Annotated in this window: 55 protein-coding genes (1 of these 55 running past the window's edge); 36 read left to right on the top strand and 19 right to left on the bottom strand. The window is 64.0% G+C overall.

Annotated features, from left to right (window positions below):
- Positions 1–159 precede the first annotated feature (159 nt).
- Complete coding sequence (locus L0U81_RS08310; RefSeq protein WP_233804266.1) at positions 160–558, top strand: VOC family protein; 399 nt, start codon at positions 160–162, stop codon at positions 556–558.
- Positions 559–603: 45 nt separating this feature from the next.
- Here the strand turns inward: L0U81_RS08310 and L0U81_RS08305 are convergent, their stop codons facing one another.
- From L0U81_RS08305 to L0U81_RS08290, 4 genes are all read right to left on the bottom strand, one after another.
- Positions 604–3,480 carry an Hsp70 family protein gene (locus L0U81_RS08305; RefSeq protein WP_233801622.1) on the bottom strand — a complete coding sequence of 959 codons (2,877 nt, stop codon included), beginning with the start codon at positions 3,478–3,480 and terminating at the stop codon, positions 604–606.
- Complete coding sequence (locus L0U81_RS08300) at positions 3,477–5,324, bottom strand: Hsp70 family protein (protein ID WP_233801620.1); 1,848 nt, start codon at positions 5,322–5,324, stop codon at positions 3,477–3,479. The genes L0U81_RS08305 and L0U81_RS08300 overlap by 4 nt, the downstream gene beginning before the upstream one ends.
- Positions 5,321–5,917 (bottom strand): DUF2760 domain-containing protein, encoded by a 597-nt coding sequence (locus L0U81_RS08295; RefSeq protein ID WP_233801618.1) that lies wholly within the window; start codon positions 5,915–5,917, stop codon positions 5,321–5,323. Before L0U81_RS08295 ends, L0U81_RS08300 begins: the two co-directional genes overlap by 4 nt.
- A 240-nt stretch (positions 5,918–6,157) precedes the next feature.
- Positions 6,158–7,402: a tyrosine-type recombinase/integrase gene (locus L0U81_RS08290; protein WP_233801616.1), complete on the bottom strand. Its 1,245-nt coding sequence runs from the start codon at positions 7,400–7,402 to the stop codon at positions 6,158–6,160.
- Positions 7,403–7,896: 494 nt separating this feature from the next.
- Between L0U81_RS08290 and katG (L0U81_RS08285) the strand changes: the two genes are divergently transcribed.
- A complete protein-coding gene (katG, locus tag L0U81_RS08285; protein ID WP_233801614.1) occupies positions 7,897–10,095 on the top strand; it encodes a catalase/peroxidase HPI in 2,199 nt (732 codons plus the stop codon).
- A 98-nt stretch (positions 10,096–10,193) separates the two neighbouring features.
- On the opposite strand, the gene L0U81_RS08280 is transcribed toward katG (L0U81_RS08285), so the two are convergent.
- From L0U81_RS08280 to L0U81_RS08270, 3 genes are all read right to left on the bottom strand, one after another.
- A complete protein-coding gene (locus tag L0U81_RS08280; RefSeq protein ID WP_233801612.1) occupies positions 10,194–11,210 on the bottom strand; it encodes an alcohol dehydrogenase in 1,017 nt (338 codons plus the stop codon).
- 203 nt (positions 11,211–11,413) lie between these two features.
- Positions 11,414–11,836, bottom strand: a complete 423-nt coding sequence (locus L0U81_RS08275) for a hypothetical protein (RefSeq protein WP_233801610.1) — start codon at positions 11,834–11,836, stop codon at positions 11,414–11,416.
- Positions 11,837–11,866: 30 nt separating this feature from the next.
- Positions 11,867–12,280 (bottom strand): hypothetical protein, encoded by a 414-nt coding sequence (locus tag L0U81_RS08270; RefSeq protein ID WP_233801608.1) that lies wholly within the window; start codon positions 12,278–12,280, stop codon positions 11,867–11,869.
- A gap of 907 nt (positions 12,281–13,187) precedes the next feature.
- Here L0U81_RS08270 and L0U81_RS08265 point away from each other — a divergent pair.
- The 16 genes from L0U81_RS08265 to styD all read left to right on the top strand — a co-directional run bounded on the left by L0U81_RS08265 (position 13,188) and on the right by styD (position 29,010).
- Entirely contained in the window at positions 13,188–14,024 is an 837-nt protein-coding gene (locus L0U81_RS08265; protein WP_233801606.1) for an RNase A-like domain-containing protein, read from the top strand.
- A 7-nt stretch (positions 14,025–14,031) separates the two neighbouring features.
- Complete coding sequence (locus L0U81_RS08260; RefSeq protein WP_233801604.1) at positions 14,032–14,322, top strand: contact-dependent growth inhibition system immunity protein; 291 nt, start codon at positions 14,032–14,034, stop codon at positions 14,320–14,322.
- A 310-nt stretch (positions 14,323–14,632) separates the two neighbouring features.
- Positions 14,633–15,190 carry a carboxymuconolactone decarboxylase family protein gene (locus L0U81_RS08255; RefSeq protein WP_233801602.1) on the top strand — a complete coding sequence of 186 codons (558 nt, stop codon included), beginning with the start codon at positions 14,633–14,635 and terminating at the stop codon, positions 15,188–15,190.
- Between the two features lie 37 nt (positions 15,191–15,227).
- Positions 15,228–16,103, top strand: coding sequence for a helix-turn-helix transcriptional regulator (locus L0U81_RS08250; RefSeq protein ID WP_233801600.1), 876 nt, complete (start codon positions 15,228–15,230; stop codon positions 16,101–16,103).
- A 74-nt stretch (positions 16,104–16,177) separates the two neighbouring features.
- A complete protein-coding gene (locus tag L0U81_RS08245; protein WP_233801598.1) occupies positions 16,178–16,600 on the top strand; it encodes a hypothetical protein in 423 nt (140 codons plus the stop codon).
- A gap of 214 nt (positions 16,601–16,814) precedes the next feature.
- On the top strand, positions 16,815–17,963 hold the full coding sequence (locus L0U81_RS08240; RefSeq protein WP_233801596.1) for an amine dehydrogenase large subunit: 1,149 nt from the start codon (positions 16,815–16,817) through the stop codon (positions 17,961–17,963).
- Positions 17,964–17,976: 13 nt separating this feature from the next.
- Positions 17,977–18,543 carry a MauE/DoxX family redox-associated membrane protein gene (locus L0U81_RS08235; protein ID WP_233801594.1) on the top strand — a complete coding sequence of 189 codons (567 nt, stop codon included), beginning with the start codon at positions 17,977–17,979 and terminating at the stop codon, positions 18,541–18,543.
- Complete coding sequence (gene mauD / locus L0U81_RS08230; RefSeq protein ID WP_233801592.1) at positions 18,543–19,166, top strand: methylamine dehydrogenase accessory protein MauD; 624 nt, start codon at positions 18,543–18,545, stop codon at positions 19,164–19,166. The genes L0U81_RS08235 and mauD overlap by 1 nt, the downstream gene beginning before the upstream one ends.
- A gap of 37 nt (positions 19,167–19,203) precedes the next feature.
- The gene (locus tag L0U81_RS08225; protein WP_233801590.1) at positions 19,204–19,743 is read left to right on the top strand and encodes a methylamine dehydrogenase light chain; all 540 of its coding nucleotides are present in this window, start codon (positions 19,204–19,206) and stop codon (positions 19,741–19,743) included.
- Entirely contained in the window at positions 19,740–20,246 is a 507-nt protein-coding gene (locus L0U81_RS08220) for a c-type cytochrome (RefSeq protein ID WP_233801588.1), read from the top strand. Before L0U81_RS08225 ends, L0U81_RS08220 begins: the two co-directional genes overlap by 4 nt.
- Positions 20,243–20,719 carry a c-type cytochrome gene (locus L0U81_RS08215; protein WP_233801586.1) on the top strand — a complete coding sequence of 159 codons (477 nt, stop codon included), beginning with the start codon at positions 20,243–20,245 and terminating at the stop codon, positions 20,717–20,719. Before L0U81_RS08220 ends, L0U81_RS08215 begins: the two co-directional genes overlap by 4 nt.
- A gap of 52 nt (positions 20,720–20,771) precedes the next feature.
- Positions 20,772–22,133 carry a DUF1329 domain-containing protein gene (locus L0U81_RS08210; protein WP_233801584.1) on the top strand — a complete coding sequence of 454 codons (1,362 nt, stop codon included), beginning with the start codon at positions 20,772–20,774 and terminating at the stop codon, positions 22,131–22,133.
- Between the two features lie 84 nt (positions 22,134–22,217).
- Complete coding sequence (locus L0U81_RS08205) at positions 22,218–24,041, top strand: DUF1302 domain-containing protein (protein ID WP_442793394.1); 1,824 nt, start codon at positions 22,218–22,220, stop codon at positions 24,039–24,041.
- Between the two features lie 80 nt (positions 24,042–24,121).
- Positions 24,122–26,485, top strand: a complete 2,364-nt coding sequence (locus L0U81_RS08200) for an efflux RND transporter permease subunit (protein WP_233801580.1) — start codon at positions 24,122–24,124, stop codon at positions 26,483–26,485.
- A 22-nt stretch (positions 26,486–26,507) separates the two neighbouring features.
- On the top strand, positions 26,508–27,509 hold the full coding sequence (locus tag L0U81_RS08195) for a WD40/YVTN/BNR-like repeat-containing protein (RefSeq protein WP_233801578.1): 1,002 nt from the start codon (positions 26,508–26,510) through the stop codon (positions 27,507–27,509).
- Positions 27,510–27,531: 22 nt separating this feature from the next.
- Positions 27,532–29,010 (top strand): phenylacetaldehyde dehydrogenase StyD, encoded by a 1,479-nt coding sequence (styD, locus tag L0U81_RS08190; protein WP_233801576.1) that lies wholly within the window; start codon positions 27,532–27,534, stop codon positions 29,008–29,010.
- Between the two features lie 183 nt (positions 29,011–29,193).
- Here styD and L0U81_RS08185 read toward each other — a convergent pair whose 3' ends face one another.
- The gene (locus L0U81_RS08185) at positions 29,194–30,132 is read right to left on the bottom strand and encodes a helix-turn-helix domain-containing protein (RefSeq protein ID WP_233801574.1); all 939 of its coding nucleotides are present in this window, start codon (positions 30,130–30,132) and stop codon (positions 29,194–29,196) included.
- Positions 30,133–30,464: 332 nt separating this feature from the next.
- Between L0U81_RS08185 and L0U81_RS08180 the strand changes: the two genes are divergently transcribed.
- From L0U81_RS08180 to katG (L0U81_RS08165), 4 genes are all read left to right on the top strand, one after another.
- The gene (locus L0U81_RS08180; RefSeq protein WP_233801572.1) at positions 30,465–31,670 is read left to right on the top strand and encodes a succinylglutamate desuccinylase/aspartoacylase family protein; all 1,206 of its coding nucleotides are present in this window, start codon (positions 30,465–30,467) and stop codon (positions 31,668–31,670) included.
- 95 nt (positions 31,671–31,765) lie between these two features.
- A complete protein-coding gene (parS, locus tag L0U81_RS08175) occupies positions 31,766–32,254 on the top strand; it encodes a type II RES/Xre toxin-antitoxin system antitoxin (protein WP_233801570.1) in 489 nt (162 codons plus the stop codon).
- Entirely contained in the window at positions 32,251–32,742 is a 492-nt protein-coding gene (locus L0U81_RS08170; protein WP_233801568.1) for an RES family NAD+ phosphorylase, read from the top strand. Before parS ends, L0U81_RS08170 begins: the two co-directional genes overlap by 4 nt.
- A 199-nt stretch (positions 32,743–32,941) precedes the next feature.
- A complete protein-coding gene (gene katG, locus L0U81_RS08165; RefSeq protein ID WP_233801566.1) occupies positions 32,942–35,122 on the top strand; it encodes a catalase/peroxidase HPI in 2,181 nt (726 codons plus the stop codon).
- A 114-nt stretch (positions 35,123–35,236) separates the two neighbouring features.
- Here katG (L0U81_RS08165) and L0U81_RS08160 read toward each other — a convergent pair whose 3' ends face one another.
- Positions 35,237–35,758, bottom strand: a complete 522-nt coding sequence (locus L0U81_RS08160; protein ID WP_233801564.1) for a hypothetical protein — start codon at positions 35,756–35,758, stop codon at positions 35,237–35,239.
- A 146-nt stretch (positions 35,759–35,904) separates the two neighbouring features.
- Here L0U81_RS08160 and L0U81_RS08155 point away from each other — a divergent pair, with 146 nt between their 5' ends.
- Together L0U81_RS08155 and L0U81_RS08150 are read left to right on the top strand one after the other, a co-directional pair.
- Positions 35,905–36,048 (top strand): hypothetical protein, encoded by a 144-nt coding sequence (locus L0U81_RS08155; RefSeq protein WP_233801562.1) that lies wholly within the window; start codon positions 35,905–35,907, stop codon positions 36,046–36,048.
- Between the two features lie 94 nt (positions 36,049–36,142).
- Positions 36,143–36,700 carry a hypothetical protein gene (locus L0U81_RS08150; protein ID WP_233801560.1) on the top strand — a complete coding sequence of 186 codons (558 nt, stop codon included), beginning with the start codon at positions 36,143–36,145 and terminating at the stop codon, positions 36,698–36,700.
- A 116-nt stretch (positions 36,701–36,816) separates the two neighbouring features.
- Here the strand turns inward: L0U81_RS08150 and L0U81_RS08145 are convergent, their stop codons facing one another.
- The 5 genes from L0U81_RS08145 to L0U81_RS08125 are packed head-to-tail and all read right to left on the bottom strand — an operon-like array spanning position 36,817 to position 41,398.
- Positions 36,817–37,158: a cytochrome C oxidase subunit IV family protein gene (locus L0U81_RS08145; protein WP_233801558.1), complete on the bottom strand. Its 342-nt coding sequence runs from the start codon at positions 37,156–37,158 to the stop codon at positions 36,817–36,819.
- A gap of 8 nt (positions 37,159–37,166) precedes the next feature.
- Positions 37,167–37,874 (bottom strand): heme-copper oxidase subunit III family protein, encoded by a 708-nt coding sequence (locus tag L0U81_RS08140; RefSeq protein ID WP_233801556.1) that lies wholly within the window; start codon positions 37,872–37,874, stop codon positions 37,167–37,169.
- Positions 37,871–38,482, bottom strand: coding sequence for a cytochrome c oxidase subunit 3 (locus L0U81_RS08135; RefSeq protein WP_233801554.1), 612 nt, complete (start codon positions 38,480–38,482; stop codon positions 37,871–37,873). Before L0U81_RS08135 ends, L0U81_RS08140 begins: the two co-directional genes overlap by 4 nt.
- A complete protein-coding gene (gene ctaD / locus L0U81_RS08130) occupies positions 38,479–40,236 on the bottom strand; it encodes a cytochrome c oxidase subunit I (protein WP_233801552.1) in 1,758 nt (585 codons plus the stop codon). Before ctaD ends, L0U81_RS08135 begins: the two co-directional genes overlap by 4 nt.
- Positions 40,237–40,249: 13 nt before the next feature.
- Complete coding sequence (locus L0U81_RS08125) at positions 40,250–41,398, bottom strand: c-type cytochrome (protein WP_233801550.1); 1,149 nt, start codon at positions 41,396–41,398, stop codon at positions 40,250–40,252.
- 355 nt (positions 41,399–41,753) lie between these two features.
- Between L0U81_RS08125 and L0U81_RS08120 the strand changes: the two genes are divergently transcribed.
- Positions 41,754–42,263, top strand: a complete 510-nt coding sequence (locus L0U81_RS08120) for a DUF1269 domain-containing protein (protein ID WP_233801548.1) — start codon at positions 41,754–41,756, stop codon at positions 42,261–42,263.
- Positions 42,264–42,393: 130 nt separating this feature from the next.
- Here L0U81_RS08120 and L0U81_RS08115 read toward each other — a convergent pair whose 3' ends face one another.
- A complete protein-coding gene (locus L0U81_RS08115; protein WP_233801546.1) occupies positions 42,394–43,008 on the bottom strand; it encodes a LemA family protein in 615 nt (204 codons plus the stop codon).
- 206 nt (positions 43,009–43,214) lie between these two features.
- On the opposite strand from L0U81_RS08115, the gene L0U81_RS08110 reads away from it, so the two are divergent.
- The 4 genes from L0U81_RS08110 (at position 43,215) to L0U81_RS08095 (ending at position 46,507) form a co-directional block, all read left to right on the top strand.
- Positions 43,215–43,469, top strand: coding sequence for a hypothetical protein (locus L0U81_RS08110; RefSeq protein WP_233801544.1), 255 nt, complete (start codon positions 43,215–43,217; stop codon positions 43,467–43,469).
- A 150-nt stretch (positions 43,470–43,619) separates the two neighbouring features.
- Positions 43,620–44,855, top strand: a complete 1,236-nt coding sequence (gene chrA / locus L0U81_RS08105; protein ID WP_233801542.1) for a chromate efflux transporter — start codon at positions 43,620–43,622, stop codon at positions 44,853–44,855.
- Between the two features lie 149 nt (positions 44,856–45,004).
- On the top strand, positions 45,005–45,835 hold the full coding sequence (locus L0U81_RS08100; RefSeq protein WP_233804264.1) for a potassium channel family protein: 831 nt from the start codon (positions 45,005–45,007) through the stop codon (positions 45,833–45,835).
- Between the two features lie 21 nt (positions 45,836–45,856).
- A complete protein-coding gene (locus L0U81_RS08095; protein ID WP_233801540.1) occupies positions 45,857–46,507 on the top strand; it encodes a BON domain-containing protein in 651 nt (216 codons plus the stop codon).
- Positions 46,508–46,512: 5 nt separating this feature from the next.
- Here the strand turns inward: L0U81_RS08095 and L0U81_RS08090 are convergent, their stop codons facing one another.
- A complete protein-coding gene (locus L0U81_RS08090) occupies positions 46,513–47,877 on the bottom strand; it encodes an MBL fold metallo-hydrolase RNA specificity domain-containing protein (protein ID WP_233801538.1) in 1,365 nt (454 codons plus the stop codon).
- Between the two features lie 107 nt (positions 47,878–47,984).
- The gene (locus tag L0U81_RS08085; protein WP_233801535.1) at positions 47,985–48,578 is read right to left on the bottom strand and encodes a cytochrome b; all 594 of its coding nucleotides are present in this window, start codon (positions 48,576–48,578) and stop codon (positions 47,985–47,987) included.
- 175 nt (positions 48,579–48,753) lie between these two features.
- Between L0U81_RS08085 and L0U81_RS08080 the strand changes: the two genes are divergently transcribed.
- Both L0U81_RS08080 and L0U81_RS08075 read left to right on the top strand, forming a co-directional pair.
- A complete protein-coding gene (locus L0U81_RS08080; RefSeq protein ID WP_233801533.1) occupies positions 48,754–48,918 on the top strand; it encodes a hypothetical protein in 165 nt (54 codons plus the stop codon).
- A 75-nt stretch (positions 48,919–48,993) separates the two neighbouring features.
- Complete coding sequence (locus L0U81_RS08075) at positions 48,994–49,959, top strand: LysR family transcriptional regulator (protein ID WP_233801531.1); 966 nt, start codon at positions 48,994–48,996, stop codon at positions 49,957–49,959.
- A gap of 5 nt (positions 49,960–49,964) precedes the next feature.
- Here the strand turns inward: L0U81_RS08075 and L0U81_RS08070 are convergent, their stop codons facing one another.
- Positions 49,965–50,675, bottom strand: a complete 711-nt coding sequence (locus tag L0U81_RS08070; RefSeq protein ID WP_233801529.1) for an SDR family NAD(P)-dependent oxidoreductase — start codon at positions 50,673–50,675, stop codon at positions 49,965–49,967.
- 270 nt (positions 50,676–50,945) lie between these two features.
- Between L0U81_RS08070 and L0U81_RS08065 the strand changes: the two genes are divergently transcribed.
- The 5 genes from L0U81_RS08065 (at position 50,946) to L0U81_RS08045 (ending at position 56,510) form a co-directional block, all read left to right on the top strand.
- Complete coding sequence (locus L0U81_RS08065) at positions 50,946–51,383, top strand: MarR family winged helix-turn-helix transcriptional regulator (RefSeq protein ID WP_233801527.1); 438 nt, start codon at positions 50,946–50,948, stop codon at positions 51,381–51,383.
- Positions 51,384–51,468: 85 nt separating this feature from the next.
- On the top strand, positions 51,469–53,031 hold the full coding sequence (locus tag L0U81_RS08060) for a DHA2 family efflux MFS transporter permease subunit (protein WP_233801525.1): 1,563 nt from the start codon (positions 51,469–51,471) through the stop codon (positions 53,029–53,031).
- A gap of 106 nt (positions 53,032–53,137) precedes the next feature.
- On the top strand, positions 53,138–53,575 hold the full coding sequence (locus L0U81_RS08055; RefSeq protein ID WP_233804262.1) for a MarR family winged helix-turn-helix transcriptional regulator: 438 nt from the start codon (positions 53,138–53,140) through the stop codon (positions 53,573–53,575).
- A 54-nt stretch (positions 53,576–53,629) separates the two neighbouring features.
- Positions 53,630–55,141 carry an efflux transporter outer membrane subunit gene (locus L0U81_RS08050; RefSeq protein ID WP_233801523.1) on the top strand — a complete coding sequence of 504 codons (1,512 nt, stop codon included), beginning with the start codon at positions 53,630–53,632 and terminating at the stop codon, positions 55,139–55,141.
- Between the two features lie 34 nt (positions 55,142–55,175).
- Complete coding sequence (locus L0U81_RS08045; protein WP_233801520.1) at positions 55,176–56,510, top strand: HlyD family secretion protein; 1,335 nt, start codon at positions 55,176–55,178, stop codon at positions 56,508–56,510.
- Here L0U81_RS08045 and L0U81_RS08040 read toward each other — a convergent pair.
- On the bottom strand, positions 56,485–56,691 hold the final stretch of the coding sequence (locus tag L0U81_RS08040) for a RidA family protein (protein WP_233801518.1). 258 nt of this gene lie beyond the right edge of the window; only the last 207 of its 465 coding nucleotides appear in the window; its start codon lies off the right edge, out of view; it ends in the stop codon at positions 56,485–56,487. The two genes, L0U81_RS08045 and L0U81_RS08040, sit on opposite strands and share 26 nt — an antisense overlap.

Raw genomic sequence — 56,691 nt, 5'->3', positions numbered from 1 at the left:
AACGAGGTGTTGATTCATCTTATACGCAGGGCCTTTTTCGCCGCATGCGACGAATGTTCGCGATAGCACCCGTTGATCCTCGATGTGATAGCCGATCCCGAACGTCACTCTGCCGTGCTAACGTGCAAAGACATCGCGGCTGAACAGGAACAGTTCAAGATGATTTCGCACGTATTCGTGGGGGTGAATGACTTTGACCGTGCCTTCAAATTCTATTCGGTCGTCATGGGCGAGCTGGGACACAAACTGAAGTTTTGTGAGCCCGATCAAGCGTGGGCGGGTTGGATGGCTGAGCGTATGCCGCGTCCGCTCTTCCTGATCGGCAGGCCCTATGATGGCAACCCGGCAGAACACGGAAACGGTCAAATGGTGGCGTTGCTCGCGCCTGATCGTCGTTCAGTCGATAACGCCTACGCTAGCGCGCTGGCAAACTCCGGCTCTTGCGAAGGCCCTCCCGGCTTGCGGCCACACTATCACCCGAACTATTACGGGGCGTATTTCCGGGATCCGGAGGGAAACAAGATTTGCGTTTGTTGCCACGGTCCCGTGACGCCGTAGTTTTTTTCATTTTCACCTTCACAGCGACGTCATTCGCAAAACGCCTTAACCGCCGATCAGCTTCAGCCCTACCGGCAGCGATTCACCGAACACGCGGCCTTCGTCGGCGTTATCGAGCGCGACGACTTCGCTGACCATCGTGATCCACGCGCGCGGCGCGCTTGCCGCTTCGAGGCGTCGCACGACGCTCGCGCGCAGCGCCTCGGGCAGATCGCGTGAGCGGTCGCCGGTCATGCGGGCGATCTGCACGGCCGCGAACGCGGCGGGGTCGACCTTCTTCCAGTCGAGCGCGAGGATCGCGTCGAGCCATTGCGCGGCGCGCTCGGGTGGCACGACGCTATGCGCGCTGCCATAGAAAGGCTGTCGCGCACCGATACGGCCGACCGCCCACCAGCTCTGATGGTTTTCAGCGGGCTTTTTCAGGCGCGCAAGCACTGCCTCGCCGAGTTCGATCTTGCGCTCGGCCGGAATCCGTTCGAGCGATGCGGACAGACGAACCATATCGGCGAAGCCGGTCTTCGCGACATCGAACGGCAGCTTGTGACGCGATTGCGCGGCCTTCTGCAAATAGTCCATCGCGTCGAGCACGCGCAACTGCGCGTCTTCGTTAAGACCGCCGGCCGCGCGACGCCACAGCGTCCACCATTCGGACCATACCTGGCTGTCGGTCACGTACTGGATGCCGTCGTCGAACAGCGTCCACAGTTGCTCGACGCGCCATTCGTCGAGTGGATAGCCGAAGCCGGGCCGCACGCAATAGCCGGCCAGATTCAGCCACAGCCTCTCGTGATCCGCCGAGCGGCGCCGGCGGCGCGCGCGTTCCCACAGCGCGCCGAACAGTTCGCGCAGCAACGCGCTGCCCCAGCTATCGCGCGGGCCGAGCAGATGTTCGAGCTGCACACGCAGCCGTTTGATTTCCTTCGGGTCGACCTTTTGCGCGCGTGAGCCGTAGCAGCGGTCGATCAGTTCGAGCGCGCGGTCGAGCGCGGGGTGGCGTTGCTGCGCGCCATCGGCGGGCAGGTTCACTTGCGCATCGTCGCGGCGCAACTGGAATTCGAGCAGCCAGCGTTGCGACGGCTCGTCGAGTTCGATGCAATGCACGTCGAGCGTGCCGACCTCGGTCAGCGACGTCGCGATGCGCACCGCGGTTTCGCGTGCGCTATGGCCCTCGCGCGGTTGCACGATCGTCGCGATCGGTGGCAGGCGCACGAAGTCGCCGCCCGTGAGATCGACCAGCTCGCCGGGCTGGTAGGCGGTATCCGCGCTCGACGACACCAGATGAAACCGCACCGGAGCCCCAAGTCGCAGCGCGAACGTGCGATCGGCGATCAGGATCTCGTGACCTTCCTCGGTGCCGCGTGGCAGCAGGCAGATGCCGCGTTGCACCGGCGCCGCTTCCGGCTCGGTGTCGTCTTTGTCAGCCGGCGTTTCGTCGAGCACCAGAAAATAGCTGCGCGGCGAACCGCCGCCGATTTTCGGCGCGAAGCCCGCGCGCGCGAGCGTATAGGCGACCGCGCCACGCGCGACCGCGACGTCGGGGTTGTCGTTGTGCAGCACGTTGAGCGGCGCGCCGCGCCAGCCACCGAGCGTGTCGGCGAGACGCCGCGACAGCGCGTCGGCGCGGAATACGCCGCCGTTGAGCAGCAGCGTATCGGGAACGGGCAGGGCGGCCGCGTCGGCTGAGCCGCAATCCGCGCCCAGGGCCTTGCGCGATTGCGCGGCGAAGCGTTCGAGAAACGCTGCGATATGCCGCGTGACCGCCGCATCGGTCGCGTACGGCAGGCCGAATTCGACGATCGCGCCGCGCGGCCGTCCGGGTCGCTCATCGGCGGCCACCCGCGGAAAGAAACCATCGACGATGATCTTCTCGACCTCGTCGCGCGTGACCTGCGCGGAGCGCGCGCCACCGATCAGCTTCGAGCCCGCGCCGAGCAGCGTGACCGACGCCGACTCCGGTGCCTGTGCACCGAGCAGTTGCTCCTTCGCGACGCGGCACCGTTCGACCAGTTGCGACAGGCTCGCCGCCGACAGCCGCTGCGGTGTCTGCCCACCGGCCGCGGCACCTTCAGCGCCACCCGGCAGCCGCACCTCGAGCAGATGCGCGAGCGCGAGGTCCATGTTGTCGCCGCCGAGCATCAGGTGATTGCCGACGCCGATGCGAGTCAGGCGCGGCTCGCCGTCGCCGGTGAGGCTGACTTCGATCAGCGTCAGATCGGTCGTGCCGCCGCCGACGTCGCAGATCAGCACGAGCCGGGTCGCCGCGAGCGCGTCGGCAAGTTTCTCGCGATGCTGGAACAGCCAGTCGTAGAACGCGGCCTGCGGCTCCTCGAGCAGCCGCAGCGACGGCAGGCCCGCGAGCCGCGCCGCTTCGACGGTCAACGCGCGGGCGCCTTCGTCGAACGAAGCGGGCACCGTCAGCACCACGTCCTGCTGTTCGAGCGGGGCTTTCGGGAAGTGCTGGTTCCACGCGGCGCGTACGTGCGCGAGGTAGCTCGCGCTCGCGTCGAGCGGCGAAATCTTGCGGACCTCGTCGGGCGCGCCCCACGGCAGGATCGGCGCGACGCGATCGACCGACGCATGCGACAGCCAGCTTTTCGCGCTCGCGACGAGCCGCCCCGGCACCTGCGCGCCGAGCAGCCGCGCGAGCCGGCCGACCACGACCGGCTGCGCGGCGTCCTTGCCTCGACCCGCGCTCGCGCTTGCGGCGGACCACGGCAGTTGCAGATCGGCCGCGCTCAGCTCGCCGTCGGCCGCCTGATAGCGCACCGACGGCAACAGCGGCCGCGCGGCGACCTCGCCGGGGCTCACCAGCTGCTCGATCTCGAACACGCGGATCTGCTGCGATCCGGCCTCCGCATAAGCGAGCACCGTGTTGCTGGTGCCGAGATCGATGCCGACGCTGTACCGCTTCATGTCAGTCATGCATTCGCGTTGCCGCGCACGTCGAATTCGACTTTCCAGCGCTCGTCGGAGCCGCGCGGGATGGCTTCCAGTTCGAGCGTGCCGGTTTCGGTCACACGCGCATGCAGCTTCACCGGCACGATTTCACCGGCGATGCGGCCGGCCGCCGGCAGCGTCGCCTGAATTTCCTCGAGCTCCTGCAGCTCCTCGGGGCCCCAGAAATCGAGCAGCGTGCCGACCTGATCCTGACGACGCACGGACGAGCCGAAGAAGCGGAAATGCACCGGCTCACCGACGACCAGCCCGAACTCCTGCGCGGGCAACTCGGCGTCGGTGCCTTCTTCCATGCCGAACGGCGCGATGCACAGCGCCTGCACCGGAGGCTCGAGCCCCGGCACCGCCGGCATCGCGGATTCGATCGCGATGTAGTACGCACGCGCGGTGCCGCCGCGAATCCGCACGCCGCGGCCGCGTCGCACGTAGCCGTAGTAGGCCGCACCGCGTGCGACCGCCAGATCGAGGTCCGCGCCTTCGAGCAGACGGGCGGGTGCCACACCTTCGGCCGCGAGCCAGCCGTTCAGCGTGCCCATGATGCGCTCGACCAGCAGCGTCGACTTGAACACGCCGCCGTTGAACAGCACCGCGGTCGGGTGCAGGAAGCTTGCGTTTGGCGCGACGTGCTCGCGCAGCCCTTCGAGTTCGGCCAGCGCGCCGACCTGACGGCCGAGGAACGCCGCCAGATGCCGCGTGATACCGGCATCCTGCGCATACGGCAGACCGAGCTGCGTCAGACCTGCCCGCGCGCGGCTCACCGGACGCGCGGCGCTGTCGACCGGCGGGAAGAAGCCGTCGAGGATCGTCTGCGTGAGTTCGGCGCGGGTCAGCTCGGTGCGGATCGAGCCGCCGATCAGCTTCGAGCCGCGGCTCGGCACGACGAGCGGCACGGTGTCGGTGGCGGGGTCGGAAAGCAGCGTCTCCTTTGCCGCGCGGCACGCATAGGTGAGCGCACGCAGTTGCCACGCGTCGGCCTGGGTGCCCTGTGCCGCGAGCTTGCGCGCGACGACGTGCGCGAGCGCGAGATCCATGTTGTCGCCGCCGAGCAGGATGTGCTCGCCGACCGCGACGCGATGCAGTTCGAGATTGCCGTCGCGCTCGATCACCGCGATCAGCGACAGGTCGGTCGTGCCGCCGCCGACGTCGACGACGAGGATGATGTCGCCGACCTTGACCTGCTTGCGCCACTGGCCGCCGCTCTTCTGGATCCAGCTATAGAGCGCCGCCTGCGGTTCTTCGAGCAGCGTCATGCGCGTGAAGCCGGCGGCCTCGGCGGCTTCCGCGGTCAGTTCGCGCGCGGCGGGGTCGAACGATGCCGGGATCGTTACCGTGACGTCCTGCTCGCCGAACGGCGCGTCCGGATGCGCGTGGTCCCACGCCTCGCGCAGGTGCGTCAGATAGCGCACCGAGCTTTCGAGCGGCGACACGCGCGCGACTTCGGGCGGCGCGTCGTTCGGCAGAATGCCCGCGCGACGGTCGACGCCCGGATGACAGAGCCAGCTCTTCGCGCTCGACACGAGCCGGATCGGCGTGCCGGCGCCACGGCTGCGCGCGAATTCGCCGACCGCGAATTCGCGTTGGCCGGTCCACGGCAGGTAGAGATCGCCGGAGGCCAGTTCGTCGGGATGGGGCAGGTACAGGAACGACGGCAACAACGGCAGATTGTTGATTGCGCCGGGGCCCGTGAGCTGCGCGATCGGCAGCACGTCCTGGGTGGTTTTCTCGCCGTCGCTCGCGTGCGTGTCCACGTAGGACAGCGCGCAGTGCGTAGTGCCGAGGTCGATGCCGATCGAATAGCGTGCGTCGCTCATAGCTCCACCTCCGCCGGTGCGATGACCTTCGCGTTATGGCCGTCTGCGAGCTTGGGCAGACGCACGTCGTCGACGCGCCAGCCGCGATGGCTGATGCTGCCGCTAAACGGCGCGCTGCCGACGACGTTGCCGGTCAGGCGCACCGAACTCGCGTCGAAGCCCTGGGGCAGCGTCACGCGGCTGCCTTCGGCTTCGTCGCGCACCGGGCGGATCGTGAAGTGCTCGCGCAGCGTCGCGCGGCAGCCTTCGTGCACGAGACGCGCGGCTGCGCCGATGTCGGCGTCGCTATAGCCCTTGATGTCTTCCTCGACGAAATCGATGAAGCGCGCGTCGCGTTGCAGCAGGCCGAGCAGTTGCAGCGCGGCGTCGGGGGTTGCCTCTTTCAGCACCGGCGCGGGTTGCGGCTTCGGTTGTGGTGCGGGGGCCGGCGCGGGCGTTGTGGCGGCGGGGGCGGCCGCCGGGGCCGCGCCGATCTTTTCGCCATTGCGCAGGCGCAGCACGTCGGCGGCGAAGTCGCCATTGCCGAGAATGCTGAAAAACGTACTGACGGCCAGGGAAATCCGGCCGAGAAAGGATGGGTTCGAATCGCTCATAAAGGCTCCTGATCTGCTCTGTTAGGGACGAGCGGTCCTCGCCGGGCCCGGGCGCTTCGTGCCCCGGTTCGGCCGCGCGTGCGGCGCGCGCAAAACCCGTATTTTGCCTTGCGGCGCGCCCGACGCGGGCAAAGCCGGCAATTCTAGCGGGCAAGGGGGTGGGATTGGCGGGGAGTTGGGGGAGAGCGGTGTGTGGGGGGCGGCCGGGATCCCGGCGCGTCTCAGACGTCCGATTTGCGCTTAATTGCCACCGGCCTTGTCTACTTTCGACTTCGCATCGCCCCAGTTCATCCGATGCCGATTAACGGTCTCGGTATGCCGCGCGTCGTCCTCGGTGTGCAGGTAAAGGCTGGTCGTGTTCAGCGAGACGTGGCCGAGATTGTCGCGGATCGTGCGCAGATCGACGCCGCCGTCCGCCTGATGCGAACCGGCCGTATGCCGCAGCCAGTGAGCCGATGCGCGCTCGAGTTCGTCGGCGCGATCGGCGAATTCGGGACCGCGCGCGCGCAGCCATGTAGCCGCGCCCGCGAAGATGCCCTTGATCGCGTCGTGAATCGCCGAGCGCGACAAGCAGCGGTTGCGTCCCTTGAACGGCAGCACGAGCGGGGTGTCCTCGGCGCGGGTCGGCAGCGCGGCGAGGCCGTTCAACGTGCGGTAGCTGCGCAGCTCCTGAACCAGCTCGGCCGACACCGGCACGATGCGCTCCTTGTCGCCCTTGCCGAGCGTTTCGAGCCACCACTGGTCCTGACCATCGGCGCCGAGCCGTCTGAAGAACTGGCCCATCTGCCCGCCGGCGACTTCGGAAATGCGCATACCTTGCAGATAGAACAAGGTGGTTAGCCAGCGGCAACGCGCGTAATACGCGCGTTGCGCGTCGGTATCCTGGGGCAGTTGCCCGACGAACAGCTTCACTTCGTCCCATAGCGACGTCGACAGGTAGCGCGTGACGCGCGGTGCGGAGCGCTTCGCGCGCTGCCGCAGCAGCGCCATGGGATTTCCGCGCAGATAGCCGGCATTGACGAGCCACGTGAACATCGCGTTCAGGATGATCAGCGCCTGGCGCTGGCTAGCTGGCGACAGCGGCCCATTGAACGGCCGCCAGCGTGCGTCGCTGCGCGCGTACTTGCCGCCGTTCGCCGACACCCAACGCGCGGCCGGCTGCGGATCGGCGATGAACGCCTTGAACAGCAGCAGATCCTCGTGCGTCAGTGACGAAAGCGGCTTGCCGAGCTGCACGACCGCCCACAGCAGGAGGCGCTCGGCTTCCTTGCGGTAGTTGTCGAAAGTGGTTTTGGTGTCGGCGTAATTGGAGAGCCATGCGCGCACCGCATCGAGATCGTTGCGCGCCGACAGCTGCGAGCTGTCGGCCGCGCCGCGATTGGTGCCGTCGCGGCCATCGAGCAGTTCAGGCACGACGAGCGATTCGACGGGCTGGACGGTGACGAGCTCAGCGTTCGGGGCAGCTTTCGGCACAGCTTTGGACACGGTTCGGGACACTCCTCGGGCGCACGCCGGTTGGCGTGATTCTGCTCCGCTCAGGCTGTTGCGGACGAAACGCGAAACCCTATCACACAGTCGGCTGCGGCTGGCGCAAAAAGAGGTGTGCGCGCGCGAGCCTCGACGCAGTCTCGCTATAGTCGCCGCCTATTGCCGGCATTGCCGGATTCCAATTCTATTGAAGATGGCGCTCGCCTATAGTCGCTTAGGGGCGGCGTACCGACCGCAGTCATTCGTCACGGACACCGGTCACGTTCCCCTCGAGCGTGGATTTCAACTCGATGAATCGAAGCAGCAGTCATCACAGTATATGAGTGCACTGCCGAGTCACTCGGCCGGTTGGCGGGTTTTCCGATCGTCAAATTGCCACGGAAGCCTGACACCATGACAAACGCATAACAAGTACCTTGCATGGGATTGGAAAAAGTGCAGAAGCACCGACTCCGATCGACAACGGAGACATCCTCCAAAGGAGATAACGCATGTCAAACGAAGCAAAGTGCCCGTTCATCCACACCGCCGGCGGCGGGACAACCAACCGGGACTGGTGGCCGAAGCAGTTGCGCCTCGACCTGCTCAACCAGCATTCGAACCGCTCCAATCCGCTCGACGGGGACTTCAACTACGCCGAGGCATTCAAGAGCCTCGACTACGCCGAACTCAAGAAAGACCTCTCTGCGCTGATGACCGATTCGCAGCCCTGGTGGCCCGCGGACTTCGGTCACTACGGGCCGCTGTTTATCCGTATGGCATGGCATAGCGCTGGCACTTACCGCATCGGCGACGGCCGCGGCGGCGCAGGGCGCGGTCAGCAGCGTTTCGCGCCGCTCAATAGCTGGCCGGACAACGTGAGCCTCGACAAGGCGCGCCGGTTGCTGTGGCCGATCAAGCAGAAATACGGCCAGAAAATTTCGTGGGCTGATCTGCTGATCCTGACCGGCAATGTCGCGCTCGAAACGATGGGCTTCGAGACTTTTGGTTTCGGCGGCGGCCGCGAGGACACGTGGGAACCGGACAATGACGTGTTCTGGGGTGCGGAAACGAGCTGGCTCGCACTTAGCAACGATCCGAACAACAAGCACAGCCGCTACTCGGGCAAGCGCGATCTCGACAACCCGCTCGGCGCGGTGCAGATGGGGCTGATCTACGTGAACCCGGAAGGCCCGGACGGCAATCCCGATCCGCTTGCCGCGGCGGTCGACATCCGCGAGACCTTCGCCCGCATGGCGATGAACGACGAGGAAACCGTCGCGCTGATCGCGGGCGGCCACACGTTCGGCAAGACCCACGGCGCGGGTCCCGCCGATAACGTCGGGCCCGAACCGGAAAGTGCCGGCCTCGAAGCCCAGGGGCTCGGCTGGCGCAACAGCTTCGGCACCGGCAAGGGCGGCGACACGATCACGAGCGGTATCGAGGTCACGTGGACCTCGACGCCGACACAGTGGGGCATGGGCTACTTCGAGAACCTGTTCGGCCACGAGTGGGAGCTGACGAAGAGCCCGGCGGGCGCGAACCAGTGGGTCGCGAAGGACGCGCAGGCCACCATTCCGCACGCGCACGACCCGTCGAAAACACTGCTGCCGACGATGCTGACGACCGACCTGTCGCTACGCCTCGACCCGGCCTACGAAAAGATCGCGCGGCGCTTCATGGCCAACCCCGACGAGTTCGCCGACGCGTTCGCGCGCGCCTGGTTCAAGCTGACGCACCGAGACATGGGTCCGCGCGCCCGCTATCTCGGCCCGGAAGTGCCGAGCGAAGAACTGCTGTGGCAGGATCCGATTCCGGCCGTCGATCATCCGCTCGTCGACGACGAGGATGTCGCGGCGCTCAAGCAAAAGATCCTCGCGTCCGGGCTGTCGGTCTCGCAGCTGGTCACGACCGCATGGGCGTCGGCCTCGACGTTCCGTGGTTCGGACAAGCGCGGCGGCGCCAACGGCGCGCGCATCCGGCTCGCCCCTCAGAAGGACTGGGACGTCAATCAGCCCGCCGAGCTCGCGAAGGTGCTGAAGGTGCTCGAACGCATCCAGAGCGAGTTCAACGATGCGCAGTCCGGCGGCAAGAAGATCTCGCTCGCCGACCTGATCGTGCTGGCGGGTGGCGCCGGCATCGAGCAGGCCGCGAAGAACGCCGGCCAGCAAGTGACGGTGCCGTTCATGCCGGGTCGCATGGACGCGTCACAGGATCAGACGGACGTCGAATCGGTCGCGATGCTCGAGCCGGTCCACGACGGCTTTCGCAACTATCTGCAGGGCAAGTTCCCGGTGGAGGCCGAGAAGCTGCTGATCGACAAGGCGCAATTGCTGACCTTGACGGCGCCCGAGATGACGGTGCTGATCGGCGGCCTGCGGGTGCTGAAGGTGGGCGCTGGCAGCGACTCGCACGGTGTCCTCACGAACGAGCCGGAAACGCTCTCCAACGACTTCTTCCGCAATCTGCTGGACATGGGTACGGAATGGACGCCGATGTCGGCCGCCGCGGAAACGTTCGAAGGCTGCGACGCGAAGACCGGCGAGGTCAAGTGGACAGGTACGCGCGTCGATCTGGTGTTCGGCTCGAACTCGGTGCTGCGCGCACTGGGCGAGGTCTACGCGAGCGGGGACGGTAAGGAGAAGTTCGTGCGCGACTTCGTTGCCGCGTGGGTCAAGGTGATGAATCTGGATCGGTTCGATCTGGTTTGAGTGAAGCCGGTGCGGCGAGCTTTTGCTCGCCGCATATCGCCTCGTTTTTCATGCACGCGAATGTCTGGTCCCGGACGGAGTGCGTCTACCTGTCCGACTCAGGCCGTCTTTAGCACCACCCTGAAACGCGCGTGGCCGCTCATCATCCGGTCGAAGGCCTGCGCCGCTTCCGCGAGCGGATACTCCTCGATCATCGGCTTGACGCCGCTCATCGCGCTGAACGCGAGCGTGTCCTGCGAATCGGCCGAGGTGCCGGAGGGCCAGCCTTGCACCGAGTTGCGTCCCATGATGAATTGCGTGATCGGCACTTCGACCGGCTCTTCGGAGACGCCGACCATCACGAGCTTGCCGTTCAGGCCGAGACCGCCGAGCGTGGCGCTCATCGCCTTGCCGCTCGTCACCGTGGCGAGTACCAGCTTCGCGCCGCCCAGTGCCTGCAGTGCCTCGGCGACGTTTTCCGTTTTGCTGTCGATGTAGTGATGCGCGCCCAGTTGCTTCGCGAGCGGGGCCTTGTCCTGTCCGCGCGCGATTGCCACCGTGCGAAAGCCCATCTTGCGCGCGAATTGCACGCCGAGATGCCCGAGGCCGCCGATCCCGAGAATCGCGACCACGTCACCGGCGCGCGCGCCGCTATTGCGGATCGCGTTGAAGGTCGTAATACCCGCGCAGAGCAGCGGCGCGGCATCGACATCGGACAGATCGTCGGGAATGCGCGCCAACGCTTCGACCGGGGCCACCATGTATTCGGCGTAACCGCCGTCATAGCTGATGCCGGGGATGAGGGCGAACTTGCACAGCACGAAGTCGCCCTGGCGGCAGTGTTCGCATTTGCCGCAATGCCCGCCGTGCCAGCCGACCCCGACACGCTGCCCCGCCTGCCAGCCGTCGACACCCGCGCCGAGCGCGTCGATCACGCCCGCGATTTCGTGCCCGGGTACGCGCGGATAGGCGAGGCCTGGCCACAGGCCTTCCTTGGTCATCACATCGCTATGACAGATGCCGCAAGCGTGAATCCTGATGCGCACGTGACCCGCGCCCGGCTCGGGCACGTCGCGCTCCACCAGTTCGAGCGGGCCGCCGGCCTGCTTCACTTCGACTGCTTTCATTCTGGGCATGATGTTCTTCCTTTCCAGTGATGAACGGGACAAGAGGAAACAAGCTCAATCATGATAGTCCGCGCCGAATCGGCTCGCCAGAAAGAAGCCGCAGCCGGATAACGTGTGGCGATGTCCGCCAATTATCCAGCTATGAAAATGGTTTCCGGGTTGAATCGCGATGCTACCCGCCAAGCGACCCACCAAAAATAATCGTGCCGGCTTCAGTCAAATTCCTGCACCGTCTGGCATAGCGCGACGACTTCGGCGCCGACGGACGGCTCCAGAACGAACAGGATCGACTGTTGTTCGGCAACGGCCGCGGCGATTATTTTTGACCTCTCGTGTGTCATCGCTGCTCGATAGTCGTGCTGGCTGCTCGCCCAATCCACATAGGTGCGAATCTCGTCAGGAGTGAACACGTGCGACGGTGAGATCAGCAGGCGCGATACCACGTTCTGTTGGCCGAAATCATTGACGCGCACGGCTGTGACGCCGGAGAACTGCAGTTTCGGCGTCGTGCCGTCAACGCATTCGAAACTCAGCAGAAGGGAGGAATTGATACGCGAGTACGCGCAGCCAATCAGTTCTGCATCGTGATAACTATGTCTGGTTTTCATGAAGACAAGGATCAGTAAAGGTGCCATTGCTGGCTGGCCGGTGGCCGGGCGGGTGCATCATGGTAGTGGCGAAAACCGCATCCAAGGTCCGCGGATGGGAAAGGGGCCGCCGTTGTCCTCCCAGTTATGCGCGTGCGGGATGCCCTGGCCGTGGTCGTGATCGAAATCAAAGTCGACAACTGGAAAGCCATTCTGACCATACATACGCATCTGACCACTACCCGGATTCGTGTACCAGCTTCCAGCGGGCCCCATGTTGGGCGTTAGGTTGCCGGCAAGGTCCATCGAGTCAGCCGACAGAGCATCGTCGCCATACTCGAACGGCTGCGCATCGGCGAGGGGTGTGGCAACGGGCGTGGCGATAGTGCCATCGGGGAGCACGTCGCCGGGTTTGGCAAACCATATCGCAAGGCCATCGTCGGCGGGAAGCAGTATCCGTGCAGGGGCAGACGCTCCGGTACGGGCGGCCATCCTGGCCGCGCCCCTGAATAGCTGGGATGGTGTGAACGTGATCGAGCGCGGGCTGGGCTCGTTGCTGCTACGGCTGCGCGGCCCCGAAGATCGCCGTTGCTCCACGACCGGAATCTACGTACCGGATCGCACTGCATTTTTCAGGACGGTCGTCGGGTCATCGGTGCTCGTGCCTAGCCGGTGGTACATGATGAACTGCAGCGCATCGCGTCTTGCGAGACTATTCCCACGGGCCAGGTCAGACAGAGATGCCCGCATGAAGGCCTCCTTGCCGGTGGGCAGTCCCCGATAGTCCGTCCGGTGATACAACTCGCAACGTGTCCCAGCCCCTACATCTACTCTAAGTGATCGCATGCAGCACCTTGCCAGATAGCGTCATACATGACGGCGCTAACCTAACAGATCACCGATAGCTCATGTTTTCGGGATATTGTTTCTATGCCCTGCGAATATAGGTCGTGTTGTGAGGCGGTGGGCAGGCTTGCACAACCGCGGACTCCTCTCCCACATCAGTCGATGACATCCGATGCAATTGGCGCGCCGCGCGGCCGCCTTTAGTCTCCGACTACCGCGTCGTCGATCCGATGGTGCACATGTCAAGGAGATGCCATGTCCAGCTATCCCGTCTACACGATCGAGTTTAAAGGTGCGGCTTTCACACTTCACCGGAATGGAAGCACGGGCGCAGCATGTCTGCACATTGGCCTGACTGCGCAAAAAACATCGATCTGCCGGACAGAACCGGCATTATCCCGCCTGTCCCTACGTACCACGGCGTGCATCCTAACTTGAACATTATCGCCGTTCGTTGACGCTGCGGGACACTGAAATCATCCATCGCCCATTCCCTGTCCCTGTAGTCGCCTGCTAGGTTGGCTATTCCAAAACAGGTACAGAGGAGTACGGAATGTCGTATCCACAGGATTCGGACGGCGTGCGCGTTGTGCTCAGTGCGCCGCAACTCGCGGCAGTGCTCACCCGCCAGTCGATCAGCCACACGGAAATGCTTTCCAACCGGCTATGGGGTGGGTTGCAACTCGTCGGCGGCCTGCTGGAAATGGTCGGAGCCGGGGCGCTATGCGTGCTGCCGGAACCGACGATGGCAAGCAAGGCCGGGTGCATTGTGTTCGGCGCACATGGTTCTGACACGGCGGCGGCGGGCCTGCGTCAGGTGTGGACAGGGCGCGATACTGCCACCCTCACCCAGCAGGGCACGACGAAGCTGGCTGAGGCGATGAAGGCCAGTCCCGACATGGCGAACAATATCGGCCTGTCGCTCGATATGGTCGTGCCGTTCGGCTTTGCAGGCTCAATCAAGGCCGCGCGGGCTGCCCGTATCACGATGGGCCGGATCAATCTGCACATGCACGAGGCAAAGGCCCTTAATCCAGAGCTTGGAGGACACACCATCCTGAAGCACGTAGGCAAGGACGAAGCGTGGCTAAGGGACCGGCTGAAACGCGAACCGAAGCGGAAAGTCGTATCGTCATTCACAAGCCTGGAGAAGGCCGAACGTGCCATTTCGGAGACGATGCGGGCCAATACGGCAAAAATCAGGGCATGGGCGCGGTCCCCAAACCGGTACGCTACGGAGAAAATAACCAAAGTCGTTGCCGGCGATATCGGCTACGGAGTCACACGAGAGACTGGAAAACTTACGCGGATGAACAAGGTTTTCGTCGTTCTGAAGTACGAAACCTATAACGGCATGCCATATTACGTTCTGACCGCCTACCTTGAATGAGAAAGAAATGACTTCGCTAGAGCGTCATACAGAAATGGATCGCATTTTTAGTATTTACTTCGGCCAGGATTTTGACCTGTTTGGGGAGACCGTCCCGGAAATTGTCGCGTGTTACAAGAAAGACAGCCGTTACCATTACAAGAATCTGGTTCGCGAAATTGACTCGTTCCGGAACGAACATCCGCATGATCTGGACGCCGCGTTCGATCAGATGTATGGGCGCGGATTTTCTCCCGAGCCTTGGGGCTACACAACCGCCTCTTTACTTGACGAGATACAGCGTCTCCTTAGCGAGTAGTTCACCTGTCGCCGCGCGTGGTCGGTCCCGTGCCGTCCGGCGCATGCACGCGCGGCGATGTTCGCATTTGGCTGCTCGATCTTCGCGAGTCGTCGCGTCCGCTTCGCAATATTTTCGCGGGATAGCCCCGCGCCGCCAATCTGCGGCTTTTTCAGCCGCTGGCGGCACTCGCGCAGCAGTGCCTTCACGCGCCGCCGTCTGCGTCAGTGCTGCGCGTATGACATCCGATGTAATTGGCGCGCCGCGCGGCCGCATCTACTCTCTGACTACCGCGTCGTCGATCCGACGGCGCACACATCAAGGAGATACCATGTCCAGCTATCCCGTCTACACGATCGAGTCGGCTCCCGAGCAATCGAAGCCCGTGCTGCAGAAACTGCAACAGGCGTTTGGCCTGATCCCGAACATCGCGGCCACGATGGCGGCTTCACCGGTGCTGATCAACGGCTTTATCGGCCTGTTCGAGCGCGTGCATGCGAGCAGTCTGACGGAGCCGCAGATCCAGACGCTGCTGCTCACCAATGCCGTCACGAACGCGAGCGAATGGGCGGTCGCGTTTCATACCGCGCTCGGGTTGCAGGCCGGCCTGCGTCGCGTCGATGTCGAGGCGATCCGCCACGGTGGCTTGCCCGACGACGCGAGGCTCGCTGCGTTGTCGACGCTCGCGCGCACGCTGATTGAAAAGCGCGGGCGTTTGACCGACGAGGACCGGCAACGCTTCGTCGCGGCAGGTTTCAGCGCGGAGCAGATTCTCGAGGTGATTGCGGTGGTCGCCGCATCGACGATCACGAACTACACCGGCAGCGTGACACAGCCGCCGCTCGAAACGCAGTTCGGAGAATTCGCGTGGCAGGCGCCCGCGCGCTGAAGCAGTCCTGTTCAGGCAACCAGATGAGGGCAAGGCGATGAACGTAACGAGCCACGATCCGAAAGTGCAGGCCGGTGATCTCGGCAGTCTGTTGCGCTATTGGCGTGACGTGCGTGGCATGAGTCAGCTCGATCTGTCGCTCGAGGCCGGCATCTCGCAGCGGCAGATCAGCTTCATCGAAAGCGGGCGCAGCGTGCCGGGCCGCGATACGCTGCTGACGCTCGCGCAGACCCTCGAGGTCCCGCTGCGCGAGCGCAATGCGCTGCTGCTTGCCGCCGGTTATGCGCCGATCTATTCGGAAGCGCCGTGGAATGCGCAGGAAATGCACAGCGTGGTGCGCGCGCTCGAACGGGTCGTGCGTCAGCACGAACCGTTTCCGGCGCTTGTGATGGACCGCGACTGGAACGTGCTGATGAGCAACGACGCGGCACCGCGCTTCTTCAACTGTTTCATCGACATGGCCGCGCGTGAAGGCCCGCGCAACATGCTGCATCTGATCTTCGATCCGCGCGGCATGCGGCCGTTCGTCGCCGACTGGGAGGAGGTCGCGCGCAGCCTGCTGCAACGGGTGTATCGCGAGTCGGTGGGTCATGTGGTCAGCGACAACACCAGGCGTCTGCTCGATGAGCTGCTTGCGTATCCCGACGTGCCGCGCGACTGGAAGACGCACCCTGGGTCCTCCACTACGCACGCCTCGATGCCGATGATTCCACTAGGCTTCGTCAGCGATGGCGTGGTGCTGCGCTATTTCTCGATGGTCACGACCGTGGGCACACCGCAAAACGTGGCCGCGCAGGAACTGCGCGTCGAATGCATGTTCCCCGCCGACGATGCCACCGAAGCACGTCATCAGCAGTTGCTTGCCGCACATGCGTCCCGCCAACCTCCAATATCGGCAAACCGTATGCCGTGAGATAGGCGTGCCCGCGGTTTTTGGGCGATCATCCGAACCGGTCAGGTTACGGGATCCGACGCTACTCATTTTCCATGGATAACGGGCTTCTACTGTTTCCGGTCGCGGCACTTCACGTCGAGGCAGCCGACGAGCCACTCTGGTTCCGGCGCGCGCCCAATTCGCATGCGGCCATCATTTCCGATTTCGGCGACGTGACCGACGTGCTCACGCGTCTGCCGCAAACCTGGTGCGTCGTCCCCGGCGCGCAGCTCGAAGGCTTGCACGACGACGAGGACATCACGAGCGCCGACCCGCGCTTTAACGGCGAACTGCCACGTCACCACTTCGCGGTGATCCGCCATACGGATCGCCGCATCAACGTCGCGCTGCTATTGATCAACGCCGCCGAAGCCGTGTTGCTGCCCACACGACTGTTCGGCTCGCGCCATCATTTCGAACTCTGCGTCCCTGGCCTCGAACCGATGGACTGCGAACAGATCGCGCCGAACACCTGAACCGCCGTTCGTTCAAACACGGCTCGCGCATACGGGTCATCCCCGCTATTCATTGCCGCCGAAAAATGCCTCGTGCGCCGTTGTAAGCCCATTATCTGGTTCGTAATAGAAGCGTAATAAATCTACTGATCGTTTGCCGATTTGGGAGCTGTCTCAAAAATTCTCACCAGTTAATTTTCCGCCAGGCCACAACGAATGTTCTTGCGGAGAAGAGATGCAAAGAAAACGGAGATGGGCGCTGCTGGTGGTGAGCAGCGTCGCGATATCGACCCAGGTCCTCGCAGTCGAGAAAGCCGAAGACCTGACGATCGCGAAAATGCCGGCGTACAGCCCGCATCAGCTGTACGTCATGGATGTGAACTTCAGCTCGATGACGGACGCGCGCACGTACGTGATCGACGCCGACAACAACCGCCTGCTCGGTCAGATCGATACCGGCTTCGCGCCGGGCATGGCGATCAGCCCCGATCACAAGACCAGCTACGTCGCGACGACTTACTTCGCGCGCGGCTCGCACGGCGCGCGTACCGACGTCGTCGAAATGACCGACAACACGACGCTGCAGATCACCGGCGAAGTTGCGATTCCGCCGAAGCATGCGCAAAGCGTGCCGTCGCCGTACAACACCTCGATGTCCAAAGACGGCAAGTGGCTCTATGTCTCGAACATCACGCCGGCGACCTCGGTCACCGTGGTCAACACGGCCACGCATCAGGTCACGGCTGAAATCGATACGGACGGCTGCGTGCTCGCTTATCCATCGGGTAACGACCGGTTCACGTCACTGTGCGAAAGCGGCAAGGCGCTGACCGTCGTGCTCGGCGCGAACGGCAAGGAGAAAAGCCGCAAGCTCTCCGAAGCGTTCATCGATGTCGCCAAAGATCCCGCGTTCGTCAACGCATCGCGCAGCGGCAATACGTACTGGTTCGCGACGTTCAACGGCAACGTGCGCAGCGCCGACTTCAGCGGCGCCGCGCCGGTGTTCGGCGCGCCGTGGCCGCTCGTCACGCCGGACGAGGCGAAGGCCGGCTGGCGTCCCGGCGGGCTGCAGCAAACCGCGTTGCACGTGCCCACGCAGCGTCTGTTCGTGGCGATGCATCAGGGCAACCAGGATACGCACAAGGACCCCGCGAGCGAGGTCTGGGTGTTCGATATGAAGACGCACAAGCGCATCGCGCGCTGGAAGCTCGCCGACCAGAAGATCGATCCGCTGCTGTCGATTCAGGTGAGCGACGACGCGCACCCGCTTTTCTACGGCATCACGGCGAACTCGGACGTGGTCGTCGCCGACGCGGCGACGGGCAAGCTCAAATACGTTCACAAGCAGATCGGCGCGACTTCGTCGCTGCTGGTCAATCCGTAACGAGGTGCATGCGATGAATCCAGGCCTCGTTATCGATCCGGTCGTCTCGAGCGTCGCGCTCGCCACGACCTCGATCATCACGTTGACGTTCGCGCTGCCGAAACTGGCGCGCCAGTCCGACCTCAGGCAGGTCGTCGCGGGCTTCGAGCTGCTGCCGCACGCACTGGTGACGCCGTTCGCACTCGCGCTGCCGCTCGTCGAAATCGGCGCGGCGCTCTCGAGCCTCGTGCCGGCGACGCGCAGCGTCGGCGCCGCCGCGCTCGCCACGCTGTTCGTGCTGTTCGCGCTCGCGCTCGGTATCAACGTGGCGCGCGGGCGGACCGACATCGATTGCGGCTGCAATGGCTTTCGCCAGCAGGGCGCTGCCGTGCCGCGCTCGATCGGCTGGGCGCACGTTGCGCGCACGCTGCTGCTGGCCGCGCTCGCCGCGCTCGTGTGTGTGCCGCAAAGCACGCGCGCGGTCATCTGGTTCGACTATCTGAGCGTGCTCGGCGCGACGCTCGTCGCCGTGGCCGCTTTCTTTACCCTGGACGTGCTGCTCGCCAACCGTCCGAAGCTGAATCACCTGAGGAACTCGTAATGGAAAACGCACTGTTGATCTCCAATGTTTTGCTGTGGCTCGGCGTGCTTGCGCTCGGCGCCATTTCACTCGCGCTCGTGCGCCAGATCGGCGTCCTGTACGAACGGCTGATGCCCGTCGGCGCGCTGATGATCGACAAGGGGCCGGCGGTCGGCACCGTGGGTCCGTCGTTCGAGCTCAATGCGCTCGACGGGCGTCAGGTCAAGGTGGGCGGCATCTCGGCCCTGGGACGCAGCACGCTGGTGTTCTTCCTGTCGCCGAGCTGCCCGGTGTGCAAGAAACTGCTGCCGCTGCTTCCCTCGATCCAGGCGCGCGAGACGGCCACCGACATCGTGCTGGCAAGCGACGGCGACACCACCGAGCACGCGGCCTTCTACAAGAAGCTCGGTCTGAGCCAGTACCCGTACGTGCTCTCGCAGGAGTTGGGTCTCGCGTATCAGATCGGCAAGCTGCCCTATGCACTACTGATCGATGAAACGGGCAAGGTTCGCGCGAAGGGTCTCGTAAATTCGCGTGAGCACCTCGAAAGCCTGTTCGAGGCGAAGGAACGCGGAGTGGCCTCGCTGCAGGAGTTTGTCCACGGCGAGCACACCGACCATACGGACCACGCGCAGCACGCCTGAGCACGTCATCACACATCAGAACGACAGGACGACAAGCATGAAATGGTTCGACTCTTTCTTCGAGTTGAAGGCGCGCAGCGTCGCGCAGCGCAGCTCGCGGCGCAGTGCGATGGCCACGCTCGGCCGCGCGCTGGTCGGCTCGGCGCTCGTGCCGCTGCTGCCGGTGGACCGCACGTTCGCGGCGGACAACGCGTCGGCGGCAAGCGCCGCGAGCGCGCCGGCCGCGGGCAAAACCGACGACCCGTATAGCTGCGATTACTGGCGCTACTGCGCGATCGACGGCTGGCTGTGCAGCTGCTGCGGCGGCACGTCGAGCAGCTGCCCGCCGGGCACGACACCGTCGCCGATCACGTGGATCGGCACCTGCCGCAATCCGCACGACGGCACCGATTACATCGTTTCGTACAACGACTGCTGCGGCAAAACCTCGTGCGGCCGCTGCTTCTGCAACCGCAACGAACGCGAGAAGCCGCTCTACAAGCTCTCGCTGGACAACGACATCAACTGGTGCATGGCGAGCGGTAACGCGAACTATCACTGCTCTGTATCCGCCTTGCTTGGAGTAGCGCAGCAATGACAACGACGATTTCCAGCCGGCGCCTCGCGAAGTGGGCCGTGACCTTGTGCGTGACGAGCGCCGCGTTGAGCGCGAGCGCGGCGTTCGCACAAAACGTTCAGTACGCGCCGGGCAAGGCGTTCTTCGACACCAAGTGCGCGGTCTGCCATCAGGCGGGCGGCAAGGGGCAGGACGGTCTCGCACCGCCGCTCACCGAGCTGCCGGGCCGCTATGCGGCGAACGCGCAGGGTCGCACGCAGCTCGGTCTGACCGTGCTCAACGGCATGTTCGGCACGATCGCGATCAAGGACAAGAGCTACAACTTCAAGATGCCGAGCTTCCGTGGCGAGTCCGATGAGGACCTTGCGAACGTGCTCAATTACCTCGTCTTCGACTTGAACGCGAAGCATGCGGGCGCGAAGCCGTTCACCGCGGCCGAGGTGAAGGCGCTGCGCGCGACGGAGATGGACGGCGCCCAGGTGCGCGCGCACCGCGACGTCGCGCTGAAGAGTCTCGGGCTATGAAGAAGATGCGTGCGCGCGCGCTGTTGGCAGCGGTACTTGCCGTTTGCGCGGGGGCGCCGGGTGGGGCAGTGCATGCAGAGGAGCGCGGCTACAGCGCCGCGACCGCGCGCGAGGCGTGGATCCTCAACTGCATGGGCTGTCACACCGGCGACGCGCACGGCATTACGGGCAAGGTGCCGCCGCTCACGGACGAGCTCGGGCACTTCGTGCGCCTCCCCGAGGGACGCGAGTTCGTGATGCGGGTGCCGGGCGCGTCGAACTCCTCGCTGAGCGACGCGGAGCTCGCAAACGTTCTGAACTGGCTGATCTATACGCGCAATGCAGACACGAAGCCCGCGGATTTCAAGCCTTATACCGCGCAGGAAGTCGCCGCGAAGCGGCGTCCCGCGCTCACCGACGTCGCGAAGCATCGCGCTGCTCTGATCGAGAGTCTGCGCAAAAGCGGCAATACAGCAGTGCAAGACCAGTACTAGGTATGGCCGCAACGACGGCTGGGCGATTCAACAGGTATCGGAGATCGAGACGATGAAAGGCAAGACGCAGGTCAAGGCAATGGGTTCGGCAGCGGTCCTGGCCGCCGTGCTGGGAACGCTGGCGGGCGGGGCGGTAGCGGACACCGCCGGCATGGAGAAGGGCGCGAGCGCCGACGGCCGGATTCCGGCCTACGCGGGTCCGCAGGCGTCGCCGGCCGACTGGTCGTATGGCAAGGTGCGCGGCGAGTTCTGGAAGCACAAGGGCGAAAAGCCGCTGTACTCGATCGACGCGAGCAACGTCGACAAGTACGCGGACAATCTGACGCCCGGACAGATCGAGCTGATCAAGCAGAAGAAGGGCTATCGGATGGACATCTATCCGACGCACCGCGAATGCGGCGCGCCGGACTTCGTGCAGGCCAACACGACGCTGAACGCGAGCCAGGCGAAGATGGATTCGAGCGGCGAGAACCTGCAGAGCGCGAGCCTGCCGGGCATGCCGTTCCCCGCGCCGAAGACCGGTGCCGAGGCGATGTGGGATCACCTCGCGCGCTATCGCGGCATCGGCGCCGAATGGCAGAAGGCGGTAACGGCGGCCTCGCCGCGACCGGGCAGCACCGAGTGGATCAAGGCTGAATCGAAGCAGACGCTGTTCTTCCCGTGGGGCAAGAAGGGCGCGGCGTCGCCGCAGCAGGCCGGCATGCTCTACGCGATCTATTTCGCCTATGAGACACCCGCAGCGCTTGCCGGGCAGGGTCTCGTGCAGCGCAATTACTTCGACAAGGCCAACGACACCTACTACTACTTCACCGGCCAACGCCGCGTGCGCCGCATGCCGTCGTATTCGTACGACGCGCCGCAGATCGGCTTCGAGAACCAGTACACGGTCGACGAGCCGTGGCTCTTCAACGGCCAGCTCGACCGTTTCAACTGGAAGCTCGTCGGCAAGAAGGAAATCTATATCCCGTACGACGACTTCGGGATGTACAACTTCAAGGACAGGTTCGAGGACGTCTTCAAGCCGGACGGCGTGAACCCCGACGCGCGCCGTTACGAGATGCACCGGGTCTACGTGGTCGAGGCGACCGTGAAGTCGGGCGTGCGTCACGTGGCCTCGAAGAAGGTCTTCTACATCGACGAGGACAGCGGCCTCGCGGTGGCGGGCGAAGACTACGATGCCCAGGGCAAGCTGTGGAAGGTCAAGGAAGCGTATCCGATCCCGGTGTACGAGCTGCACGGCGCCTGCGATGTCGAGCCGTTCGTCCAGTATGACCTCAACAACGGCCGCTACGTGACCGACCAGTCGACCATCGGGACCAACACCGACATCCGCTGGTACGAGGATTCGAGCGACGCGCGTTTCAAGGACGATTTCTACTCGTCCGAGAATCTGCGCGCGGTGAGCGAGCGATAACGTAGCGTCAGGCAGTGGCGGCGCACACGCATTGCGCCGCCACTCTTCAGATTCGACCTGGAAGAAAGCAGGCAGGGGAAGAGCGTGATAACGAAGACAAAGATCAGCGCAGCCATTTCATTAGGCATGCTTATGGCGGCACAGGGGGCCTCGGCATACGAGTTCACGCTGGACGACGGCGCCATCAACGGCTCGTGGGTGACGAACCTGACCGCGGGCGGCGGCATCCGGGTCAAGAACCCGAGCTGCTCGCTGACGGGCGACCCGAACGCCAACGGCTGCGGCGCGGGCGCGAACACCGCGCAGTGGTCCAACGGTGACGACGGCAACCTCAACTACAGGAAGGGGCAGCCGTTCAGCACGTACATCAGCGCGACGAGCGAGCTGTTGCTGACGATGCCCAGTGAAGGCGTCAAGTTCATGGTGCGCGGCACCGGCATGTACGACTTCGTGGCGAAAGACACCAACAGAACGCCGCTGTCTAGCACCGCTGCCTCGCAGATCGTCTATCCAGTCGATCTGCTTGATCTGTGGGTTCAGAAGGACTTCACGCTCAACGACCGCTCGGCGCACGTGCGGCTCGGTAATCAGGTGATCAACTGGGGCGAGAGCTACTTCGCGACCAACGGCATCAACGCAACCAATGCGGTCGATATCCAGAAGCTGCTGATCCCCGGCACGCAGCTCAAGCAGGCGCTGCTGCCCGAGCCGATGATCAGCTTCGCGAGCGGCATCACGTCGGGACTCTCCACCGAGGCCTATTACCAGTTCAGCTGGGAAAGCAACCGCTATCCGCCGGTCGGCTCGTACTGGTCGGTCGGCGACATCTTCGGGCGCGGTTCCGGTCCGGCGAGCATCAGCACGCTCAATGGCAACGTGGGCGGCTTCGACGCGGGGAGCATCGCGGGTTCGAACGCGGGCAACGCGCAGGTGCTGGGAGGAATCACCAACGGGCTCGTCAACGGCCAGTTCGCGGGGCCGCCGTTCAACTCGATCGGCGTCCCGACCTCGACGCAACTGCCGAACAAATACCGTCCGCAGTTCGGTATCAAGTTCAACTACAAGCCGAAGAGCGTCGACGTCAACTTCGGCTTCTACTACGAGAACTACACCGACAAGTCGCCGGTCGTCGCGACGCAGCCGAACGGCACGATGCAGTTCCAGTACCTCGACAACCGGCAACTGTTCGGCGCGAGCGCGAACTTCGGTATCGGCGACTGGGCGATCGGCACCGAGCTGTCATATCGTCCGCACGATGCGGTCGCGCTGTCCGGCTGCTTCGGCGCGGGCGGCCCGCTCGACTTCAACACCAACGCCGTGTCGGGCATCACCTGCCAGCAGTGGGAAGACCGCAAGAAACTGCAGTACCTGATCAACGGCCAGCTGAATCTCACGCAGAGCGACTATCCGTTCCTGAAGCTGATTCACGCCGACATGGCGGTGCTGACGATGGAACTCGCGTGGATCTACTACCCGGGCCTCAATTCGAACGGCCTCACGCGCACGGTCGATGGCCAGCAGGTTACGCAGGCGCCGGCTGCCGGCTATTTCACGTGGCTGAACAACAACTCGGGCTTCGGCTATCCGATCACGGCCGCAAAGGGTACGGCGAGCTCGGTCGGCGCGACGATCGACTTCAACTGGACCTATGACGGCTCGCTGATTCCGGGCTGGCAGGTGACGCCGGGTGTGACGTTCTCCGACGCGCTGTACGGCTACACGCCGACCTTCACCGCCAACTACATGCAGGGCGCGAAGTCGGTCAACGTGTATCTGCTGTTCAACCAGAACCCGGCGGTCTGGCAGGCCGGCATCAACTTCACGGCGTTCTTCGGTGGTCACAACACCGTGGGTCAGCCGTACGCCGACCGCAATTTCGTCGGCATGTTCGCAACGCGTAATTTCTAAGCAGCAGGTTTCAGGCAGGCAGGTGCGCGCCCGTGGCGGGCGCGCACCGTGGATCAGCAGCAGACTTTGAGGGGCGCAATGTGTTGAATCGTCTGGTAAGCAAGCTCGAGGCATTCCTGTTCGGGCATCGTGCGATCACGCTGGCCGTGATCGCCGTCTTTACGGTAGTGATGGCCGTGTTCGCGTTGCAGTTGCGCATGGACGCGGGATTCGACAAACAGATTCCAACCCAGCACGAATATGTGAAGACGTACCGGCAATACCGGAACGATCTGCTCGGCGCGAACCGGATCACGGTCGTGCTGAAGGCGCGCAACGGAACGATCTGGACGCGCGAGGGCCTGACGCGCCTCTACCAGATCACGCAGGCGGTCGGCTATCTGCCGGACGTCGATCGCGGCGGTGTGCAGTCGCTATGGACGCCCAATTCTTTCGTCAACGAAATCACCGAAGACGGCTTTCGCGCGGACCCGCTGATCGACGGCACGATCACGCCGGACAGTCTCACGACGGAGAAGATCGCGGCGATTCGCCAGTCGACCTCGGCGGGCGGCTACGTCGGCGTGCTCGTATCGCGCGACCAGACGAGCGCGATGGTGACGGCCGAGCTGAACGAGCGCGATGCGAACGGCAACGCGCTCGACTACGTCGAGTTCAACCACCTGCTCGAAGAGAAGCTGCGCAAGCCCTATGAAAACGGCGGCTATCAGGTGCAGATCATCGGCTTCGCGAAGCAGATCGGCGACATCGCCGATGGCGCGTCCGGCGTGCTCGTGTTCTGCGCGCTCGCACTGGTGCTGACGGCGGTCGCCGTCTACTGGTACAGCCGCTCGCTGCGCTTCACGATTCTGCCGATCGCATGTTCGTTGACCTCGCTGGTCTGGCAGTTCGGCACGCTGCGCATCCTCGGCTTCGGGCTCGATCCGCTCGCCGTGCTGGTGCCGTTTCTGGTGTTCGCGATCGGCGTGTCGCACGGCATCCAGCAGATCAACTTCATCGTGCGCGAGCTGTCGCACGGACGCACGCCGATGGAGGCCGCGCGCCACAGCTTCAGCGGCCTGCTGATTCCGGGCACGCTCGCGCTCGTCACTGCACTGGTGTCGTTCATCACGCTGCTGCTGATTCCGATTCCGATGGTGCGCGAGCTTGCGATCACGGCATCGCTCGGCGTCGGCTACAAGATCGTCACGAACCTCGTGATGCTGCCGGTCGTCGCCTCGTGCCTGCATTTCACGAAGGAATACGCGGACCGCGCACTGGCCGCGCGCGAGCGGCGCGCGCACTGGTTGAGGCTGATCGCTCGCATGGCCGAGCCGCGTAATGCGGCGATCACGCTCGCGGTGACCGCGGTGATCTTCGGTGTCGCCGTATGGGAGAGCCGTGATCGCGTGGTCGGCACGTTGCAGCCGGGCGCGCCCGAGCTGCGCGCCGATTCGCGCTTCAATCAGGACGCGGTCGCGATCGCCAGCAGCTACGACGTCGGCCTCGACTGGCTCACGGTCGTGTTCGAAACGCCGAAGTCGGGCGACTGCACCGATCCGCGGCTCGGCATCTTCGAAGACGACTTCGTCGCGTCGATGAATCGCGTGCCGGGTGTCGTGTCGGTCAGCTCGTATCCGCAGATGCTGCGCACCTACAACGAGGGCTACAACGAAGGCAATCCGAAGATGTTCGTCGTGCCGATCGATCCGACCAACTATGCGGCACTGAGCGCGGAGATCAACCGCGTGCGCGGCTATATGACGAAAGACTGCCAGATGACCGCGGTGCATCTGTTCCTGTCCGATCACAAGGCCTCGACGATCAACGGTGTGATCGATGCGGTCAAGACCTACCGCGCCGACAACCATCTGGACGGCGTGACGATCCGCCTTGCCGCCGGCAACGCGGGCGTGCTGGCCGCGACCAACGACGAAGTGGCGCGCAGCGAATTGCCGATGATGCTCTACGTGTACGCGGCGATCGTCGTGCTCGTGCTGCTCGCGTATCGCGACTTGCGCGCGGTGATCGCTTGCTGTCTGCCGCTGACCGTGGCGACTTTCATCGGCTACTGGTTCATGAAGCAGTTGCAGATCGGCCTGACGGTCGCGACGCTGCCGGTCATGGTGCTCGCGGTCGGTATCGGCGTCGATTACGCGTTCTACATCTACAACCGCCTGCAACTGCATCTGTCGCATGACGTGACGATCGTGAAGGCGGTCGAGCAGGCGATTCTCGAAGTGGGCGTGGCGACGATCTTCACGGCGATCACGCTCGCGGTCGGCGTCGCGACATGGAGCTTCTCGGCGCTCAAGTTCCAGGCGGACATGGGCAAGCTGCTCGCGTTCATGTTCATCGTGAATCTCGTGATGGCGATGACGGCACTGCCCGCGCTCGCGGTCTGGCTCACCCGGCTCTTTCCGCGCCGCTCGGCGGTCAGGAGTTCGAGCTTCTTCACCCACTAGTGCGCCACGAGGACAACCCATCATGCAAAAGACAAAGAGCCTGAAGATCGCCTGCGCGGCAGCGTTCGCCCTGCTGGCAGCGCTCAGCTGCGCGCACGACGCGCTCGCCGACGGCGCGCCCGACAACAAGGTCGAGCTCACCGCCGCGAAGCATCGCGATGGCGCCGAGCGCTCGATGATGCTCGGCGCGACCCTCGCGGGCCAGCGCATCGTCGCGGTCGGCGAACACGGCGTGATCCTGCTGTCCGACGACAACGGAGCGCATTTCCGCCAGGCGCACGACGTGCCGGCCAATGCCACGCTGACCTCGGTCGCGTTCGCCGATGCGCGGCACGGCTGGGCGGCGGGCCACTGGGGCGTCGTGCTACGCACCGACGACGGCGGTGAGAACTGGCGCGTGCAACGCTCCGATACCGGCGTCGACCAGCCGCTGTTCTCGATCGCGTTTCGTGACGAGCGCCACGGCTGGGCCGTGGGCCTGTGGTCGCTGCTCGTCACGACCGACGACGGCGGCGCCACCTGGAAAACGCAGCAGGTCGACAAGGGCGCGGGTGCGGGCGCGGGCGCCGGCAAGAGCGGACTGAACTTCTTCTCGGTCTTCGCGGGCCCGGACAAGGACGTCTATATCGCGGCCGAGCAGGGCACCGTGTTCAGGTCGAGCGACGACGGCGCGAGCTGGCAAGCGCTGCACACGGGCTACAAGGGCACGTTGTGGAGCGGCGTGGTCGCGCCGGATCGCACGATTTACGTGGGCGGGTTGCGCGGCAATCTGTTCGCGAGCGGCGACGGCGGGGCGACGTGGCAACCGGTGCAGTCCGGTGTCAACGATTCGATCACCGATCTCGTCGCGAACGCACACGGCGTGGCCGCTGTGGCACTCGACGGCTACGTGACGGTGAAACAGCCGGGTGCGCGCGATTTCGTGGCGAAGCAGTTGCCGGGCCGCGACGCGCTGACCGCGCTGGTATTGAACAAGGGCGGTTCGCCCGTCCTGTTTTCCAAACAAGGCGTAATCGCCCGATAAACCAGATCAATCAGGAGCAGACATGAATATCGAAGCATTGCTTGCGAACCTCCACACCCAGATGATCGTGGGTGGCCGTGCCACCGCCGCGCGTAGCGGCAAAACCTTCGCCGTCTACGACCCGGCCAGCGGGCGTGAAATCGCGCAGGTGCCCGACGGCGACGCTGAGGACGTCGCGGCCGCCGTGGCCGTCGCGAAGGGCGCGTTCGAATCGAACGAATGGCGCCGCATGCCGCCGGCCGCGCGCGAACACCTGCTGCTCAAGCTCGCCGATCTGGTGGAGCAACATGGCGACGAACTGGCCGCGCTCGAAACCCTCAACCAGGGCAAGCTGCTCGGCTTCTCGCGCATGCTCGAAGTGGGCGGCAGCGCGCAGTGGCTGCGCTATATGGCCGGCTGGGCGACCAAGATCGAGGGCAGCACGGTCGATCTGTCGCTGAGCTTTCCGCCGGGCGTGCAGTATCGCGCGTCGACGCAGCGCGTGCCGGCCGGCGTGGTCGCCGCGATCGTGCCGTGGAATTTCCCGTTGCTGATGGCGGTCTGGAAGATCGCGCCGGCGCTCGCCTGCGGCTGCACGGTGGTGCTCAAGCCCGCCGAGGAAACGCCGCTGACCGCGATCCGCCTCGCCGAGCTTGCGCTCGAAGCGGGTTTTCCGGCGGGCGTTCTCAACGTCATCACCGGTCGCGGCGAAACGGCGGGCGCGGCGCTGGTGCGCCATCCCGACGTCGACAAGGTCACGTTCACGGGCTCGACCGAAGTGGGCCGGCTGATCGGCGCGCAATGCGGCCGCGATATCCGCCGCGTGTCGCTCGAGCTGGGCGGCAAGAGCCCGGTGATCGTGCTCGACGACTGCGATCCGCGCAAGGCGATCGAAGGCGCGGCGGGCGCGATCTTCTTCAATCACGGCCAGGTGTGTACGGCGGGCTCGCGGCTCTACGTGCCGCGCTCGATGTACGGGCAGATCGTCGAGGGCGTCGCGCAGGTCGCCAACAGTCTCGTGCTCGGGTCCGGCTTCGACGAGAAGACGCAGATGGGTCCGCTCGTCTCGTCGCGTCATCGCGACAAGGTCGTCGGCATGATCGCCGAAGGCCGCGCGCAGGGCGGAGAAATCGTCGCGGGCGGCTCGGCGCACGACGGCGCCGGCTATTTCGTGCGTCCGACCGTGGTCGCCAACGAAGCGCGCAAGCCGCTGTCGCTCGTCAACGAGGAGGTGTTCGGTCCGGTGCTGGTGGCGATGCCTTACGACGATCTGGAAGAAGCGATCAGCGCCGCGAATTCCAGCGAGTACGGCCTTGGTGCGAGCGTGTGGACGAACCAGCTCGATAAGGCGCTGCGAGTCGTCGATCGCATGGAAGCAGGGACGGTGTGGGTCAATTCGCACAACATGGTCGATCCCGCGTTGCCGTTCGGCGGCTTCAAGTCGTCCGGCGTTGGACGCGAGCACGGTCGCGCGATCATCGACGCGTACACCGAGACCAAATCCGTCTGCTTCGCCTACTGAGGCTTGCATTCGAGGGGCGACACACGATGAATACGCCGTCGGTCGATCTGCGCGAGAGCGAGATGGGCGACCGCACGGATTCGAATTCCCGGGCGCGTCTGCGGGTAGCGATGCTCGCGAGCGTGGCCGGGCCGGAAGTGTTCGTTGTCCCGCCCGCGCCTTTTCGCGGTCGAACCCGTTGGTTTAGCGCGCGCGTTTGTCCGACGGCATCGCGTCGAACAGCTCGCGATAGTCCTGCGTGAAGTGCCCTGAGTGAAAGAAGCCCCACCGTTGCGCGGCATCGCGCACGGTCAGCTGGAGCGGCGACGCATTGCGCAGCAACTGGCGCACGTGGTTCAGGCGAATCGCGCGCATGTATTCGACGGGAGATTTGCCGGTCACGAGACGAAAGCTCGTCTGCACCGTGCGCCGGCTGATCCGCAGCGATTCGCACAGCTCGTGCACCGTCACGGGCTCAAGCGGGCGCGCGAGGATCATCTCGTGCGCGCGCGCGACCACGTCGCTATGGGACATCCATGTGATATCGGCTTTTTCGCCGCGGATGCCGCTCTCGACCAGTGCGTGGAGCATGTCGAGAATCTGCGCCGTCACCCGGCGCTGCGCGAGGTCCGACTGTGCGAACGCGTTCAGCGCGAACACCTCGTCGGTCACGTAGCGCCACAGCGCGATGAACTGCTCGCGCGCGCCGGGGGCGAGCGGAATCACGGGGTGCTTGTTGGACATGCTGCATTCGAGCCGCGCGGCCAGCTCCGGGTGCCGCTCGAGCAGCGGCAACTTCACGCCGACACCGAGGAGTTCGCTTTCGCCTGGAAGATGCATGAAGAATTCGCGATTCGCGCGCGCGCAGATGATCGAATCCCTGGTGACGGAGCGGTCGGCGAAAGTGACCGGCGAATTCGAGTCGAGCACGATGCCGAACACGAGCATGTCGCTCGGGGTGCTGCCCTGCTGCACGATGCGGCGATTCACGGATTCGTAGAAAACGTGAATGCCGTCCACGCCGACCTGCTGGAGCCGACTGCGAAATGGCCCTCTATCGAGCTGGAAATACTGCTGTTCCCAGCCGGAAAGCAGAGCTGCGTGTTCGCTGGCGTCGGTTAAGGTGTGGTTCTCGAGCTGCATGCTGGTTACCGACAATTCGCGGGCCAATCGTCGAGCGGCGACCCTGGTTATCTTTGACCGACCGTCTGGTCGGTTAATCTGATTCGAAGAATGCAGGGAGGCCCGCGTATTCGCAAGCTCGGGATGGCCCTGGCTTGCCGGGTTCGCTTGTCTCCTTGCGGAGTTCGGGCTGTCTGGTGGGCCTCCGTCGCCGGTCTGGATCTATGGGTTTGAGCCGAGCATACGGCGGCCCGGTCGATCGGACAAATCGATAGAAAATGCTAGTCTGGATAAATGGGAGTGATATTAGGGAAGCCCGGCGATTCGTGCGGACAACTTAAGGAGCCCTCCTCATGCCGAATGAACCAAAAGACGGTGTCGATCGACGCGACTTCATGAAGACGGCCGTGGCGCTGGTCGGCGCATCGTCCGCGCTCGTGACGCAGGCCGGCACCGCGTACGCGCAGAACGCGAATGCGCCGGCCGCAGGCGCGCCGACGGGTGCCGGTCAGGGAACGGTCTACACCGGTGACGTGATCGACGGCAAGAAGGTGATCAGCGCGCTCGACGTCAACGACCTGCCGCGCGGCGCGAAGTACAAGTTCTATTTTCAGGGCGTGCAGATGCCGACGGGGCAGCACTGGTACGTGACGGTGATCGTCGTGCGCGGCGCGCAGCCGGGCAAGCGCATCGCCCTGATCAGCGGCGTGCATGGCGATGAGATCAGCCCGGTGCACACGATACAAAGCATCGTGAGCCAGCTCGATCCGGCCCGGATGTCGGGCACGGTGCTGGCGGTGCTCGACGTATCGCGTCCCGCCCTCGAAGCGATGGAGCGCCGCTGGCCGAATTCGGGCCGAGGCATCGACCTCATCGACATCAATCGCGAATGGCCGGGCAACGAGAATGGTCCGAGCGCACCGAGCCGGCACGCGGCACTGCTATTCAACCGGCTGCTGCGGCCGAACGCGGACTACGCGCTCGACTTTCACACCGGCACGACCGGCATGGACCTGACCTCGTTCAACCTCGCGCGGATGGAATTGCCCGAGGCGCGCGCGATGGCGGAGCTATTTCCGATCGAGCAGATTTTCGACAACCCGGCGTATCCGACTCTGCTGGCCAACGCGTTGATCAACGTCGGGATTCCCGCGATCACGCCGGAGATCGGCGCCGCGCGCGTTCTCGATTTCACGATGATTCCGCTGTTCGTCGAAGGCACGATGAACGTGCTCAAGCGCTATGGCGTCGTGCCTGGCCCGATGGGACGTACCGGGCGCGACGTGGGCATCTTCGTCGGCAATAGCGCGCACACGATCCTCACGACGCACGGCGGCTTCGTCGAACTGCTGGTCAAGGTGAACGACAAGGTCGCGGTGGGGCAGAAAGTGGCGATCCAACGCAATACGTTTGGCGAGGTGGTCGCCGAATACACGAGCGGGGTCGCGGGCGAAGTGACAGGGCGCCGTACCGATGCGACGGCGGAGCCCGGGATTCCTCTCGTGATGATTCTGTATCAGAGTGCCGGACGGGAAAATCCGGAGGACTACTCCGAGTGAATGGCCGGATAGGGGGCAACCACCCGCCGGCTCACGCGGAACTGCAGCATCCGGTCCACCAATTGAGGTATCATAATTCCTCAAATGGAGGGCGTATGAACAACACCGTGAAAGTGCGGTTGTTTCTGGGCTACAGCGGCAGTGCCTATGTCGATCCGGATGCCTTTACCAGCATCTTCCGGGTGGACCCGACCTACCGGATTGCCATCATCAAGTCAGGTGTGAAGCCGGAGATTTTTGGGGTGATCGCGAGGCAGATGGATCGAAGCCGCGAGCAGCTCGGCAAGACGCTCGGGTTGTCGGTGACCACCATCGACCGCAAGCAGAAGGCAGGCGAAAACCTGTCGCCAGAGCAGAGTGAGCGAGTCGTGGCGATGGCGCGGCTCATCGGCCAGGTCCAGGCCATGGTCGAGGAGGCGGGCGATCCCGCGGGTTTCGACGCTGCGCATTGGCTGGGACGTTGGCTCGATGAGCCCTTGCCGGCGCTGGGTGGTCAACGCCCGGCTGAGTTCATGGATACCGCGGAAGGGCGGGAACTCGTTTCGCGGCTTCTCGCCATGGCGCAAAGCGGAGCCTACGCTTGACGGGCGGGGCGACGCTCTGGCGCATTGGAACCGATACGCCGGCCTATACGGCCGACGACCTGTCAGGTGTGGGGGCGAAGATCACCGGTGGTCGATGGAACCGTTCGGGAACGCCAATGCTTTATACGGCCGGCACCATCGCGCTTGCCTGCCTCGAGACGCTGGTTCATCTGAAGGTCGGTGACCTGCCGTTGAACCGGTACCTGATTTCAATCGCCGTGCCGCCGACCGTCTGGCGCAAAACAAGAACTCTCGTGGACCCGGCGAAACACGTGGGCTGGGACGCGCTGCCCGCGGGCATGGTCAGCCTCGAACTTGGCGAGGAATGGGTCCGGTCGAAGGCGAGCGTGCTGGCCGTCGTTCCTTCGGTGATCGTTCCCCGTGAGCTCAACGTGCTGGTGAATCCCGAGCATCCGGACATCGCGAAGCTCAAAGTCATCAAGCACGAAAAGTGGTCATATGATCATCGGCTCATGAAGCGGGGCTGACCTGTCCTTGCCCGCGCACGAATCCGAATCCGGCGATCTGCTGACGACCGCCGGCATCGGGGCCAGAGGCAATCCCCGCCATAGCATATCTCAATAAGCACGCCATAAGAATGGACTATGCTGTCCTGGCGGGTCGTGTCCGCATGCATGGCATGTTGTCGGCACGGCCCCTGGACAACCGTGACCTAGGGAGAGAACGATGTCATCCGCAGCTCAGTGCCCGTTCTCGGGCGATGCCTCCGTTGCCACACGCGTCGTTGCTGGCACCATGACCAACCAGGATTGGTGGCCCAACCAGCTACGCGTTGACCTTCTGAATCAGCATTCCGAAAAATCCGATCCGCTTGGTCGGAAATTCAACTACCGCGAAGAATTCAAGAAACTCGACTATGCGGCCCTCAAAGCCGACCTGCGCAAGCTCATGACCGACTCGCAGGATTGGTGGCCGGCCGACTTCGGCCACTACGGGCCGCAATTCATCCGCATGGCCTGGCACGCCGCCGGCACCTATCGCACGGTCGATGGCCGTGGCGGTGCAGGGCGCGGCCAGCAGCGCTTTGCCCCATTGAACTCGTGGCCCGACAACGTCAACATCGACAAGTCGCGCCGCCTGTTGTGGCCGATCAAGCAGAAGTACGGCCAGAAGATCTCGTGGGCCGACCTGCTGATCCTGACCGGCAACGTCGCGCTCGAAACGATGGGCTTTCGCACCTTCGGCTTCGGCGCGGGCCGCGAAGATACCTGGGAGCCGGACAACGACGTCTACTGGGGCGGGGAAACGACCTGGCTCGCGCTCAGCAACGATCCGAACAACAAGCAAAGCCGTTACTCGGGCAAGCGCGATCTCGACAACCCGCTCGCCGCCGTGCAGATGGGCCTGATCTACGTCAATCCGGAAGGCCCGGACGGCAACGGTGACCCGCTCTCGGCGGCGGTCGACATCCGCGAGACCTTCGCCCGCATGGCGATGAACGACGAAGAGACCGTGGCGCTGATCGCCGGCGGTCACTCGTTCGGCAAGACGCACGGCGCGGGTCCGGCGACCCACGTTGGGGCGCCCCCGGAAGCGGCCCCGCTCGAATTGCAGGGCCTCGGCTGGGCCAGCACCTACAAGTCCGGCATGGCCGGCGACGCGATCGGCAGCGGCATCGAGGTCACCTGGACGCAGACGCCCGCGCAGTGGAGCAACGCCTACCTGGAAAACCTGTTCAAGTACGAGTGGGTACAGGAAAAGAGCCCGGCGGGCGCGATCCAGTGGGTCGCCAAGGATGCCGCAGCGGTCATCCCGGGCCCGACGCCTGATTCGCCGAAGCGCAAGCCGACCATGCTCACGACCGATCTGTCTCTGCGCCTCGACCCGGCTTACGAGAAGGTCTCGCGCCGCTTCCTCGACGACCCGCAGGCGCTTGCCGAAGCCTTTGCACGGGCGTGGTACAAGCTGACCCACCGCGACATGGGCCCGAAGGCACGCTACCTCGGCCCCGAAGTGCCGCGTGAAGACCTGATCTGGCAAGACCCGCTGCCTGCGGCGACGCACCATCCGAGCGAGACCGACATTGCCGATCTCAAGGCGAAGATCGCCGCTTCGGGCCTATCGGCTTCGGAGCTCGTCGCGGTGGCGTGGGCTTCGGCCTCGACCTTCCGCGGTTCGGACAAGCGCGGCGGTGCGAACGGCGCTCGCATTCGCCTCGCGCCGCAGAGTGACTGGGCAGCCAACCAGCCGGTCGCTGGCACGGTGGCCAAGCTCGAAGAGATCCAGAAAGCATCGGGCAAGGCGTCCGTCGCCGACGTGATCGTCCTGGCCGGCAGTGTCGGCATCGAAATGGCTGCGAAGGCAGCGGGCCTCACGCTTACGGTGCCGTTCGCGCCGGGCCGTGTCGACGCCACCGCCGAGCAGACCGATGCGGTCGCGATGGCGGTGCTCGAACCCGTCGCCGATGGCTTCCGCAACTTTGAGAAGACCAGGTCGCCGGTTCCAGCCGATGCATTGCTGATCGACAAGGCCCAGCTGCTGACCCTGACGGCTCCGGAGATGACCGCGTTGATCGGTGGCCTGCGCGCCATCAACATCAACGCGGGCGGCAGCAAACACGGTGTCTTAACGAAAACCCCGGGCGCGCTGACCAATGACTTCTTCGTCAACCTGCTCGACATGGGTACCGAATGGAAGCAGGCCGGTGATATCTACGAAGGTCATGACCGCAAGACGGGCCAGATCAAGTGGACAGGCACCCGCGTGGACCTCGTGTTCGGTTCGAACTCGGTCCTGCGGGCGCTGGCCGAGGTGTACGGCAGCGCCGACGGCAAGGAGCGTTTCGTCAACGACTTCGTGTCCGCCTGGGTCAAGGTGATGAACCTCGATCGCTTCGACCTGGCCTGATGCGCGACTGTACTGGGTAGCGGGCCTTCATCAGCCGCTTTAGCGCTTCATACAAAACCGGAGGCTTGCGCCTCCGGTTTTTCAAGGTACGGCCGACACCAGGCGGGCACCGGACTACGACGGGCCGCCCGCGTCCGCCGTGATCCTGCGGGATGTGTTGCGCTCCAGTCTCATGTACAGGTTTGCCGCCACGATACCGAAGACGATATGAACGAACAGGCTGGCCCCGTTGCGCGCTTCCGCGAACCACGGAAAAAGCTGGGTCATGCCGTAGAAATTGATCACGTAAACGGCTGCGGCGAAAGCTCCACCCGCCAGTGAAGCCATCCCCATGCTCGAGTCAAGGTTGAATGACGTCATGATCCAACCGAGGACAAGCGCGAATGCGATGGCAAGGGCAAAATGCACCGCAAAGGCCGCGAGTACGATGCCAATCGAGAATGCCTGGGGCGACTGCAACGCGCCTCGTCCCAGAATGATCGCGGCGACCATGCGTGGGGGCTCCAGCAGGCTTGCGCCCGTCATCAGCGCCATCAGGATCACCCCTAGCGCGAGGAACACAACGCCCGCGATGACGCCTGCCAGCACGGCTGCCCGCCAGTCGGGCCGGCCGTGTGTGAAATGATGGGAATCCATGTGAAGTTCCACAATTTCTCTCCCGATTGGTTCGGACAATTCATTCTAGTAAACGGCGCGTCGCTTTTCGCGCGCTTCTGTGCGGCATATTTTTTGCCGACTAAGTAGCATGGCTAACGGACTGAATGGCTATGGAATCCGCCTTCATGTCCGCTTTCGACAACGGCCGCAATCGTATCCGTTCGGTTTTCGCGGAAGCGATCGCCCAGAACGGCAGCAAAGGCGTACTGTTACATAGCGGACTGTTCAGAGTGGACGGCATGGAACCCGATCGCGGCACCACGGCATAGTCCCGGCGCGTGCCACCGCACCCACCTGCGCCTCGGCGCGGGTGAGGTGGGGCGGCGTAGTCTGCAACCGCAGTCAACGATGGAAGGAGGCCACATGTCACTCATCGTCGCAGCACGCTTTACGACATTCCCCGCCGCTGAAGACGCGGCGCAACGGCTCTTCAATGCAGGTTTCGTCGAGGAGGACGTCACGCTGTTTTTCGTCAATCCGCCCGGCCAGCACGCACGATTTCGGCCCGGTGGCTCGATCAGCAACGACACAAATGCGAGGGAGTCGCCGAAGGGTGCCGAGATGGGCATTGCGATTGGCGCAGCGGTTGGCGCCGTGATCGGCGTCGGGATCTTCGCGGCGTTTTCGGCGCCGCTCATCATGTCGCTGGTCGCGGCCGGGGTGTGTGCGTATGTCGGTTCATTGGTCGGCGCGATGATGCGCACGCGTGAAGCCAGCACCGAAGAAACCCGTGGTTGCGGCGTGCTGGTGGCCGTACACGTGTCGCCGGACAGCCAGTCGGACGCCGCACGGGTGCTGCGCGATGCGGGAGGCGCGGCGATCGAACGCGCGACCGGCAACTGGCAACAAGGGCGGTGGGCCGACTTCGATCCGCTCAAACAGCCTGAGCCGCTCAACGACTTCAGTGAAAAGCACGCCTGATTTGAAGGTGTTTTTCGCTGGGATTTTCAGCGAGCCAGGAAACAAACACGGCCCGGCATGTGTCGGGCCGTTTCGTATTCGTTGCTGATGTGGCACGTCATTGCCCGGCGAAGGGGTCAATGGAAGAAGAGTTCCCGCATGCCGAAGGTGTGATGGGCTTCGGCAGCCATCAGCACCAGCAGCACCAGCAGGCACAGGGGCGGAGTCAGGATGGCGTACACGAGCGCCAGCCGTTCCCACATCATGTGCATGAAAATCGACACGATCAGCCCAGCCTTGGCGATCATCAGCACGACGATCAGCACCCAGCGCAGCAGGCCCTGCACGTGAAAGTAATCCACCATGTACGACATCGTGCTCAGTACGAACAGCAGGCCCCAGATTTTCATGTAGATGCCGATCGGATGCTGCTGGCCGTGCGCGGCGTCGGGTCGATGGGCGGAATCGGTGTGCTCCATGGTCTGCCTCACCACAAATAAAACAGCGCAAAGATGAACACCCACACCAGGTCGACGAAGTGCCAGTACAAGCCGGCAATTTCCACGATCTGGAAGTTGCCGTGCTCGGTGAACCCCGGCTGCAGGATCTTGCGTGCGATCAGCAACAGATAGATCACACCGCAACTCACGTGAAAGCCGTGGAACCCGGTGATCATGAAGAAGCACGCGCCAAACTGCGCCGCGCCCACCGGGTTGCCCCAGGGGCGGATACCTTCATGGACGATCAGCTTGGTCCATTCGAAGGCCTGCATCGACACGAAGCTCGCGCCCAGCAGCGCGGTCGCCAGCAACAGTGCGGCGGCGCGCTTTGCGTTACGCCGGTAGCCAAAGTTGACGGCCATCGCCATGGTGCCGCTGCTGCTGATCAGGATGAACGTCATGATGGCGATCAGCAGCAAAGGCACATCCACGCCGCCCACAGTGAGCCCGAACACTTTGGAAGTGTCAGGCCACGGCACCGTGGTCGACATCCGCACCGTCATGTAGCCGATCAGGAAGCTGCTGAATATGAAGGTGTCCGATAGCAGGAAGATCCACATCATCGCCTTGCCCCACGGCACCTTGAAGGCTTCCCGGTCGGCCGACCAGTCCGTGACGATGCCGCGCCAGCCGTCAGGCCCGGCGTCGGTGGGCGTGGTGGCAGCGGACTCGGTGCGCAGCGTGGGCGTGGTCATGGCGCGGCTCCATACAGCGGCCCGCAGATGGCGGCGACGAACCCTGGGGTGATCCACCACATCGCCGCCAGCAACACGAGCCAGACAGCCAGCAGGAAATGCCAGTAGATGGCGCACAGCGAGATGGCGCGGTGGGCCCGGAAGGGGTCCGCTCGCTGGAGAATCGCGATAGTCACGGCCCAGGCTACCAGCCCGCCCAGCACGTGCACCCCGTGCAGGCCGGTGAGCAGGTAGAGGAAGCTATTGGAAGGATTGACGGTGACGGTCTGCCCGGCCGCGGACAGCATGCGCCAGACGGCCAGTTGTCCGATCACGAACACGGCCGCCAGCATACCGCCGGACACCAGCCACGCCGCGCGGTGTACGGTGATCTGCCGGGCACGCTGCATGGCAATGCTTGCCAGCACCAGCGCGCCGGTGTTCCACCACAGCAGCGTCGGATGCGGGATCGGCTGCCAGTCGGGCTCGCGCATGCGCATTCCATAGGCGAGCAGCAGTAGTGAAAACAATGCCGTTGCCACCGCCATGAAGACGATCAGGCCGATGCGGCTCGCATTCGGCAAGACAGGTGGCGCGTCAGGAACGAAGGAGCGGCGCAGTGTGGTCATTCGCGTGCCTCTCCGGGTTGAAGCGTCGGGTGGGCGGCCGGTTCAGGCGCCGTCGCAGGCGGCTGGTTTTGCGGGACGAAGTCTTCCTCCTGCCCCGGCGGGCTGTATTCGTACGCCCAGCGGTAGACGACGGGCGGTGTGGCGCCCCAGTTGCCGTGCACCGGCGGCGTTTGCGGCGTCTGCCATTCGAGCGTGGTGGCCCGCCAGGGGTTGCTGTCGGCACGCTTGCCGCGCACGAGGCTCCACGCCAGGTTGTACAGGAACAGCAACTGCGACGTTGCAACGATCAGCGCAATGACGGTGATGAACGTGTTGAGCGTCTGCGCCGAAGATGGAATGAAGCTGATGCCCTCGTACTCGTAATACCGCCGCGGCATGCCCAGGATGCCGAGATAGTGCATCGGAAAGTAGATCGCATAGGTGCCGAGGAAAGTGACCCAGAAGTGCAAGCGCCCGAGCGTGTCGTTGAGCATGCGGCCCGTCACCTTCGGATACCAGTGGTAGATGCCGCCAAACACCACCAGGATCGGCGACACGGCCATCACCATATGGAAGTGCGCCACCACGAAGTACGTGTTCGACAACGGAATGTCCACGCTCACGTTGCCGAGATAGAGCCCGGTCAACCCACCCAGGACGAAGGTGCTGATGAATCCGATGGCAAACAGCATCGGCACGGTCAGGTGGATATCGCCGCGCCACAGCGTCAGCACCCAGTTGTAGACCTTGAGGGCGGTCGGGACGGCGATGATCAGCGTGGTGGTGGCAAAGAAGAAGCCGAAGTACGGATTCATGCCGGCGATGAACATGTGGTGCGCCCAGACCACGAAGCTCAGCGCACCGATGGCAACGATGGCCCACACCATCATCTTGTAGCCGAAGATGCTCTTGCGCGCATGCGTGCTGATGAGGTCGGACGCAATGCCAAAGGCCGGCAGCGCGACGATATAGACCTCCGGATGCCCGAAGAACCAGAACAGGTGCTGGAACAGCAGCGGGCTGCCGCCGGCATGCTTGAGCGTCTGCCCCATCGACACCACGGCGGGTATGAAGAAACTGGTGCCGAGTGTCCTGTCGAGGAGCATCATCACCGCCGACACGAACAGCGCCGGAAACGCCAGCAGTGCCAGGATGGTCGCGGTGAAGATGCCCCACACCGTGAGCGGCATGCGCATGAGCGTCATGCCGCGCGTGCGCGCTTGCAGCGTGGTGGTGACGTAATTCAGGCCGCCCATCGTTGCCGCGACAATGAAGATCGCCAGCGACACCAGCATCAGCACGATGCCCCATTCCACGCCCGGCGTGCCCGGCAGGATGGCCTGGGGTGGATACAGCGTCCAGCCAGCGCCGGTCGGCCCGCCGGGCACGAAGAAGCTCGCCACCAGTACCAGCACGGCCAGCAGGTAGACCCAGTAGCTCAACATGTTGAGAAACGGGAACACCATGTCGCGCGCGCCCAGCATCAGCGGGATCAGGTAGTTGCCGAAGCCGCCCAGAAACAGCGCCGTCAGCAGATAGATCACCATGATCATCCCGTGCATGGTGACGAACTGGTAGTAATGGTTGGCGTCGATGAAACTAAACTTGCCCGGAAAGCCGAGCTGCAACCGCATCAGGTCCGACAACACAAGGCCGACGAGGCCAATTGCGATGGCCGTCAGCGAATACTGCACGGCGATGACCTTGTGGTCCTGGCTCCAGACATAGCGAGTCCAGAAACTTTGCGGGCCGTGGTCGGTGTGTGCGTAGGGCATTGCGTCTGCTCCGCTAGGGTGTGGCTGCGCTGCTGGCGGCCGGGCCGCCTTGCGCTTCGATATAGGTCACCAGCGCGGTCAGTTCCTGATCGCTCAGGTCGAAGGTCGGCATGATGGGTGCGAAGCCCTTTACGACGCGAGCCTTCGGGTTGCGGATAAAGGCGCGCAGATACGCTTCGTCCACCTTCGCTGTGCTGCCGTCGGCCATCGTTTCGGTCTTGCCGTACAGGCCCTTCCAGGTGGGGCCCACGAGCGGACTGCCGTCCACGGTATGGCAGGCGACGCAGCCCTTGGCCGCTGCGAGCGCCTTGCCCAGGTCAGCAAGCGCCCGGGCGCTGCCGCCTGCAGCGGCGGGCGCGGCCTGCACCCTGGCCTGCTGCCGCTGCTCGAACGTGCTCTGCCGCGCCAGCCAGCGCGCGAACGATGCTTCGTCTTCCACCACGACCACGCCGCGCATGTTGGAGTGCCCGGTACCGCAAAGCTGCGCGCACAGGATGTCGTAACGCCCCGCCTTGGTCGGCGTGAACCAGAAGGTCGTCACCATGCCGGGCACCATGTTCATGCGCGCACGGAACGGCGGTACGTAGAAGTCGTGCAGCACGTCGCGCGAGCGTGTCAGGACCTGGATCGGCCGGTTGAGCGGCAGGTGCACCTCGGGCGCATCGATCAGGTAGTTGTCACGGCCGTTGGGGTCGCCGGGGTTCAGGCCGAAGGGGTTGTCGTCGCTGATGAAGCGCACGTCCGTCGTGCCCAGCTTGCCTCCAGGGCCGGCAAAGCGGAAGCGCCATTGCCATTGCTGGCCGAGCACTTCCATCTGCAGCACGTTGGGCGGCGGCCGTACGAAGTCCGCGTAGACGAAGAGCCCCGGTGCCAGCAACGCTGCCACGCCGACAGAGGTCAGGCCGATCAGCCACCATTCCAGCCGCTTGTTGTGCGGTTCGTAAGCACCGCGATGCCCCTTACGGTGGCGGTAGCGCACCAGTGCGATCACCATGAACAGGTTGATCGCGACGAAGAGCGCGCCGGTGATGACGAGCGTGATCGTCAGCATGTCGTCCATGCGCACCCAGTTCGAGGCGATCGGCGTGATCCACCAGGGACTGGCAAAGTGAAACCCCACCGCCAATACGATGATCAGGAACAGGGCAATCGCAAGCGACATAGGTCACCTCGCTGCGCGTCACTCGCCGGAGCCGCCAACAAAACGCTCCTGGCGTCGATGTGCCGCCTTGCCGTATTCGATACTTTCTGCGCCGGCACGTCTCTAGTGGAAAGGTAGTCCTCTCCTCTCTATCGTGCAAGGCAACGCAAGGGGGCAGAGCACTCCATATACGGATCGCACGAATGGAGGAGTCACTTGCTGCGATGCAATGCAAAACGGCCGCTGCCGGGACATTGCGGCGCAAACTCGAGAACAGATTTCCAGAACGGGTCACCTACGCCCCTTATTGTCTGCGGCAGGCGTACGATAAACAGCATCGACCCGTTGGGGGATGCTTGATTGACGGAGAGCCGACATGAGACGTCTCTATTTCCTCGTACCTGACCCGACGACGGCGAAGGCGATCGTAGACGACTTGCTGCGAGCGCGGATCACATGGCGACATATCCATGTCCTCGCGAATCACAGTGTCACACTCGAGCAGTTACCCGAGGCATCCTTGCTGCAAAGCAGCGACGTCGTGCACTCGCTCGAACGCGGCGTGATGCTCGGCGGCGCGACCGGCGCGCTTCTCGGCCTCGTGGCACTGGCGTTTCCTCCCGCGGAGCTCGCCATTGCGGGGGGAGCCGTCGTCGCATTGACGTTGGCAGGTGCCGGCTTCGGGGCCTGGACGGCGACGATGATCGGCGTCGACGAACCGAATACACGACTCGAGCGCTTTCGTGGCGCCATACGTGACGGCCAGCTCCTGATCATGGCCGACGTGCCTGGATCGCGCGAACAGGAGATCGAGCAGATGGTCGCGCAGCATTTTCCGAAGGCCGATCTCGAAGGCGCCGAGCCCACGACACCGATCTTCCCCTAGGGCACGACGCGTCTCGTCGAAATCCTTTCGGCTTACGAAACGTTTTCCAGCGCCGCGAACACGCGCGCGCTGAAGGTGTCGATCGAAGCGCCATGAGTGCTGCACGGCGAGGCTGTTGACTCGCAAGGCGCTAAACCCGCAGCGCACCGCGCAGCGCGCCGAAGTCGGTGCGTGGATGACGGTGAACAGGCGTCGTGTCCGGCACCGTGAAGAGCGGCTTGTCGCGCTGCGGATGCATCACATCCGCGAGGTGCAAAGGAAAGCGCTGACGCGACGCGTCGTTGTAGCGCCGTGCCGCTTCGTCGTACCGCTCGCGCGCGAATGCGATCCGGCCGGCCGACGAGGCGAGCCGCGCCTGTAGCGCGCGAAACGGCGGGCTCGCGCTCAGACGGGGGACAGCCTCGCAGGCGATCAGCAGCTGCGAAATCGCGTCGGTCAGTTCGCGTTGCGCGACATCGAAGCGTTCGAAAGAAGCGGCTGAATCGAGCAGCGCCGGCGATGCATGCAGATCCGCGACGGCCGCGCGTGCGCTTGCCACTTTCGCGAGCACCGGCGCATCGGGCGGCAGATGCCCGCGCGCGAGCACGAACGCCTGCGCTGTCAGGTCGAGGCGTGCGTTGTACAGGTCCAGCACGTCGGCAAATGCCGCGGTGAGTTCGTGATCGGCACCCCGCGCCGACTCGGTCTCGCATCCGGACATGCCAAGCAGCGCCAACAGAATCGAAACGATCAGGGCCGGTCTCATGTCGTCCTCGCTGCGGGGTGATTACGTGTCCGTGTGCATCGACAGCGTAGGCGCGCGGCGCAGCTTCGACTTGATCGTCGTCTGCAAAGTTTGATCAGGATCAGATTTCATCCGGGAGCCGCTCCAATGTATGGTGGCGACATGCGCACTTATCTAGCGTGCAAAGATCAAGCCTTCGAGGACTATCAGGCGTGCAGAAGATACCTATGACCGAATATTTCGTGTCTTACTACGATCCGGAAACCGGAACCATCAAAACTGGATTTGTTGACTCGCGCATATTCAAGAACGTGCGAATGAACCTGGCTCTATCGCACGAGGTAAATCAAGACCACCCTATTGACGATGAATTCGCCCGTCGCTTCGGCGGCGCGGCGCTTCTCTGGTTTGCTACGGAATACCCGGAGCTTCGTGAGTTTCTCGAAATCACGAATGGAAAAGGTAACAAAGTGTCGATCTGACGTGGAGTCACCGGCGATGAGCGCGCACACCGCATCGTTTGCAGGTGCCCAGCTTTTATACTGACGGCCGAACAGGACAAAGCCCGGCAAAGAACTTTCACCGCCCGCCTCCGGGCGGTTGGCCCCGGCATCGCTCGAACGCACCCATCCATGGATACTGATCTGCCGTCGTCGCGCCGCTCGCTCGCGCGCGTACTTGAAGTTCTCATCGTCTTTCTGAAACTCGGGCTGACCAGCTTCGGCGGCCCGATCGCTCACATCGGCTACTTCCGCCGCGAGTTCGTCGAGCGCCGGCGCTGGCTCGACGACGAAGCCTTCACCGATCTGATTGGACTGTGCCAATTTCTGCCCGGGCCGGCGAGCAGCCAGGTGGGGTTCTCGATCGGACTATTGCGGGCGGGTTGGGCTGGGGGCCTTGCCGCCTGGTGCGGTTTCACGCTGCCGTCGGTATTCGTGATGCTGGCCTTTGCGGCGATCGCGCCGGACCTGAGCGGTACCGCAGGCACAGGCGTGATTCACGGCCTGAAGCTCGTCGCGGTGGCCGTCGTCGCGCAGGCCGTCTGGGATATGGCGCGGCGTCTGTGTCCGGATCGCCGCCGCGCGGCGATCGCGCTTGCGTCGCTCGCGTTGCTGAGTCTCGTGAGCAGCGCCTACGCGCAACTGATCGTGATTGGGGCGGGTGCATTGCTCGGTGGCGCACTGTGCCGTGCGACGGCAGCACAAGCTCCGCGTCCCGTTGCCCAACCGGCCCGCGACTTTCAGGTGTCGCGCACGGCCGGCATGGCCGCGCTAGTGGTGTTTTGCGTGCTGCTGTTCGGGTTGCCGATATGGGCGGCAAGTCAGGGCTCGCCAGGCCTGCGCGTATTCGATGCGTTCTATCGCTGCGGCGCGCTCGTGTTCGGAGGCGGGCACGTGGTGCTGCCGTTGTTGCAGCGCGAAACCGTCGCAACCGGATGGGTCGCGCCCAATGATTTCCTTGCCGGCTATGGCGCGGCCCAGGCCGTACCCGGACCGCTATTCACGTTCGCGGCGTTCCTCGGCTGGATGATGGCCCTGTCGCCCCGGCATTGGAGCGGGGCGCTGCTGGCGACCTTGGGTATCTTTCTGCCCGGTCTGCTGCTCGTGCTCGCGGCATTGCCGTGGTGGCAGGCGCTGCGCGCGCGGACGACGATGTCGGCGGCGTTTGCCGGCGTCAATGCCGCGGTGGTCGGCCTCCTGGCTGCGGCGCTTTATTCGCCGGTATGGACGAGTGCGGTCTTGTCGCCAGCAGATTTCGCCATTGCGTGCATCGGCTTTTTCCTGTTGATGCGCTGGAAGGTGCCGCCGCTCGTGGTCGTCGTGTTCTGTGTGGCGGCCGGTGTTACACAAGCGGTGCGGCCGATCTGATCGCGCACGCCTTTCACAAGCACTGATCTGCATCAAGGCGGACAACAGGGCGTCAGGTAGCCTGCAACAGATGATCGCGCGGCCTGTAGGCGTTTGCGGCACCGGACGGTCCCGCGCGAAACCCCGACATGCCGGAAGCCACTCGCGCGATGACGGACCACATATTCGATAACGGCCTCGCCGGCTACGGATTGGCCGGCGTCAGCGCAAACGACAGCCCACGGGCCGTGCGTGCATGGCGGCACCTGCGCTGGGGGCTTTGCGCGCTGAGCTTTTGCGCGATTCCCGCCTTCTACGTCGAGCTGACTGTGCCGACCCAGTTTGCGCTGACCCTGTCGCGGACACTGTACCTGTGCATGTTCGCCGGCTTTGCGTTGTCGTTCACCTGGCTGGCCCATCTGAGCAGACAGCCGAAGACGCTGCTCGCGAACAACTGGCTCGACCTGATGATCGCGTTAGGCGCGGCGTTCAGCACCGGCTTCGGCACGCCGCCCTGGCAGCCCGTCGAATGGCTGCTGAGGCTGTCGTTCATGGGGCTCGTGGCGTTGCGCATCGTGCTGTCGCTGCGCGGCTTTTTCACGCCGAACCGTCTGATGTGGCTGCTCCTCGCCGGCGCGCTCGTGCTCGCGATGGCAGGCGCCGGCTTTTATTGGCTCGAACCGCGCGTGCATTCGTACGCGGAAGGACTTTGGCTGGCGTTCGAAAGCAGCGCGACCGTCGGCTACGGCGACATCGCGCCGACGACGCCCGCATCGCGCGTGTTCGCGGCATTCGTCGTGCTGCTCGGCTACGGCATGTTGTCGCTCGTCTTCGCGAGCATCGCCGCGGCATTCATCGGCAAGGAGGAGAGGGCGTTGCGGCGCGAGATGCATCGGGATATCAAGCATCTGAACGACGAAATCGTGCGCATGCACGCCGAACTGAAGGCGTTGCGCCAGACGATCGACGGCGCCGCGCGTCGGCGCGATCCGTTGCATTGACTCACCGCAAGGAGACAGAGGATGAAAACCGACGGGCAACTGAAGCACGAAGTCGAGGAGGAGTTCGAGTGGGATCCGGCGGTCACCGCGACCGATATCGGCGTGGAGGTGGCCAACGGCGTGGTCACGCTGTCCGGCCATCCGCCGAGTCTCGCCGAAAAACTCGCCGCCGAAAAAGCCGCGCAGCGCGTGGCCGGCGTGAAGGCTGTCGTGGTGGACATGGAGGTCCGCCTGCCGCAGCGGGACCAACATAGCGACGAGGAGGTGGCCGGCGCGGTCCACGCGATTCTGCACTGGAGCGCCGCGGTGCCCAACGATGCGGTGAAGATCCAGGTGGAAAAAGGCTGGGTCACGCTGACGGGCGCGCTCGATTGGGCCTACCAGCGCCATATCGTCGCGCGCGCCGTCGGCCAGATGCGCGGCATACGCGGCCTCACTAACGCAATCGAGGTGCACCGCAAGGTCGCGTCGAACGAGATCGGCAAGAACATCGAACAGGCGATGCGGCGGCATGCCGAACGCGAAGTCCGGCACATCGGTATCGACGTGAAGGACGGCACGGTCACGCTGACGGGCAAGGTGGGCTCCTACGCGGAACGCAAAATCGCGCGTGGCGTTGCCTGGAGCACGCCCGGCGTATGCGCGGTGGTCGACGATCTGGTCGTCGAATGACAGCCTTACAGTTGGCCGAGTTCGACGCGTTGCCCGTCAACGGGTACCTCGCAAGGCCAGGCGAGCGTCTCCGCAATGCGCCGCCGCATCGCATCGGCCGCCGCGGGCTCGCCGTGCGTGACGAAGGTGCGGGCGGGCGCGTCGGTCAGACTCGACAGCCAGTTCAGCAGTTCGTGGTAATCGGCATGCGCGGATAGCGACGAGATCGATTCGACGTTCGCGCGCACGCGCACATATTCGCCGAACAATTTGATGGACGGCTCGTGGGCCGCCAGCGCCGCGCCACGCGTGCCCGCCGCCTGATAGCCGACGAGCGCGATCGTATTGCGCGGATCGGACGCGCACAGGCGCAGATGATGCAGCACGCGCCCGCCCGTCGCCATTCCGCTGCCTGCGATGATCACCATCGGCCCGTTGTGCGATGCGATCGCCTTCGACTGGTCGACGCTTCTGACCATGATCGCGGCCTTGTCGATCGCATTGGCGTCGGAAATCGTCAGCCGATGTTCGGCGAGGTGCTTGCGATACACGTCCGTCACGCTGGTCGCCATCGGACTGTCCAGATAGACGGGCACGTGCGCCATGCGCCCGGTCTCCTTGAGTTTCGCGATGTAGTAAAGGATTTCCTGCGCCCGTCCGACCGCGAAGCACGGCATCACCACCACGCCGCCTTTGGCGAACGTTCGGCTGAAGATCCGCTCGAGTTCGTCCTGCGGATTCGAGTCCGGATGCAGGCGGTCGCCGTAGGTCGATTCGACGACGAGATAATCGGCGTGCGCGAGCGGCGAGGGCGCACGCATGATCGGATCTTCGGGGCGGCCCACGTCGCCGGAAAACGCCAACACCTTGTGATTGCGGCACATGATGACGCTCGCCGCCCCGAGGATGTGCCCCGACGGCAGGAATCGGAAGCGAAGCCCATGTGACAGTTCGACGGGCGTGTCGAAGCGCCGTGGCGCAATCAGATGCAGCGCTCGTTGCGCGTCGTCGAGCGTGTAGAGCGGCAGCGCCGGCCGATGCTTCGAGAAGCCGTGCCGGTTCGCGAAATCCGCTTGCTCTTCCTGCAGCTTCGCGCTGTCGGGCAGCATGATCTCGCAGAGCGCGGCGGTGCCAGGCGTGCAATAGATGGGACCGCGAAAGCCGTTGCGCGCGAGCAATGGCAGATAGCCGCTATGGTCGAGATGGGCGTGAGTCAGGATCACCGCGTCGATCGAATCGGCCGGCACCGGAAGGGGGGCCCAGTTGCGCAGCCGCAGGTTCTTCACTCCCTGAAACAGCCCGCAATCGACGAGGATGCGCAAGCCCGGTTCTTCAAGCAGATACTTCGACCCCGTGACGGTCCCGCTTGCACCGAGAAAGGTCAGTTTCATGGTTCCTCCATTGCACCCGGACGAGGTGTCGCATGGGACCATTTCAGCGGATGCGGGCGCCGGGCTTTTGATCTGGATCAGCGGTCGCGGGGCCGCCAGCGCGTAATTTACGCGTCGCCCGGTTCTCCGGGCAGCATGCGCCTGAGCACGCCATCGCGCAGGACGAAGTGATGAAACAGCGCGGCGGCCGCATGCCCCGCCGCGATGACGATGATGGCCCAGCCGATGAAATCATGAGCCTCGCCAATCGCATGATGCGTGGCCTTGTCGGTCGGCGCGAACGGAGCGGGGATCAGCAGACCGAAAAAGCTCATCGATTCATCGCCGGACCAGCGCAGCACAAATCCCAGTACCGCTTCGCCGACCAGCAGCGCATACAGGAGATAGTGGACACCTTTCGCGGCGGTCTCGGCCAACCCCGAGGCGGTCGCGGGACGTTGATGCCCCCCGGGTATCAGACGCCACCCGATGCGCGCGATCAACACGGCCGACAGCAGTATTCCAAATGACATGTGCGAGACGATCATCAGGTGACGCGTTGGCTTCGGTGCAAACCCCCAGGTGTGGGCCAGACCGAATTGCGCCAGCACCAGAATCACCGTGGCCCAATGCAGCAAGATCGAGAGAGGGTCGTACTGCGTGCGGTCATTGCCTGCCGCGATTCGCGTGGTTTTAGAGGTCGTGGGTGAATGTTTGAGCATGGTCATCGGGTCGAGTGAACAGATTGGTAACGGTAAGGTTCCTGGAAATAGGGGTGCAGCGACGTCTGACGTACGTGGCCTGCCAGCGCCAACGGAGCGTACCAGGATCTGCTGAACGATTTCTTAAGGCTGCCTTTTGCCGCAAAAGTGGAGTCAGCCATTCTGGCTCGTTCGTGTGACGATCGGCATGGCGGTGGTGATGTCGTTGACGGGCGTGGCGCACAATGTGTACGAACTGGCCGCGCCGCTGGCGCGTTCGTTGCCCGCTCGCGAACTGATGGCGAAGCTGGAGCGCGAATCGCGTGAAAATATCGAGCGGCTGCAATCGGTGTGGAACTGAGCAGTCCGGCTTCCACGCTTGCAGCGCGGCCTGGATCGACGGGTTCTTGAGCCAGAAAAACAAAGGCGAACAGGCATGCAACGCAAATTCGACGATCTCCTGCTGGGCAGCATCGAGCTGTTCTGCCTCGCGGCGGAACTCGGAAGCTTCACGCTGGCGGCCAATGCCGCGAGCGTCACGCCGGCGGCCGTGAGCCGCTCAGTGGCGCGGCTCGAGGAGCGGCTCGGCGTGCGCCTGTTCGTGCGCACCACGCGCCAGATCCGCCTGACCGACGCGGGGCGGCGCTACTTCGAGCAGTGCCGCCAGGCCTTGTCGCAACTCGCAGACGCCGAGCGCGAAGCGACGGGCGAGCAGACCACGCCGGCCGGCGTGCTGCGCATCAGCATGCCCACGCCCTATGGGCACTATCGCGTCCTGCCGCTGCTACCGGCGTTTCGCGAGCGCTATCCGCAAGTGCAGGTCGAGACGCACCTGAGCAACCGCAACATCGACTTCGCGGACGAAGGTTTCGATCTCGCGATACGCGGTCGCGCGCCGGCCGACTCAAACCTCGTGGCACGCAAGCTCGAAGATGCGGAAATGGTCGTGGTGGCGACACCCGCCTATCTGAAGCGCGCGGGCGTGCCGACAACCATCGCGGAGCTTCAGGCGCACGAGTGCATCCAGTTCGAACTGCCAAGCAGCGGGCGCCATCTCGCCTGGACCTTTGAGGACTCGCACGACGATGGCGACGTGCTGACGAGGGGAAGTTATCGAACGTCCGGCGACGCGCTCGCCGGCGTCACGCTCGCGCGGGCCGGCGCCGGTCTGTTTCAGACCTATCGCTTCGTCGTCGAAGACGACCTTCGTGAAGGCAGGCTCGTGGAGGTGTTGCGCGAAGCGGGCGGACGCACGCGGCCGTTCATCCTGCTTTATCCGCACGCGCGCTACCTGACTTCGCGCGTGCGGGCTTTCGTCGATTTTCTCGTTGAGCAGTTGGCGAAACCCGCGCCAGCCGCACCGCCCCCGCGGCGCACGCGCGTGCGCCCGCCACGGCACTGATCTGCTCAGTGGCCCGCGCTCTGGCCGCCGTCCACGTGCAGGATCTCGCCGGTCACGAACGGCGCCGAGTCGAGATAGAGGATCGCGTTGACGATGTCGCTCATCTCGCCCATATGACCCATTGGATGCAGTGCGCCAAGCGCCGCATGGGTTTCGGGCGCATGCATCGGAGACTTGATGATGCCGGGCGAAACCGCGTTGGCGCGAATGCCGCGCTTTGCATACTCGATCGCGAGCGAGCGGGTCGCGGCGGCGAGTCCGCCCTTCGTCAGCGAGGCCAGCACGGACGGAACACCGTCGATCGCGTGATCCACGAGCGTCGTCGTGATGTTGACCACGTGCCCGCTCTCGTGCTTCTCCATCTCTGCAATCGCGAGCTGCGTGATATGGAAAAATCCCGCGAGATTGATGCCCGTGATCGTCGCGTAATCTTCTGCCGTGTATTGAGTAAACGGCTTGGCTACGAAAATGCCCGCATTGTTCACGAGCGTATCGACTCGACCAAAACGCGCCACGGCTGTCTCGATGACCCGTCGAGCCGTGGCCGGATCGGCGATATCGCCGGCGACCGCGACGAGGTTGGGATCGTCGGACTGTTTGATGGTGCGCGATGTAGCGACCACATAGTGGCCGAGCTTGCGAAATGCCCTGGCCGTTTCCGCGCCGATGCCTTGCGACGCACCGGTAATCACGACGACTTTGGGAGAGTGACTCATGATGGACCTCGAAGTAAGTGAGAGCAGCGATCTGTGATCGGGCTAGTGGCTCCGATGGCCATCAATTTATGCGGCCGCGCTTCGCTTTTAAATACAAGCCGTGGACAAACAGTTGTGAGTCGCAGGAACAAGAAAGCTCCAAAGAATCGCAGCGATAGTTGCTGGCAGCTCAATTCTGTTTTCCACGAGGTATCGCAGACGGTGAGGAAATCTCCTTGATGAAATCTGCATAGTCAAATATATTGAAGTCAGATATCGAGGAGGCGATCGATGAATGATTCCGTCGACGAAGACTTTGAGCGTACGCAGAAGCTGGTACTCGTGCTGGGTCAGGCCCGTCAGCTGATTGCAAGCGAACTCAGGGCAGGGCTCCGGGATGCCGGACTGAATCCGCAGGAGCGCGGTGTCATGCTCACGCTGGCGCACGGGAGCGTGAAAACGCCGGCCGCATTGTCGAAGCTGGCTGGCGTCCACCCGACCCGGATGACCCGCGTGCTGGACCGGCTCGAAACCCGTGGACTGATCGAGCGCGCCCGCAACGCCAGGGATCGTCGCCTAGTGGATGTTTCGTTGACGCAGCAAGGGCGGGCGGTTGCCGCCCGAAACGTACGGGTTGCCCGTGGGGCGTGGAGCGAGCGACTCTCACACTTCTCGAAGTCAGACTTCGACGCGTTGAGCTTGCTTCTTTCGAGACTGCTCGGCCACTAAGGCGGCATTTTTTTACTCATTTATCTGACATATCAGATAAACGCCCATTGCTGACGGGCGCTTCGAACCGACACGAGGACGTCACATGAATTCATCGATCAACCCGGGTGCGCCGGCTCCGCTGACGGGCGCCAGGTTTGCCATTGGCACGTTCGCCGTGGCGCTGGCCACCTTTATGAACGTGCTGGATTCGTCGATCGCGAACGTCGCGATTCCGACGCTCTCAGGCAACCTCGGCGTCTCCATCGACGAAGGGACGTGGGTCATCACGCTCTTTGCCGCGGCCAACGCGGTATCGATTCCGTTGACAGGGTGGCTCACCCAGCGCATCGGGCAGGTCAAGCTGTTCGTCTGGGCCATCCTGCTGTTCGTGTTGTCGTCGGCGGCGTGCGGCCTCGCGCCAAACCTGCTCGTGCTGCTCGCCGCGCGCGTCGTGCAGGGCGCCGTGGCGGGGCCGCTGGTGCCGTTGTCGCAGGCACTGCTGCTCGCATCGTTTCCGAAGGAGAAGAGTTCGAACGCGCTGGCGCTCTGGGCCATGACCGCGACGGTCGGGCCCATCGCGGGTCCGGCGCTCGGCGGCTGGATCACCGACAGCTACAGCTGGTCGTGGATCTTCTACATCAACGTACCGGTCGGCCTGTTCGCCGCTGGCGCGATCTGGGCGATCTACCGGGACCGCGAGACGCCCACCCGCAAACTCCCGATCGACAAGGTCGGACTAATCTCGCTGATCGCGTGGGTCGCGCCGTTGCAGATCATGCTCGACAAGGGCCGCGACCTCGACTGGTTCAGCTCGCCGGTGATCTGGGTGCTCACGATCGTCGCTATCGTCAGCTTCCTGTTCTTCCTGATCTGGGAATTGACCGAGCAAAGGCCGATCGTCAACCTGCGGCTTTTCGCCAGACGTAACTTCCTCGGCGGCACGATTGCGATTTCGGTTGCCTACGCGATCTTCTTCGCCAACCTCGTGATCCTGCCGCAATGGATTCAGGGCTTCCTCGGCTACCGGGCGGTGGACGCGGGGCTCGTGACTGCGCCGCTCGGCATTTTTGCCGTGATCCTCGCCCCGGTGATGGGCAAGATCATGCCGCGCTCCGACATGCGGGTGCTTGCCACGCTTGCGTTCGTGGGATTCGCCGGCGTGTTCTTCATGCGCTCGAATTACACGACCGGCGTCGATGCATGGACGCTGGTGTTGCCGACGCTGCTGCAAGGCATTCCCACTGCACTGTTCTTCACGCCGCTCACCGCGATCATCCTGTCGGGTCTGTCGCCGGAGGAGATTCCGGCGGCGGCGGGTCTGTCCAACTTCGTGCGCATTTTTGCAGGCGCAGTGGGCACGTCGCTGATGAGCAACGCGTGGAACGACCGCACGATCCTTCATCACGCGCGCCTTGCCGAGCAAACGAGTGTGGACGATCCTGGTTTTACCGGTGCTATCGCGCATCTGCAGGCGGCGCTGGACGCGGGCGTTCCCAAGGCCACGGCCTTTTACGAAGCCTCGCTCAATGCGCAGGCCACGATGCTCGGCCTGAACGACATCTTCTGGATCTCGGCGGTGATCTTCGTCGTGATCATCCCGTTGATCTGGATAACGACACCGACGAGCGGTGGCGCCGCAGGCGCAGCCGCCGCCGGCGGACACTGAACCCTTTTGGACAACCCGGTCCGGACGACAAATGACAATTCCAATTTTCTCCTTGAATGTATCTGATAATGCAGATATTGTTCGAATCAACAAGGAGGGCGCCGCCATGGACCATTACACGACGAAAAACTTCATGCTGACAGAGAGTATTGGCTTCAGGCTGGTCAAGGCGCGCAACGTGGTCGTTGCGGAAATGGACGCGGCGCTCAAGGACCTCGACATCAACGGCCAGCAGATGGGCATCCTGCTTTCCCTGAAGCAGGGTGTGGCGACCACGCCTTTCGAGCTGTCGAAACTGCTCGGAATCGACACCGGCTTGATGACGCGGATGCTGGACAAGCTGGAATCGAAGGGACTGCTGGAACGATCCCGCGACCCGGAAGATCGCCGCGTGGTCAATCTGACGTTGACCGGGGAGGGGCGGAAAACCTCCGCGCGGATTCCGGAAATCGCACCGCATGTGCTGAACGCCCGCTTGCGCAAATTCACGAAGGCCGAGTTTGCCGAGCTGGACCGCCTGCTTCGCAAGTTCACAGGCGATTGAGCGGCGCGGCCGTGGGCCGCGTTTTTTTCACCCAATTATCTGATTTGTCAGAAAATGAATACGCAGACTTCTAGTGCAGATATCGCTGCCCGATCGCTGAAGCGCGCTGTTTCGGTGATCTCAATCGCAGTGTTGGCGGCGTGCGCAAATTACGCGGGCATCCACAGCGACAAGCAGATTGCCCAACCACAACAGCTTGAAACGGCGCAAAGCCTCCCGCAGGAGCAGGGACACTGGCCGTCCGCCGACTGGGTCGACCAGTTCGGCGACGCTCAATTAAAAGCGTTGATTGCCGAGGCTCTGCAAGGCAGCCCGACGCTCGACCAGGCGCGTGCGCGTGTCGCGCAGGCGCAAGCCTATAGTGAAACGGCGAAGGCGAATACGCTGCCGCGCGTCGACGCCGAGTACACGCTGACGCGCCAGCAGTTCAGCAGCACCGCATTGATTCCGCCGCCTTATGCCGGCTCCTGGCAGACGGAGAACAAGGGTCTGTTGAGCGCCTCTTACGATCTCGACCTGTGGGGCAAGAACCGCGAGGCGTTGCGCGCCGCTGTCTCGGAGGAGGCCGCAAGCGAAGCCGACGAGGAAGTCGTCAGGCTCGCGCTCGACACCTCGATCGCCCGCAGTTACAACGAGCTGGCGCGGCTCTACGCATTGCGCGACATCGCGCAGCAGGAAGTCGTGCGGCGCGAGCAGATCGACCGCATCACTGCGAGCCGCATCGCAACGGGCCTCGATACTGAAGTGGAGCGCAAGACGGCCGAGGCGAATCTGTCCACGAGCCGCTCCCGTGTCAGCGCACTCGACGGCAGCATCCTGACCACCCGGTATCAATTGGCGGCACTGCTCGGCAAGGGGCCCGACCGCGGACTGGCGATCACCCGGCCGACGCTCGGCGTGGGCGACGACGTGCGTCTGCCGGACAACCTGCCTGCCGATCTTCTGAGCCGGCGGCCAGACATCGTCGCGGCGCGCTGGCGCGTCGACGCGATCACGCATGAGGTGAAGGAAGCCAAGGCCGAGTTCTATCCCGACATCAATCTGAGCGCCGCGATCGGTTTCGACGCGTTCGGCTTCGGCCGCTTTCTGAGCGCGGCAAGCCGCACTGCCTCGGTAGGGCCTGCGATCCATCTGCCGATCTTCGATGCGGGTGCGCTGCGCGCGCAGCTCAAAGGCCGCTACGCCGAGTTCGACTATGCGGTGGCGAGCTACAACCAGACGTTGATCGGCGCGTTGAGCGGTGTGGCCACACAGCTCGCGCAGATCCGTTCGAGCGACACTCAGTTGGTCGATGCGCAAGCCGCGCAGCAGGCCGCGCGCGACGCCGATCAACTGGCGATCACGCAATACAAGGCGGGGCTCACCAATCAACTGACCGTGCTCAATGCCGACGTCACCGCGCTGAATGCTGACGAGGCGATCGCCAACCTGAAGATGAACCGGCGCGACCAGCAGATCGAGCTCGCGTCGTCGCTGGGCGGTGGCTATGTCGATACGTCGGCCACTACCGGCCTTCACGCGGACGTCGCCGCCAGTCAAGTCAAGCCCGTCGTCGTCGCACGTTGAGCGGCACGCTGGCCAACCTATCAGGAGAACTGCAATGAGCGATTCGATCACGACCGACCGCGAACTGGCGGATCAGCAAGACGAACCTGCGGCCGGCGCGCAGGCGCCTGCCGCGCCCCAGAACGACAACGAGGCCGCGCCCCCTGCGCGCCGCAAGCGCCTGATCGTGCTGCTCGGCGCCGCGCTCGTGCTCGCGAGCGCGGCCTACGGCGCGTACTACTTCACCGAGGGCCGTTATCACGAGGAGACCGACGACGCCTACGTCAGCGGCAATCTCGTGCAACTGACGCCGCAGGTCACCGGCACGGTGGTTGCCGTAAACACCGACGACACGCAGATCGTGAAGCAAGGCGACCCCGTCGTCACACTGGACCCGGCCGATGCCAAACTTGCGCTCGCCGATGCCGAAGCGCAACTCGGGCAGACCGTGCGTCGCGTGAGCGGCCTGTATGTCAACAACGACTTTTACGCGGCGAACGTCACGCAGCGCGAAGCCGACCTGGCCCGCGCCCGCGATGATCTGCACCGCCGCGAGGCGGTCGCCGACACCGGCGCAGTATCCGCCGAAGATATCGCACACGCCCGCGACGCGGTGAACGTCGCGCAGGCCGCGCTCGACGCCGCGCGTCAGCAGGGCGAGGCCAACCACGCGTTGACTGACCGCACCACGGTCGAACAGCATCCGGACGTGCAGGCCGCCGCCGCGAAAGTGCGGACCGCGTGGCTCGCCTATACGCGCGATACGCTGCCGGCGCCGGTGACGGGCTATGTCGCGCAGCGCCGGGTTCAGGTTGGCCAGCGCGTCGCCCCTGGCACCCCGCTGATGGCGATCGTGCCGCTCGACGGCGTGTGGGTCGACGCCAACTTCAAGGAAGTGCAGCTCAAGCACATGCGGATCGGCCAGCCGGTCACGCTGACCTCGGATGTCTACGGTCGAGGCGCCAGATATCACGGGCGTATCGAGGGCTTTTCGGCGGGTACGGGCAGCGCGTTCGCGACGTTGCCGGCGCAGAATGCCACGGGCAACTGGATCAAGATCGTGCAGCGGCTGCCCGTGCGCATTGAACTCGATCCGGCCGAACTGGCCGCGCATCCGCTGCGCATCGGCCTGTCGATGATGGTCGATGCCGACACGCGCGACGACTCTGGTTCGCAGCTGGGCGCGGCGCAGAACACGCGTTATCGCACCGATGTTTTCGAGCAATACGACACGCAGGCCGATGCTGAAATCGACAAGATCATCCAGCAGAACGAAGTGGTTTCACGCGTGAGCGCCGCGCAACTGCAATTGCAACGCGTGGCGTCGCGGGTTGATGCGATTCAGGCGCGGCCTGTCGCGACGCTCAAGCGGGCAGGATCTGAGCAATGACGACGATGATGACCGCGGCATTGGCGGGCAACTGGCTATGCGAGAACGCAGAGCGCGCATGTCCCGCCTTGTCGCCGAGCACGGCGGCGAACAGATCGGAAGCGCCGTCGATCACGGCGGGCTGGTCGTAGAACCCATCGGCGCTACTGACGTGCCCCTCGACACGAACGAGATGATGCAG

The sequence above is a fragment of the Paraburkholderia sp. HP33-1 genome, assembly GCF_021390595.1.
GTDB lineage: Bacteria > Pseudomonadota > Gammaproteobacteria > Burkholderiales > Burkholderiaceae > Paraburkholderia.
Note: the sequence above shows the minus strand (reverse complement) of the source record. Positions and strands in the feature narration are given on the sequence as shown.

Bases quoted from the DNA above. Each gene is read 5' to 3' on its own strand.
- L0U81_RS08225 (WP_233801590.1), top strand. From the start codon at position 19,204: ATGAAATGGTTCGACTCTTTCTTCGAGTTGAAGGCGCGCAGCGTCGCG.
- parS (WP_233801570.1), top strand. From the start codon at position 31,766: ATGAACAACACCGTGAAAGTGCGGTTGTTTCTGGGCTACAGCGGCAGT.
- L0U81_RS08095 (WP_233801540.1), top strand. From the start codon at position 45,857: ATGAAAACCGACGGGCAACTGAAGCACGAAGTCGAGGAGGAGTTCGAG.
- L0U81_RS08090 (WP_233801538.1), bottom strand. From the start codon at position 47,877: ATGAAACTGACCTTTCTCGGTGCAAGCGGGACCGTCACGGGGTCGAAG.
- L0U81_RS08265 (WP_233801606.1), top strand. From the start codon at position 13,188: ATGTCGTATCCACAGGATTCGGACGGCGTGCGCGTTGTGCTCAGTGCG.
- mauD (WP_233801592.1), top strand. From the start codon at position 18,543: ATGGAAAACGCACTGTTGATCTCCAATGTTTTGCTGTGGCTCGGCGTG.
- L0U81_RS08155 (WP_233801562.1), top strand. From the start codon at position 35,905: ATGTCCGCTTTCGACAACGGCCGCAATCGTATCCGTTCGGTTTTCGCG.
- L0U81_RS08260 (WP_233801604.1), top strand. From the start codon at position 14,032: ATGACTTCGCTAGAGCGTCATACAGAAATGGATCGCATTTTTAGTATT.
- L0U81_RS08135 (WP_233801554.1), bottom strand. From the start codon at position 38,482: ATGACCACACTGCGCCGCTCCTTCGTTCCTGACGCGCCACCTGTCTTG.
- L0U81_RS08310 (WP_233804266.1), top strand. From the start codon at position 160: ATGATTTCGCACGTATTCGTGGGGGTGAATGACTTTGACCGTGCCTTC.
- L0U81_RS08245 (WP_233801598.1), top strand. From the start codon at position 16,178: ATGGATAACGGGCTTCTACTGTTTCCGGTCGCGGCACTTCACGTCGAG.
- L0U81_RS08065 (WP_233801527.1), top strand. From the start codon at position 50,946: ATGAATGATTCCGTCGACGAAGACTTTGAGCGTACGCAGAAGCTGGTA.
- L0U81_RS08255 (WP_233801602.1), top strand. From the start codon at position 14,633: ATGTCCAGCTATCCCGTCTACACGATCGAGTCGGCTCCCGAGCAATCG.
- L0U81_RS08300 (WP_233801620.1), bottom strand. From the start codon at position 5,324: ATGAGCGACGCACGCTATTCGATCGGCATCGACCTCGGCACTACGCAC.
- L0U81_RS08250 (WP_233801600.1), top strand. From the start codon at position 15,228: ATGAACGTAACGAGCCACGATCCGAAAGTGCAGGCCGGTGATCTCGGC.
- ctaD (WP_233801552.1), bottom strand. From the start codon at position 40,236: ATGCCCTACGCACACACCGACCACGGCCCGCAAAGTTTCTGGACTCGC.
- katG (WP_233801566.1), top strand. From the start codon at position 32,942: ATGTCATCCGCAGCTCAGTGCCCGTTCTCGGGCGATGCCTCCGTTGCC.
- L0U81_RS08235 (WP_233801594.1), top strand. From the start codon at position 17,977: ATGAATCCAGGCCTCGTTATCGATCCGGTCGTCTCGAGCGTCGCGCTC.
- L0U81_RS08295 (WP_233801618.1), bottom strand. From the start codon at position 5,917: ATGAGCGATTCGAACCCATCCTTTCTCGGCCGGATTTCCCTGGCCGTC.
- L0U81_RS08140 (WP_233801556.1), bottom strand. From the start codon at position 37,874: ATGACCACGCCCACGCTGCGCACCGAGTCCGCTGCCACCACGCCCACC.
- L0U81_RS08100 (WP_233804264.1), top strand. From the start codon at position 45,005: ATGACGGACCACATATTCGATAACGGCCTCGCCGGCTACGGATTGGCC.
- L0U81_RS08185 (WP_233801574.1), bottom strand. From the start codon at position 30,132: ATGCAGCTCGAGAACCACACCTTAACCGACGCCAGCGAACACGCAGCT.
- L0U81_RS08115 (WP_233801546.1), bottom strand. From the start codon at position 43,008: ATGAGACCGGCCCTGATCGTTTCGATTCTGTTGGCGCTGCTTGGCATG.
- L0U81_RS08215 (WP_233801586.1), top strand. From the start codon at position 20,243: ATGAAGAAGATGCGTGCGCGCGCGCTGTTGGCAGCGGTACTTGCCGTT.
- L0U81_RS08055 (WP_233804262.1), top strand. From the start codon at position 53,138: ATGGACCATTACACGACGAAAAACTTCATGCTGACAGAGAGTATTGGC.
- L0U81_RS08060 (WP_233801525.1), top strand. From the start codon at position 51,469: ATGAATTCATCGATCAACCCGGGTGCGCCGGCTCCGCTGACGGGCGCC.
- L0U81_RS08120 (WP_233801548.1), top strand. From the start codon at position 41,754: ATGAGACGTCTCTATTTCCTCGTACCTGACCCGACGACGGCGAAGGCG.
- L0U81_RS08075 (WP_233801531.1), top strand. From the start codon at position 48,994: ATGCAACGCAAATTCGACGATCTCCTGCTGGGCAGCATCGAGCTGTTC.
- L0U81_RS08045 (WP_233801520.1), top strand. From the start codon at position 55,176: ATGAGCGATTCGATCACGACCGACCGCGAACTGGCGGATCAGCAAGAC.
- L0U81_RS08125 (WP_233801550.1), bottom strand. From the start codon at position 41,398: ATGTCGCTTGCGATTGCCCTGTTCCTGATCATCGTATTGGCGGTGGGG.
- L0U81_RS08275 (WP_233801610.1), bottom strand. From the start codon at position 11,836: ATGGCACCTTTACTGATCCTTGTCTTCATGAAAACCAGACATAGTTAT.
- styD (WP_233801576.1), top strand. From the start codon at position 27,532: ATGAATATCGAAGCATTGCTTGCGAACCTCCACACCCAGATGATCGTG.
- L0U81_RS08210 (WP_233801584.1), top strand. From the start codon at position 20,772: ATGAAAGGCAAGACGCAGGTCAAGGCAATGGGTTCGGCAGCGGTCCTG.
- L0U81_RS08305 (WP_233801622.1), bottom strand. From the start codon at position 3,480: ATGACTGACATGAAGCGGTACAGCGTCGGCATCGATCTCGGCACCAGC.
- katG (WP_233801614.1), top strand. From the start codon at position 7,897: ATGTCAAACGAAGCAAAGTGCCCGTTCATCCACACCGCCGGCGGCGGG.
- L0U81_RS08240 (WP_233801596.1), top strand. From the start codon at position 16,815: ATGCAAAGAAAACGGAGATGGGCGCTGCTGGTGGTGAGCAGCGTCGCG.
- L0U81_RS08070 (WP_233801529.1), bottom strand. From the start codon at position 50,675: ATGAGTCACTCTCCCAAAGTCGTCGTGATTACCGGTGCGTCGCAAGGC.
- L0U81_RS08145 (WP_233801558.1), bottom strand. From the start codon at position 37,158: ATGGAGCACACCGATTCCGCCCATCGACCCGACGCCGCGCACGGCCAG.
- L0U81_RS08110 (WP_233801544.1), top strand. From the start codon at position 43,215: ATGACCGAATATTTCGTGTCTTACTACGATCCGGAAACCGGAACCATC.
- L0U81_RS08150 (WP_233801560.1), top strand. From the start codon at position 36,143: ATGTCACTCATCGTCGCAGCACGCTTTACGACATTCCCCGCCGCTGAA.
- L0U81_RS08180 (WP_233801572.1), top strand. From the start codon at position 30,465: ATGCCGAATGAACCAAAAGACGGTGTCGATCGACGCGACTTCATGAAG.
- chrA (WP_233801542.1), top strand. From the start codon at position 43,620: ATGGATACTGATCTGCCGTCGTCGCGCCGCTCGCTCGCGCGCGTACTT.
- L0U81_RS08280 (WP_233801612.1), bottom strand. From the start codon at position 11,210: ATGCCCAGAATGAAAGCAGTCGAAGTGAAGCAGGCCGGCGGCCCGCTC.
- L0U81_RS08220 (WP_233801588.1), top strand. From the start codon at position 19,740: ATGACAACGACGATTTCCAGCCGGCGCCTCGCGAAGTGGGCCGTGACC.
- L0U81_RS08195 (WP_233801578.1), top strand. From the start codon at position 26,508: ATGCAAAAGACAAAGAGCCTGAAGATCGCCTGCGCGGCAGCGTTCGCC.
- L0U81_RS08270 (WP_233801608.1), bottom strand. From the start codon at position 12,280: ATGGCCGCCCGTACCGGAGCGTCTGCCCCTGCACGGATACTGCTTCCC.
- L0U81_RS08085 (WP_233801535.1), bottom strand. From the start codon at position 48,578: ATGCTCAAACATTCACCCACGACCTCTAAAACCACGCGAATCGCGGCA.
- L0U81_RS08160 (WP_233801564.1), bottom strand. From the start codon at position 35,758: ATGGATTCCCATCATTTCACACACGGCCGGCCCGACTGGCGGGCAGCC.
- L0U81_RS08050 (WP_233801523.1), top strand. From the start codon at position 53,630: ATGAATACGCAGACTTCTAGTGCAGATATCGCTGCCCGATCGCTGAAG.